Raw genomic sequence first — 57,671 nt, 5'->3', positions numbered from 1 at the left:
TAAGCTTTGACATTATGTATAATATTCAGGCATTCGTAGTTTAGTTTTGCACATTTTGCGAACCGTTCTCCTTCATACATTCAAAAGTCCCCACCAACATCACAAAACATAACCCTACAAACAATGCTATCAATTTGGCTGAATATACTTACCTTACTCAGCTGGAGGTAACAGAATGTTTGATCGGACTAAATGTTTAGCTTCAAATGAACACCCCGAACTGAACTTGGAAAAATGGCAAAAAACTGTCGATTTGATTTCACAGTTATTCAATTGTGCCTGTGGTGCGATTGTTCAATTGCGTGATGAGGAGTTTTTTACCGTCCGATCAAGCCAAAATAGAGATAACTTTCTCAAACGCTGTGATGCCTGGCCCTATGAAATGAACAGCTTTTGTCGCCATGTTATCGAAAAAGGAGATGCATTATATGTTGCTGATCCAGAAAGTGATCCCGAATGGAGTCAAATCCCCTTTGTGAAAGAAGGGCCAATTCGATCCTACTTTGGCATGCCAATATACTGGCTTGCAATACTGTGTTTGGCACCATATGTGCTATTTATACTAATCCGACTGAGTACAATGACACTCTATATCAACTGCTCGATCAGCTCAGGGAGCTCATCACAGCAGATCTTAAACTCATTGATGCGTATGAAAATGTCAAAACCTCGCCCTGACCGATGAGTTAACCGGCTTATACAATCGCCGAGGGCTATCCTTTATGGCCCAAAAAACACTGCAAAATAAAACGGACATCGACCGTTCTATCGCCATTGCCTATTTTGATTCTGATAACCTAAAACAAATCAATAATCAGCTTGGCCATGACTGCGGTGATATTGCTATTCAAGCCTTGGCATCTGAAATACGAAAGCTAACCCGCTCTACCGATATTATTGCCCGTGTAGGAGGTGATGAATTTATTCTTGTATTGAACAATATCAGCGAGACTTTATTGAAACAAAGGTGCCGTCAAATCGAAACCAACTATCAAGCCAACCTTGCTAGCCGAAAAGAGTTTGAGCCATTCACCGAAGGCTATGGCGTAAGCTGTGGCTGTATATGCGTCGACTTCAATGAAAAGCTGGATCTTACCGAGCTATATATCTTGGCGGATAAACTGATGTACACAAATAAAGAAAAGAAAAAAGAAAAGGAATTGCTGAGCAACAATATGGCTCAAGGAACTGGTTGGTAGCAGTTCTATTCCACATAACGCCACCCAACAAATCTATACTTTAGCTTTAGTACTTTAGGTACAGCATTTTACGTAGGCTATCGCAGCGCTCTTTATCTAGACGATCGCCTAAGTACTCACCATCTTCAGCTGCTTTTTTCATAAACAATGCTGTGGCACGCTCGTTATCTGGTAATTTTTTATACTCATCATATGTATGAAGTTTAAGAAGCTTGTATTTCGACTGCTGGCTTGACTGCGCTACATTGTCATAGCAATAGATCATCGCTCCCGCATTGGCCCCCACCTTTGCGGCATCTGAAACGGCATAGGCATTACCGATAACAAACAACCAAGCCGTAGCTACGATAAGCGTCATAACTCTTTTCATTTAACCCACCTGCATTTTCAATGTTTATAAAGCCCCTACGCATATGACATACGAATATGGGAAGCTGCAGCACAAAAATATCAAATACCTAATGACGGTTATTACCATATGACGCCAACCATTAGAGAAAGGGGTTGTATGTGGTGGCGTGCTCTGGGTAAGGTGTATTTACTTCGCCCTGCGGGCCGTTGCTTTAAAGCACCTTCAGTTAGCAACGTTGGCTCGTTTCACTCGGCTGAACCCTAGATTCCAGATGCAAAAAGGGCCTGCATTTCTGCAAGCCCTTCGAATGTGACGGAGTGCTCTAGGTATGGCGGATTTGATTCAAATCCCTTACTCAAAGCCCAACGCAAACAAAAAAGCCGCTGATTTCTCAGCGGCTTTTTCAGAATGTGGCGGAGAGATAGGGATTTGAACCCTAGATACGCTATTAACGTATGCCGGTTTTCAAGACCGGTGCTTTCAACCACTCAGCCATCTCTCCGTAAGTGCGGCGTATACTAATGTAGGATTTTCTTGTTGTAAATACCCCACGCAACCAACTGCTCAGAGTATGAACAGTTTTAATTTATCAACAATAGCTGCTTTGATGGCAACCTCTATTTTTCAAAAAAGAAACCAATACAAATACGCCTAACCATCCATACAAATTATCACTTCATGAAGCAAGCTCACATAACCTTACTGGATTGAAGGTCTAATTCCATTACCCTTAATTAAGCACTTATATGCAATTAGCTTATTTTAATCATTCACAACACTCGACATGATTTTTTCGCAATAAAAATAACAACTTTCCCCGCAACGACAGTAATAAAGGAATTATCTATGACGAAAAAACTCGGCCAAATCGCGTTTAATATATGGGCATTAAGCTGCTCATCGGCTATAGCCGCTCCTATAGCACTAGAACTAGAACAATTAGCCGGACAAGCCAATCAAGCTCTTGCTGATGTCTATATGGCTTCAGAGACTGCTGGTATCAGCGAGTTAGGTGATTGCTCCTATAGTTGTGGGGGACACTCAAATTGGGATCCCATCGCAGGGTACTATTTTGTCAATGTGAACGACACGAAGGTATATGTTCACTATGGTGCCCCCGTACGCTTTTCTACACCCATTTATCGTAATGAGGGGGGACAAACAGACTTCTTCAGCCAATTGGCTGGTCTCGATCTCGACAATTACCATACTGGGGTCATAAGACTGGATAAATGGCCTGATTTCTTCGTTGATAAAAGCTTACCTTCGGACTTCACTCAACAAGCTCAGAATTCGCATAGCGGCTGCTTCTTAGCTTACCAACCCGTCAATAGCTACGCCCCCCAAGCTAGCTTCTATACCGAAACATCAGGTTGCCCTGATCCCATGGATGCTGCAGTTGAGTCTGGCAATGCCCTTCTTATTCCGGATCGAGAATCAATCCTACAAGCGATCCTCAACGTCATTGATGCGAACAGCACACAATATCAAGATGCAAAAAATGCCATCTTTAATCTCACTCCTGAAGGGTATGCCAAAGAGGATGGCAGCAGCTTAACCAGCCTGTCTTGGGACCCAACCCATGATGCCAGCACCTTTATCCCCACCTATGGGGTCAACGAGGCCATCTTGTATACCAATGATGTCTATGTGTCGGGAAAAACAGTGTATGAAAAGGCAATCGGTATTATCGGAGAAACAAATAACAGCCGTTATTTAGTACTCGGCTCTAATCCAATGCGCACTTGGCAGCGTGGTTTCGAGACTAATGAACAAACAGAGGCTTTTGTTGAAAATAGTATCCAGTGGCTAACCGGAAAAACACACAGTGATATTCTTTCAGGCGGCCTGAACGTCGTTATTGCACAGATGGAAAACGGGTATTACTTCCCTGATGAAAGTGCGACAAGGAACTGGCTAGATCAGCGATTTCCAGACAACGTTACTTACAACCCGGCCAGAAGCTGCAATGGAACAGCTCTTGGAAGCTGCCTTACCGCAGAAACAGATTTATTGATCATCTCCCAATATCTTCGTAGCGGGGAAAACGCTGAGGCCATTGCTAAGCAGGTACAAGCAGCCCAATCCCAAGGTATCCCCGTCATGTATCTGCATCATGACGGCAATCAGACCGCGCTTGGTAAGCAACTGTTCCTGAATTTCAATGTCAGTTACGAGTGGGATAATTATTGGAAGAAACTAGGACTGAAAGGTTTTGATATTACCGTGAGGCAAGGGGGACTGCCTAATGATGTCGAGAAGGTCAAAACCATGATCACGCATTTCCGTGATCAGAGCTTTAGCAGTGACCTGAGCCAATGTAACTCAAGCTGCTCAAATATCGATAGCTTCAAAGCCGAATTCCAAGAAGCGGCTACCCTAGCCAAGAACATGGCCAACAATCTGGACAGTAACAAGACTGATTTATTTGCACTAGAAGGGTTCGAGTACCAGAAGCTGTTGATCTTACTCGCTGATTATTTCCGTCAATCTATAGTATTTCCTATGGACATGGCCTCAGGAGAAACTACGCGATTCCTAGAATCGTATTACGCTGATCATGTTCAATACAACTATCGTGGCCTCAGCCCTGCACAGCCAGATCTGGGCAACTTTAGCCGTGGTGACTTCAGCCATATCACCCCAACTGACCGAACTGTAACCCTGACAAGCAAGGGGCATTTCCAGTCTGCCGGGGTTTACGCTCTGCCGGGGCAGACATTTGAAGTCACACGCCTTGATGATAACCTCGCTGCTAATACCACAGTATTTGTCAACTCATTACGTTCTTCAGCTTCTAAACCCTTCTCCTCTGGAGGTTACAAACGACCGAAGTACCTTCAATCGGTAAAGATTACCTTACTGCCGGGTGAAACCCTCAAGTTCACATCTCCTTATGGTGGACCTGTTCAAGTTGGATTTAGTGGGGAAGCTGGGTTACCGATTGAGCTGGCATTTAAGCACATTGGCCGCCACCCTCACTGGCGTAACAGCGAAGATAATACCCATTTTGCCCTCGCTATGGAGCAAGAGGACTTTGACTGGGCCGAAGTGGCAACCCCCTACTTTGAAGTCCATTCAACCCTGTCTAAAATGAAATCCACCTTGTCCAATGCCAATTGGTCAACGGCTGAAAGCCTGGCAGCAGCCACTGAGGCTTACATGCATGACTACCCGCACGTACTCGCTGGGTTCCAAGGTGATGGTATTAGCCAGATACCTGAAATACATGATTTTGCTGCCCAACAAGGTTGGACTATAGACAGCCATACTATCGTTAAACACATGAATGCGGATCAGCCGACTTGTGGCTATGGCTGCTCGGGTAACCCCTATGATGCCGGCTGGGCCTTTAGCCCAACAGGTCATGGTGATATTCACGAACTCGGACATGGTTTAGAAAAGGGTCGTTTTCGTTTTAGTGGCTGGGAAGGCCATGCCAGTACCAACCCTTACTCGTACTATTCTAAATCCCAATTCTTCAAGCAAACTGGAGAAGCTCCAAGCTGCCAGAAACTGCCATTTAAATCACTGTATGAAACACTGCAGACCGCGCAAAGTCAGCCCGATCCTTTTGCCTATATGCAGCAAGCTAACTTAACCAAGTGGAATCATGGCGTCGCCATCTATATCCAAATGATGATGGCTGCCCAAGCACAAGGGACATTGCAAGACGGTTGGCACCTACTGGCTCGACTGCACATACTTGAACGTGAATTTAATCGGGCGAAAAAGAATGAATCCGAGTGGTTGCTTCACAGGGCTAACTTGGGATTCAGCCAGTATTCTTATGATGAGATTAAATCTATCAGCAATAACGACTGGCTCGCGGTCGGTATCTCCTACGTTACCCGCCTCGACTATGGTGATTACTTGAATATGTGGGGGATCTCAGTCTCTGAGAAAGCACTACAGCAATTGGCTGAACATAACTTCGCCCAAGTCATACTTCAATATTATCAAGCTGACGGTAATAATTACTGTTACGGCCTAGACAAGCCGGTATTACCAATCAATGGCACCATGAGGTGGTCTGGAATTGATCCAGGTGAAGGGGCGGATGTTGCGTTCGGTAAGCCTGTAACGGCCTCTAGCTATTATGATGAAAGCCGCTTCCCAGCTAGCCATGCCGTTGACGGTAAGTCATCGACTTTCGTTCATACTCAACGCGGTAGCAATGAATGGCTGGAAGTCGATCTAGAGGGGAATGTTGAAATCAGTGCCATCATTCTGACCAACCGTACAGACTGTTGCCAGTCACGCACAGAAAATATCACGCTTGATCTGCTCGATGATGCTCGAAATATCCTCTGGTCCTCTGGTCCACTCGGCACTCAAGATGAGTGGTTATTTGATTCACAGCACGGATTACCAAAATCGGCGGCACGTTATATCCGTTTGGAGTCAAACAACCAATATATCAACATTGGTGGTCTTATGGCATACAGCCAACCATAAGCTCAATTCTTGAAAAAAACCGCCGCACTCGGCATTGAGTGCGGTGCTCTATTATTTCTTTAGGCCACAGCGTCCCTGACCCTGCGATAGATCGTCACCGCAAACAACACAACCGCTCCACTAAATAGCCCAATAGCCGCATTTACAAACGCGGGAAGCATCAAAGCACCACCAGGTACGACCGAGGCTTGATGTGTTAGATGTTCAATCAGCACGTGTGAGTGCGGCATGCTGTGCACCACAATACCTCCACCGACCAAGAACATCGCAATGGTGCCGACAATAGCCAGAAACTTCATCAGATACGGCGCAGCTGTTACCAATGTCTCGCCAAATCCCCGCTTTAACGTGCCCGGCTCACTTTTCCGGACGAGGTACAATCCTGCGTCATCCAGTTTTACGATGCCCGCTACCAACCCGTACACCCCAATAGTCATGAGCAAGGCGATCACACTGACCACCAGTACTTGGGTCAGCATGGCGGACTCCTGCACCGTCCCCAGAGCGATCACTATGATCTCAGCGGATAGAATGAAATCTGTCCGGATTGCGCCCTGTATTTTCTTTTTCTCAAACTCGGCAATATCTTGTGGTTCGTCTAGCTGTTTTAGCTCTTCGTCTTCTTGTGGGCGTGATGGGTGGAGCATTTTCTCCACCACTTTTTCAAACCCTTCAAAGCATAAGAACAAACCGCCAATCAGCAGCATCGGCGTAATCAGCCACGGGGCAAAGGCACTGATCAGCAGTGCGGCCGGCACCAATATCAGCTTATTGCGAAACGAGCCTTTGGCAACGGCCCAGACAACAGGAATTTCACGCTCAGCACGAACCCCCGACACCTGCTGGGCATTTAGGGCCAAATCATCTCCTAGCACCCCGGCCGTTTTGCGTGCCGCCACTTTGCTCATGACCGCGACATCATCGAGCACGGTGGCAATATCATCTAACAGGGTTAATAAGCTCGCTCCGGCCACTGATCACCTCTTTATCTTTATTGTACTGATTAAATGTAGTGAATATTTATCGGTTCTAGCCACCACGATGAAGCAATCAAGAGACAGCATCTAATTAAGAAATTCATTGAAGATCTCGCGGCATCGAGGATCCCCCGCTAGAATGTAACAAGATATTACCATTAATCAGCCTCTTGGCGAGATAGATATTATTCAGCGATGATCTACCCAATCGCTGCTTTGGGAACTCTTTAAGTCACATTTCATTATCACGGAAGCTAGCTTACCTATTTGCGAGGTGACAGGCTTATGGCGATTGCCATTGTCTTGATAGTGATAGTTGTGGCATCCATTGCCTTTCATTTCCTCAGCCCTTGGTGGCTGACACCTGCTGCCTCCAACTGGGGCGAAATAGACGATGCCTTCAACCTTACATTGGTGATCACCGGTGCCTTCTTCATTGTCATCAATCTGATGATCGCCTGGTTTGTGTTTAAATATCGGCACCGCAAGGGGCATAAATCCACTTACCAGCCTGATAACAAACGCCTTGAAGCTTGGCTTATCGGTTTAACCACAGTGGCAATTATTGGTTTGTTAGCACCAGGATTGGTGGTTTACGGCAAATTCGTTGCTGTGCCTGATGATGCCAAGGAAGTGGAAGTCGTCGGTGAGCAATGGAAGTGGAGCTTTCGCTTTCCCGGCGAGGATAACCAACTGGGCAAATCAGATGTGCGCTTTATTAACCCTACCAATCCGCTAGGGATTGACCCCGATGATCCCGCTTCCAGCGATGACAAGATCATACTGACCCCCGAACTGCACCTTCCGCTGTACTCCCCCTACAAGGTGCTGCTCAGATCCAAAGATGTGCTGCATGATTTCAACGTGCCGCAATTTCGCGCCAAGATGGATATGGTCCCCGGAAGCGTCACCTACTTTTGGCTCACCCCTACCCAGCGCGGCACCTTTGATATTTTATGTGCCGAGCTATGCGGTGTTGGCCATTACAATATGCGCGGCAGAGTGGTAGTTGAAGATGATGCACAGTTTGGCCGTTGGCTCGCCAAACAGCCTACTTTTGCCCAAACCCAGCAGCCCGCTTCAGAAAGGGGGACGCCTATCACCGACCCTGTTGAGCACGGTAAAACCCTCTCTGAAGTCAATGGGTGTATCGGGTGCCATAGCATTGATGGCAAACCCGGTGTGGGGCCAACCTGGCTTGGGCTATACGGCAAGACTGAAATCATGTCAGATGATTCAGAAATACTGGTTGACGACGAATACCTCAAAGTCGCCATTCTCAACCCCAACGCAGAAGTCGTCAAAGGCTACCCAGCTATTATGCCTGCCTACCAATTTAGCGAAGAGGAGTTGGAGGCCATCATTGCCTATATCAAGGCAGTATCATCGCCCCAAGCCGAACCAGAAAGAGCTGATAACGGGGAAGAAAACAACGAGGGAGCACAATAATGTTTGAAACCAGCCCCTATGCCGTGAAGAAACGCCCGCAGTCTTTCTGGACCAAATATGTCTGGAGCCAAGACCATAAGGTTATTGCCATCCAGTACACGCTAACGGCCATTGCCATGGGGATGATAGCACTGGTGCTGTCCTGGATTATGCGGTTGCAGCTCGGCTTCCCCGGCAAATTCGACTTTATCGACGCCAACTTTTACTACCAGTCGATGACCCTGCACGGGATGATCATGGTGGTATACCTTCTGACTGCACTATTCTTAGGAGGGTTTGGTAACTACCTTATTCCCTTGATGGTCGGCGCGCGGGATATGGTTTTCCCTTACCTCAATATGCTCAGTTTCTGGTTCTATTTTCTGGCATCACTCATATTAGTCGCCAGCTTTTTCGTCACCGGCGGCCCGACAGGAGCAGGCTGGACCCTCTACCCGCCGCAGGCCATAATGCCCGGCACGCCTGGTACTGACTGGGGGATTGTGCTGATGCTGATCTCGCTGGCGGTGTTCATTGTTGCTGCCACCATGGGTGGCCTGAACTATGTCACCACGGTGCTGCAAGCCCGTACCGAGGGCATGACCTTATTGCGCATGCCGCTGACTGTGTGGGGGATCTTCACCGCGTCGGCCATGGCGTTGCTGGCCTTCCCTGCTCTGTTGGTCAGTGCAATCATGATGCTGTTCGATAAACTGCTAGGCTCCAGTTTTTTCATGCCCGCCATTTATTCCATGGGCCAACAGGCCGGATACGACGGCGGTAGCCCTATCCTGTTCCAGCACTTGTTCTGGTTCTTCGGCCACCCTGAAGTCTATATCGTCGCCCTGCCAGCGTTCGGTATTGTCTCTGATCTCATCAGTATTCATGCCCGCAAAAATATCTTCGGCTACAAAATGATGGTCTGGGCGATACTGGGCATTGCGGCCCTGAGCTTCATTGTTTGGGCCCACCATATGTATGTCAGTGGCATGAACCCCTATTTTGGCTTCTTCTTTGCCACCACCACCCTAGTGATAGCAGTACCCACGGCAATCAAGGTCTATAACTGGCTGTTCACCCTCTGGCGCGGCGATATTCACCTCAGCCTGCCGATGCTTTTCGCTATCGCCTTTATGAGCAGCTTCATCATCGGCGGGCTAACCGGCTTGTTCCTCGGTAATGTGATTGTCGATATCCCGCTATCCGATACCTACTTTGTCGTGGCTCACTTCCACATGGTGATGGGCGTCTCGCCAATATTGGTCATCTTCGGTGGGATTTATCACTGGTACCCGAAAGTAACCGGCAGGATGATGAACCAGGCCATGGGTCATATTCACTTTTGGGTCACCTTCCTCGGTACCTATGCGATTTATTTCCCGATGCATTATCTTGGCATCCTCGGCATGCCAAGACGCTATTACAACTGGGATGATTACAGCTTCATCCCCGAATCGGCCCAGTCCATGAATGCCTTTATCACTATCGCGGCTTTGGTGGTCGGGGCTGCGCAGATCATTTTCTTGATCAACCTGTTCTGGAGCTGGAAATTTGGCAAGGTGGCCGATAGCAACCCTTGGAAAGCCACCTCGCTTGAATGGCTTACCCCAAACACACCACCGAAGCACGGTAACTGGGGTGAAGAGCTGCCTCTTGTCTATCGCTGGGCTTATGATTTCAGTGTTCCGGGGCACGATAAGGACTTCATCCCGCAAACTCAGCCTCCTGAAGCGGTACCAGACCCAGCAAACGCCCCTATTCAGTCAGGCGGTAGCGGTAGCGAATCAACGGCAAAATCCGATAAGGAACGGTCATGAGCAAATCATCACAAACACTGACCAAAGATCCTAACGCTCGTTACATAAGCCAACTGCAGGCTCCAACATCAACGGCAGTCTGGTTGATGATTGCGGTCATCACCATGTTCTTTTTCCTGTTTGCCGTCGCCTACCGGATCAGAATGTCATTGCCTGACTGGCAGCCTGTCAACGAGCCCTGGCAGCTCGCGGTCAGTACCGTAATGTTGGTCATGAGCTGTGTCACTATGCATTTGTGCTACCGAAAATCAGCCCTTTTACCTTCACTTCGTGCTAACCATGCACTGCTAATCTGGACAGTGGTCTTTACGCTGGGTTTTGTGTTCAGCCAGTTGTGGGCATGGCAAGCCTTACTAGCTCTCAATCTAGGCGTGGGTAGCACACCGGCCGCCAGTTTTTTCTACTTGCTGACCGGGCTTCATGCCCTGCACGTGTTAGGCGGGCTTATCGCCCTTAGCTGGGTGGTGTTTCACGCTGGCAGCGGTCATCGCAATCAGCTTTATCCCGCTCTGCGGCTATGCACCCGCTACTGGCATTTCTTATTGTTTGTCTGGCTGTTCTTACTCGGCCTACTTCGATTGACATAACGGGAGGTGTTCCCCATGCCTCGTTCGGCTTATTCCGATGACCATCCTACTCACCATGCGTGGGCATCGATAGTCAATGACTACTCTGCCGACAAGGCAGTGTTCAATGTATCAAGCAACAAAACCATGATGTGGATATTCCTGCTCAGTGATATCTTCGTCTTTGGCTGTTTCCTTGTCGGCTACATGGCGGTAAGAATGACCACCACCGAGCCATGGCCGATCCCCAGTGAAGTCTTCGCCCTCACTATTGCCGGGCATTCCATTCCGTTAGTCCTGATTGCAATCATGACCTTCATCCTCATTACCAGCAGCGGCACCATGGCGATGGCGGTTAACTGTGGCTACCAGAAAAGGCGGGGGGCGACCGCTTTATTGATGCTGGTCACTGCCTTGTTTGGCCTCAGCTTTGTTGGTATGCAGGCATTCGAGTGGAGCAAACTGATAGAAGACGGCTTCCGGCCTTGGGGCAATGAAGACGGTGCCGCACAGTTTGGCGCCTGCTTTTTCATGATCACCGGTTTCCATGGCCTGCACGTGTCGGTCGGTGTTATCTACTTACTCATTGTCGCTTGGAAAGTCTGGCGGGGTGACTATGAGCGGCGAGGTAACAAGTCGAATGGAAATTACGAGATCGTCGAAATTGCAGGCTTGTACTGGCACTTCGTCGACCTTGTCTGGGTCTTTATCTTTGCGTTTTTCTATCTCTGGTAGCGAACTGCTGTAGGAGGACACGCATATGGCTAGTTCAGCGAAAGCTAAAACTAAAACACAGCAGAAACACCCAATCAGCCTTTATCTGGGAATCTGGTTGCTGCTGTTTGTGCTCAGCGCCCTGTCTTACATGGTGGATTACTACCAATTGGAAGGAATGCTGCGCTGGAGTTTGATCTTACTGTTCATGGCTCTCAAAGCGGGACTTATCGCCAGTATCTTCATGCATATGCTATGGGAGCGAATGGCCTTGGTCTGCACCATCTTCCTGCCACCACTGGTACTCATAGTCCTTATTGCCCTGATGGCCAGCGAGGCCGGCTATATCTTTGCGCTCAGGGAGATGTTCTTTAGTTAGCTGACAGCACTTCAGCTTCAACACGATAAAATTCTGGCAATGAAGGAGGGATAGCCTGCCAGGCTTTTCCTTCTTTCATTTTTTGATAGCTGTAATCAAACAGCTCAGTCATAAACTCACCGCTATAAGACGACACCTCATCAGGCGCCTGAAAGTCTTCATCAATAAACGCTAAGTTGAAATGAATCCCCTGCTGGCGGGCGTTGTGGTATATATGCTCAACATCACCGATCCCCTGATTGAGCATTAGCGTATTGATAGCCCGTTCGCTAATACGACTCAACCGATAAGAAACAGGCTGGAACTCTGATTTTAAGCTGCCGTTGCGGATAACGTAGAGGTTTTGCTCAACCTCCACGTCGCGTAAATCGACCCAAGATGGCGCAAAGAAAACCTGCCGCACAACACCACCATCAACATGCAATTCATCGAACTTCTGGCCATGCTGTTCAAATTCAATCTTTCTGGCCGGGAACGCCCCTGGTACAGAGCTGCTGGCAATGATCAGCTCTTGGATCAATGCTGTCGCTTGAGGTGTGCCGTGTTCCGCAATCCTACCGATATTCCACAAGGCAAGCCGCTGGTTATCAATATTGGCTGTCCCGATAATAAGGTGCCGGCCTTTTTCACTTTGCTTGGCAATCTCAGCCACCAGTTCATCAGTCACTACTTGGCGAACCTTTTGTTCAAAAGGAGCGGTATCAAGCAAAGATTGGTATCTGGCTAGGGTAAAAATATTTCTTAAACGGAATAAATCGTTAAACTCTGTCTCGGTATAAAGCTCAGTCAGCGTATCGTCATAGTCACTACCAAGAAAAGCAAATACCGACACGATGGCTCCGGTGGAAATCCCCGTCACGACATCAAATTCTGGCCTGTCTCCCTGCTCAGTCCAAGCCGTTAACAACCCAGCCGAAAATGCGCCATTAAAGCCTCCGCCTGATAGAGCCAAGTAATTCAGGCTCTGCTTGTCTTGGGCTTCTTCGATCCAGTTGTCAGTCCTTGTTTGGATCTTGCCATTGAGGGCCTCGGGATTAAATTCATCCCACATTCTGATCCCCTCCAATGAGTGGGGCATCATGGTATATGTAACCGGATCTGCGCTTCGCTCCGTGCTGCTGCAAGCAGAGAGCAATACTACCAATAGTAAGTATTTCCAACGCCGCATCTTAGTTCCCTCAATAATTCACGCCACATTATTGTATTGGCTACGGCTTTCACATAGCTGAATCAAAGTTCGTTCATAAATCACACAATCAATATTTAATACCATGGTAAAGCCTATGGCTTTGGTCATTTTGATCCACAATCATCCAAAAAACTCCCCCGTTGTAATGCGCTGTAATACCCAAAATTTATCGCATAGATGATAGTTAACTTATTCGATTGGATAGCTAATTCACTTCATTAGCTATGGCAACTTCGACTCATTGACCGATAGGGATATAGCATGTGTACTCGTATTTTTAACAACCAGAACGAAGACTACCTAACAACGGCAAGGAACATGGATTGGGCAACGCAATTACCTACCTCTATCTATACATTCAAAAACGGCCTATATAAATCCGGTGAAAGCGAGCTAAAGCAAGATACTCTGACATGGATGTCATCTATGACAGCGTAGTAACTATGGTCGTTGGCGATGAAAAAGATACCGGCCACTTTGGTGCCTCCGACGGCATGAATTCCGTAGGATTAGTCGCAAATGTGTTGTACGACAGCAATGCAGATTATGAATGTAAAGAACATCATAGCCCGTCTTATAAAAAGCTCGATGTGTTGCGCTGGGTGCAATATGTCTTAGATACCTGCTGTTCTGTTAAAAATGTGGTTGAGAAGTTCAACGATCACAGCCGTATAGAGCTTGTTGGCTCAAAGGTTCCAGCTTCAGATAAACAAGCCTCATTGCATTTATCTGTGTCGGATGTCACCGGCGACTTGGCGATTATCGAGGTAGTCGAAGGTAAATTTCAGGTTCACTTAAGCCCTTCTTTTCAGGTTATGACCAATGAACCTAGCTACAACGAGCAGCTTAGTTTAAACCAATATTGGCGTTGGCAATGGAGCGATAGCAACCCTTTTCCAAGCCACACCATTCCTGGCGGCCCATTTCCAACCGACCGTTTCGAACGCGCTTCATTCAATATGCATCATCTGACTCGCCCTGAGTCAATGGCTGAACCCTTGGCCCAATCAAAATCAGTTATCATGAATGCCTCAGTCCCTATCGGTTTTGACTTTGGTACAAACGATCACCCCAACATCGCGCCTACATTATGGTCTACTATTTCAAGCCATAACGAGCTGAAGTATTACTTTTGCAACGCTCGAACCACCGGAGCTTGCTGGATTGATTTGGCTAACCTCGACTCTGATATGCAGGTTGCCAAAGTCAATGTGATCACACTTGATAACAATGAATTTATCAATCCCCCATACGATGGATTGATCAATAATATGCTCTCTGCCACCGACGATCCTTTTGCCCTACCCGACGAAATACACTCGTCATCACGCTTTAAAAATACGTTCGATCTGGTTTAACGCATACCGAGTAGTAAGACCAAGCCTCATTTACATTTGATGAGGCTTTCTTCTAATACTGGTGACAGATCAAAGTAGAAATACTTAATTATAAGCACCCGCTGAGTAGGTCAGCTTATCGCTATGCGAATAGATTCCCCAATATAGCTGAATGTTTTGCCATGTAAATCATGCGGTAAGGCTTTTCACCCGGTAGTTGTAACGTAGCTCTTTCAGTATCTTTTTAACACCAGCTGCGCCTTCTCGCCTAAGGTTAGTTTCTTCATTTCAAACACTTGAGAATCTAGAAGCCATTGGGTCTCACTTACCTAACTTTGCTTGCAGAATAATAATCTATAATTTCATGCATTGATTTCGTCGGACAATCGGTGATAGGACGTAAGCGATGCGAAGTATCTTTCATTCTGCTGTGTTAATTAGCACATTAATATTCGCTGGCTGCGCGGGAATTACTAGAAATGAAGCGGTTCCAGAATACTTGACAACCCAGGCCGTAGTACCTGGTATGGAAGGTATACGGTATCGCTTGGGTATTGACACCGAGGCACTTCAAAAAGATGCTATCGCGTCGTTTTGGCGAGAAATGGATCATCTCAAAGCACGTGGCCACAAAGGGCCATTACCGCCGGTGCACTTTCTGGTTATATCCGGTGGCGGTGATCAGGGTGCATTTGGTGCCGGACTGCTAAATGGCTGGACAATCGCAGGAAACAGGCCGCGATTTAAACTGGTAACAGGTGTCAGCACCGGTGCTCTTATCGCTCCGTTTGCCTTCCTTGGTCCTGAATACGACTCCCGGCTGAGAAAGCTATACACCAGCATATCCTCTGAGGATATTATCAAAGAGCGCTGGTTTCTCGCTGCGCTGACTTCTGATGCGATGGCTGATACCTCCCCCCTCTGGCAGCTTCTAGAAAAAGAGATCGACGAAACCCTACTCGAGGCCATTGCCGCTGAACACGAGAAAGGTCGGATACTGCTGATCGCGACTGTCGATCTGGATGCCCGGCATTCTGTCATTTGGAACATGACAAAAATTGCGGCCAGCGGAGATCCCAAGGCGCTGGATCTTTTCCGCTCCGTTTTAATCGCCTCCGCGTCAATACCCGGCGCCTTTCCGCCGGTCATGATTGATGTTGAAGCCGGTGGCCGTTCGTACCAGGAGATGCATGTCGATGGCGGTACTATGTCGCAGCTATTTATCTATCCGCCAGGGTTACATACCAAGGAAATATCAGATAAAGAACATGTCGATAGGGAGCGTTACGCTTACATCATCCGCAATGCCAAGCTGGGCCCCAAATGGGCTTCGGTCGAGCGCCAAACAATGAGTATCGCCGAACGTGCCATCTCCTCACTGATACAGACTCAGGGTATCGGTGATCTGTACAGGGTCTACCTCATCTCCCAACGCGATGGGGTGGACTACAACCTGGGCTATGTGCCTGATAGTTTCGACTACCCTCACCGCGAGGAGTTTGATACAGAATATATGAAGGCACTATTTCAGACCGGCTATGAAATGGCCGTTGAAGGCTACCCATGGAGCAAGACGCCGCCAGGTTTCTGATGCCATTGCCCCAATGGCAACGGGGCTATCGGGGCACTGGCGTCTGGCATTTTTGTTTATATTCGCCCCTGCTTTCAGAGAGTCACGAGGCGCCATCAGGCATTCTGATCACCAATGGCCCTTCTATTGCCTGCATCACATAGGATGCCGGCAAGCCGTTTTCCAGCAGCGTAGCCATGGCACGCAGGTATTTACGGATATGGCGAAAAAACTTCTGGTAACCGGGACAAAGATAATGCAGTCCCGGCTCTCCATCTGGTGATGTCGCAAACCGATGTTTCGGGCAGCCCCCCCAACAGGCGTTCAGCACGTCGCACTCACGGCACCAGCGTGGCAAGGTTCGCTCTTTGTGCGGCCCGAAGCCTTCTGCCACCGAACGCTCAACCATTTGTGCCAAATCATCGGAAAGTACGTTACCCAGCCGGTAGTCGGGATAAACATAATGATCGCAGGCAAAGACGCTGCCGTCGTGCTCCATGGCAACCGCGCGGCCACACTGCCTCGAGAAAATACACACCGGCGACGGCTCCCCCATCCAGGCAGTCAGGGCCCATTCGAAATTCATCACAAACATTTCTCCCACGTCCTTGCGAACCCACTCCTCGTAGACGGCAATCAAGAAGTCACCGTATGGCTCGGGCTCCACCGTCCAGGGGGTCACTTCCGTGTTGGGCTCGATCTTCTCTAGCGTTGCAGGGGATGCGAACCACAGCCCGAACGCCGACGTCTCCTCATCCGGCTGGCGCTCGACAACGGGGGAAAATTGAATATATCTGATCCCTGCCTGTTTAAAAAAACGATATACCTCAAGTGGCTGGTAGGCCGTTTCGCGACCGACACAGGCAAGCGCGTTGAATTCCACCTGGTGTTTCTGCAGCAACCTAATCCCCTGCATAACACGTTCGAAGGTTCCTTTGCCGCGCCGATCCTTGCGATAACGGTCATGGATTGCCTCGGGACCGTCCAAGCTAACACCAATAAAAAAATCGTTGTCCTTGAAGAACTCGCACCATTGATCATCCAGTCGCATGCCATTGGTCTGCAGACTATTCCTGATCTCCTTGTGTTGCCGGTAGGGTGCCTGCAACTCGACAACCTTGCGGAAGAAATCCAGCCCCAGCAGGGTTGGCTCACCGCCCTGCCACAGAAACTCGACCACCGGTGTCGACTGCGACTCGATATACTGACGAATATACGCAGCCAATACCTCGTCCGACATTCGGTAGCGCTCATTCGGTGCAAACAGCGCATGTTTTTCGAGGTAGAAGCAATAGTCACACTGAATATTACACACTGGACCTATGGGCTTGGCCACCACATGAATACCCTGAGCCCCCTCATTCTCCGCCAACGTATTACTCGGCTTCTTTTGGGCCATGTTTTTTCTCCTTCCTTGCAACGGGCAGGAGTGGATGCACAAGGTCATCCACTCCGGTCAAAGCTTGAACTTATATCAGCACGGGCTAGGGCCCTGACGGTCTATTCCACCGGCATGGCCTCGACGGTCACTTTGTTTATATTGCCAGTAAAATGCGACTCGGCCTCCGAGCCAATTGCCTCCACCACCGGGGTCGCCAGATCAATTCCAACGTCCGCCGTCTCGTCAGCAGAGAAAATTATCGGCTGGGTCCGTGAAATCCGCCCTTCGGCCACTTTCTCATCATTGACGAACAAGGTGCCCTGGCCCCCCTTGCCCAGACCGTCGCCATCATAATCGAAGACGAAACGGATAGTGGACTTGCCGGGTTTGAGCTTGTCCTTGGCGGCAACGGTAAAGCGTTCAAGACCGAGGAAATTGTAATCGTAGGCTGGCACGCCGTCTTTCACATACAGCGCCCACCCGCCGAAACGGCCACCCTGGACAATAATCGCGCCGTTTCCGCCACCCTCGGCCACCTCGACCTCGGCAGTAATGGTCTTGGACTTGTTTTTGATATTCAGGAACACATTCTCGGACATCCCGGTCATCCCTCCGGCCAGGGTCAGCGAGGTGCGATCCCCCATCAGATCCGGCCTGCCAGCCAAGGCCGGATTCACCCGCTCCACAACTCGGTCATCGATGGGCAGTACCCTGTTCTTTTCTGCCTCCTGCATAAACAAGTCTTGCATTTCAGCCAGTTTCTCTGGGTTCTCTTGCGATAAATCATTGATCAAGCTGAAGTCTTTACCGGTATCAAAAAGCTCCCAAATATCCTCGCTAAGCCCACGGCGCGGCTGCATTTCCCACGGAGCCCGGTGAATAGTCCGGGCAAACCAGCCATCGTGATAAATCGCGCGATTGCCGAACATCTCGAAATACTGGGTGACATGCCGTTCTTTGGCATTGGCATCATCAAAACTATAGAGCATGCTTACGCCGTCCATGGGGCGCTGCGGAACACCGTTGACCTGTTTAGGTTCAGGCAGGCCGGCGGCCTCGAGAATCGTCGGCGCAACGTCAATGACATGGTGGAATTGCTCACGCTGTTCGCCCTTGGACTTAATGCCCTTAGGCCAGAGGACTGCCATACCGACCTTGGTGCCACCATGATCCGATGCCACCTGCTTGGTCCATTTGTAAGGGGTATCGAACGCCACCGCCCAGCCTGCAGCCATGTGTGGGTAGGTCTCGGGGCCACCCCACTTGTCGATGACCTTGAGCATATCCGGCACCTTTTCCTGCACCCCGTTAAAATAGGTCATCTCGCTGAACATACCGTTGCGACCACCTTCGGAGCTGGTACCGTTATCCCCGTAAACGAAGAAAATTAATGTGTTCTCAAGTTGCCCTATCTCCTCAATCGCTGCAACCACCCGGCCAATTTCATGGTCAGTCATCTCGACGTAGCCGGCAAATACCGCCGCCTGATGGGCGAACAGGGTCTTTTCATCCGCACTCAGCGTGTCCCAATCCGGGATTGCCTTTGGCTTGGGGGCGATCTGAGTACCTTTGGGCACAATCCCCTTTTCAATCTGACGTTCCAGGATCTCCTCTCGCAACTTATCCCAGCCATGATCGAATTTGCCTTTCCAGCGCTCGATCCACTCCTTGGGGACATGATGCGGCGCATGGGTCGCCCCCGGGGCGAAATAGACAAAAAACGGCTTATCCGGTGTCAGGGCCTTTTGGTATTTCATCCAGGCAACGGCTTGATCTGTCATATCAATCAGGAAATGATAGTTCGGATCATCCGGCAACGTCACCGGGTGAGTACCGTCGTAAATAAACGGCGCCCATTGATTCGTCTCTCCGCCAAGAAACCCATAGAACTTATCGAAGCCCTGTTTCGTCGGCCAGCGATCCAAAGGTCCCGATACACTGGCTTCCCAAGCAGATGTCTCATGCCATTTACCGAATGCCGCGGTACTGTAGCCGTTCTGGCGGAGTATTTCGGCAACTGGTGCGACATCACTGGGGATCTGGCCAGTGTTACCAGGGAATGCGGTGCCGGTTTCAATAATCCCGCCCATATTGTTGACGTGGTGGTTGCGCCCACTCTTGATAGCCGCGCGGGTGGGTGAAGAGACCGCCGTGGTATGGAAGTTGTTATAACGAACCCCTTGCGCTGCCGCGCGGTCGAACGTCGGAGTATCAACCGGGCCGCCGAATGTACTGGTACCGGCAAAACCAAGATCATCAACCAAGACGATTACCACGTTGGGGGCTCCCTCGGGTGCCTTTACCTCAAAACGCGGCGGAGGGGTTGCGTTGCGAACATCAAGCTCGGTATAAATAGGCGGCACAGGCTCAGGAATTGGCAATACCGTTCGATCAAGTGATTGCTCCGCGCCTACAACCGGTGTCGCTCCGAGCGCAACGACCGTCGTGGTTAGAATTGAGCCCAGCGCGGTTGCACCACGACTTGGCCAATGCGGGTCATCAGGTGCGTTGATTTTCCTGATCGACGCCGTGAGGGTCTTTAATTTAGCATGTTTCATTATTACTCCTTAGAGCCGACATGTAACAGCACTTTTCGTTGAGCTAACAAGAGACACTCGCTACGCAACATTAGCCCCGGGCCACTCTAGAAACGGATACCTAGCCCCAAATAGGGCCCTTTTGCCGCCATGTCCCAGACAAAACCGTCGTCTTCATAATCCCAGTACAGGTACCGATAGCCAAGTTTTGCCGTATACCCCTTGCTAAACTCCCAGTTGACCCCGGCCATCAGCTGATAGGTCAAATCGGAGCCCCCCCCGCCGATATCCAGATACCCCGTTAGTTTGACCTTGTCCGACAAGGCATGCAGAGCATGCATGCCTATCACGACATCAGCCCAGTTCTCGGAGTCTCCAGCAGAGGCATCACCGCCGAATGGCGCCGGCGGATCAAATGCGATAACGATATCCATGTCGACTTCCATGCGGGTATAGCGAAGGGCACCAAAACCTTCCAGCGTCGTTTTGCCGTCGTCGACCAACTGATAGCCCACCGTGCCCTGGGCAATATTCATCGTGCTCGATACATCCAGTTTGCCGTTACCGGTCAAAAAACCTGCGGGGCCCTGAACCGAAGCGGAACTCTCATTATTTAAGTCGATATACACCCCTTCCAGCCCCAAAACCCAGCGGCCCTTTCTGGCCGTAAACAATCCCATAAATCCCATATCGAGATCACTAATAATGTCGCTGAAAGACGCATCAAGATCGGTAGTAAAGCCGCGTACACCCGTCGTGCCTTCCATTCCAGCGACAAGCAGGTAGGGAGTGAACTCATACTGCCATTGAGAAGCTTCACTCGCGTTGGAGACCGAGCCAAAACTAAGCCCAGCCAATAAAAGGGGAAGCGCGGCTATAATGTGTGTTTTCATGACGTTGTTCCTATTGATTTTCTCTCATGGAAAACAGCAGTGCTTACACAGAGCACACCCGTCAGGGCCACATGCTGTGCGTGTTAGACTATTGTGCGACTAGGTCAACATTGAGCCCAGCCCGGCGTTTGTTGGTGCGATGGACAAACGGACTGTCAGCGTGGTCATAGCGACACTTTAGTGAGGAATGAAGCAGTAAATAGTCTTGTTTATGTTGCATCCCCCCTCCCGACGGCGATCCAGACCATATCCTTTATTGAACGCCTTACTGCATACCCCCACAAATATAGATGCTAATCAGGCTTTGCTCTCAAAATGGTTGTTTCTTTTTTAATACCTCCCGCTTATTTGCTCAACTCAAACGGGCAACGGCTTTTCACACTTGGGAGAAATTATTTTTGGCGTCACTCTTATTACGACACACCGTAAGAATATAAAACCAAAAGTACTTGCTGCCTGGACTTTATGAGTGCTTCTGGTTAAGTGGCGCACCTCAAAGCCCGCACAGAAGGGTCAATCAGCCACCACTTCCTGATTGAAGGCAAGGACGACTTGGCATAATAGAAAAGAGCCACCATTATAGATGGTGGCTCAGACTGATGACAAAGGTCTGGCTTTTAAGCTAGGCCTTTGATCTAATAGAGATATCGAAATATGGATATCTCGACATGTTAAAAGAACCCTCACCCCAACAGTACGAACTCGAAATGGTCACAATGGAACAGCTGGTTCCGAAGCATCATCTCGTACGTAAAATCGACCAAGTTATAGATTTCGAATTTATTAGAGACGAAGTCGCTCACCTATATTGCCAAGACAATGGCCGGCCTCCTGTTGACCCCGTCCGCTTGTTTAAAATCATCCTGCTGGGCTACATCTTTGGCATCAAGAGCGAGCGTCAGCTAGTCAAAGAAATCGAGGTCAATGTGGCCTATCGGTGGTTCCTTCGCATGTCACTGACAGAGAAAGTTATCCATGCCTCGACGCTCAGCCAAAACCGCATCCGCCGCTTCAACGGGACGGATATTTTTGAACGCATCTTTACCAATATCGTACTCCAGGCCATGGATAAAGGGCTCGTCGCCGGGAATGAATTATTCACCGACAGCACCCACCTCAAAGCCAATGCTAACAAGAAGAAATTTACCAATGAACAGCAAGCTGTCCGCACCAGTGCCTACCTTGAGATGCTCAACGAAGATGTGGCCAAGGAGCGGGAAGCCGAAGGGAAAAAACCTTTAGCTGAGCGAAAATCAGAGCCTAAGCTCAAAAATACCAAAGTGAGCACGACTGATTCTGAAAGCGGCTTTATGACGCGGGATAACAAGCCGCAAGGGTTCTTTTACCTTGACCACCGCACCGTCGATGGCATGCATGGGATTATCGTCGATACCTATGCGACCGCAGGTAACGTCAATGACTCCCAGCCTTATATCAATCGGCTAGACTACACGCTCAACCAGTTCAACCTGAATCCTATAGCCGTAGGCCTTGATGCTGGATACTTCACGGCTCCTGTTGCTGAGAGCCTTGAACGAAGAGAAATCCTTGGCCTCTTTGGTTACCGTAGGCCGCCTCGCACCCAGAATGCTATCAAGAAGAAGCACTTTATCTATAACAAAGAAACAGACACTTACCTGTGCCCAAATGGCCAGGAACTTATCTATAAAACCACGTCAAGAGAAGGCTACAGAGAATACCACTCGGCCCCCAAGGAGTGTGAGCTCTGCTCGATGAGAAATGACTGCACCCAAAGCAAAACAATGAAGAAGGTGATAACCCGGCATATCTACGCGGAGGCTGTGGAACGAGCAAACAAAATACGGCTGACACCTTATGGTAAAAGGACCTATCGGCGAAGGGGAGAAACGGTAGAAAGAAGCTTCGCAGATGCGAAACAGCATCATGGTCACCGATATGCACGGTTCCGGGGGTTGAACAAGGTGCAGATGCAATGTTGGTTGGCCGCTGCTGCTCAAAATATCAAGAAGATGGCCTTGGTGCTGGGCTGCTTACAGAAAATAGGCCTTATAAACGCTCTAATTAGGTTAATACGAGTCAATATCAGGCGAGAAGAGCAAAGGAGCCTCCAACCGAGCTGGTAGGTAAAAAAATCGCGATCGCGGCCGCTCTCTAAAAAGAACCCCACTTAAAAAGTGGGGTTCGTCAGCAATCTGAGCCACCATTATAGATGGTGGCTCTTTATTAGTTGCTAAACAGCTTCAACCAATTGCTGCAGGCTGTGGAAAATCTCACCGCCTTTAAACTGGGCTTTACCCCCAAGCTCCCGCTCTATACGGATCACTTCATTCCATTTGACCATCCGCTCACTTCGGGTAAATGACCCCACCTTAAGCTGACCGGCATTGGTAGCAACAGCTAGATGGCTAATGAAAGCATCCTCGGTTTCACCCGACCTGGCGGATACAACAGGTAACCAACCGGCTTTTTGGGTTAATTCAATGGCCGCTAAGGTTTCCGATACGGTACCGATCTGGTTTAGCTTGATTAGCACGCTATTTGCCAGCTTCTGCTCAATGCCTTGCTTGATCCTATCGATATTGGTGGTAAACAAATCATCACCAATCACCTGGATACGATCACCCACCAGCGCGGTGAAGCGCTGCCACATTTCGAAATCGGTATCAGCAAACGGGTCTTCAATCGACAATACCGGATATTTTTCACACCAATCTAGCATCAGCGCCAAGAATTTCTCAGGTGTATAGCTTTTGCCATCCAGAGGTAAATGATATTTGCCTTCTGAATAAAGATCACTGGCGGCAATATCAAGCGAAATCGATACTTCTTCACCGGGTAGATATCCGGCTTTTTCTATAGCTTCGACGACGAATTGGAAAATCTCATCATGGCTATTGAAGGTTGGCCAAAAGCCCCCTTCATCCGCGGCACCCGCCAATAAGCCCCTGCTCTTGAGCAAATTCTCTGCCGTCCGGTAGATGTTGTAGGTCACCTCCAATGTTTCCTGGTAACTTTTCGCTCCATTGACGATTAGCAGGAAGTCCTGGATATCCGTACGCCACTGGGCATGAGCACCGCCCCCGACCAACTGAATCTCAGGCAGTGGTAGCAAATGACCTTCCCCACCAGGCGTAAGCGACTGAAATATTGGCTTCTTGCATAGATTTGCCCTAGCGTCGGCGACAGCCAACGAGACAGACAAGATAGCATTCGCCCCTAGGCGGGACTTGTTTGCAGTACCGTCGAGATCGCACATGATCTTGTCGATCACCGCCTGCGAATCAACGCTCACCCCCTGCAGAACAGGACCGATCTCATTTTGCACATTGCCAACTGCCTTGAAGACAGACTTACCAAGGAAAGTATGCACATTGCCATCACGGAGTTCCAATGCCTCGAACTGCCCTGTCGATGCCCCAGAAGGCACCATGCCTACTCCCTTTATGCCGTTTTCAAGTTCCACCACCGCCTCAACCGTTGGCTGCCCACGGGAATCAAATATCTGATACGCATCAACAGACTTGATTTTCATTATGCTGCACTCCTTCCATCAACCGATCCAGTTTTGTTATTTCCTTGCCGAGCAGCCTGATAACACACTCTCGAATTTGGCTTTTCTCTTGTGCCGATAAATACTCCACCGGAGATTTTCCATCTATACGGGCCAGCATCATCATCAAGGTCAACTCAATGACGTTATCCTCGCCGACAATAAGGAACCGGTCTTCACCAATGGCCCTCCGGTAGCAGGTATAAAACGCAACAGCTAGGTCGAGGTAAGCGGTATTATTGAAATGGCAGTATTTGAGCAGTAAATGGTGCAATAAAAAGGCAACGTCAAAGGATGGGTCGCCATACCAGGCTACCTCACAATCTACGATTTTGATTTCTTCCCCCGACACCAGAATATTTTTCGGGCTGAAGTCCCCATGCACCAAGCAGTGCTTTGTCCCTGCCACTCGGCAGCACAATGCCGTAATTTGCTCAGAAAGCTGCGGATGGACACCCATCATAGACTCGAAATATGGCTCAAGCCGAAGTTGATGAAAATTCTCATCGGATTTAAACAACCCTTCGGCAACGGGCTCATGCCAACTGACTTTATGAATTGCCCCTAAAATATCGCCAATTTTCTGCGAGACCACTATCGATGCTTGTCCCCGCATTAAATCCTTTTTCCAATCCTTGAATCGTTCAGGGAAAAATTCCATCGTAAATAGCCTTTCTTCCTCAAAGGAGTGCAAGATCTTTGGGACATATTTGGGAAACTGATTACCGACATACTTTAAGTAACGCTGCTCAAACAGGTTCCTGCTAGTATCTGCGAACCAGTCTTGTTCAACTTTTAGTTTCTCCAGCGCCCGTTTCGCCACCAGCTTCTTTTTTGGGTCTTCGACAAGATAAATTTCACAGCTAACCCCACCGGTCAGTGGGGTTGCTGTTGCATGATCTTGTGATACCACCTGGTGTTTTTTCAGGATATCAAGAACCATGCCTTTACCTTAGCGGATGGCCGCAACTGATTGATGACGCAGGTAACCTTCGAAAGTTGCCTTGCTGTTTACCCCACCACCACAACCACTCTGGTTGCAGGCACCGTAATGCAAACCGTACTCAAACACGTTGTGAGCATTGATCCAGCTATTGCCCGCAACCAACTCTGCGGCAATCCACTGGGCTTTGTCGCTGTCTTGGGTCCATACGCTATTCGACAGGCCGTAAGGGTTGCGGTTAGCCCTCTCGACGACTTCCTCTTCATCGCTAAATTTCAGGAGGAAAGCCACAGGACCAAAGATTTCTTCCTGTGCCCAAGGGTTATCATCACTGCCAGCCAACAGCGTCGGTTGGATGAAATAGCCTTTTTCCAGCTCTGCTGACATCAAGCGTTGACCGCCAGTTACCACCTCAGCGCCATTAGCCTGCGCTTCAGCGATACACTGTAGTACCTTGGCCATCTGGCGGTGGGTACACATCGGCCCCATCTGACTGCTAGCTTTTAGGCCATTGTCCACAACCACAGCTTCGAGGGTTGCTTTGGCCTTGGTGACAAACTCATCGTAGATAGACTCATGGATGTACCAGCGCGAAGCGGTACAGCACACCTGACCAGCATTCAACGAAATAGCACCGCACAACCCTTCGACCGCTTGGTCAATATCCGCATCTTGGCAAACAACCGCGGCGCCTTTACCGCCAAGCTCCAATTTAGCCGGGACTAAATTGCGCCCGCACACTTCACCAATATGGCGGCCAACTTCAGTAGAGCCAGTGAACGACATCAGCTTAATATTTGGATGGCTGGTCAATGCTTCGCCCACCACACTCCCTTTACCGGGAATAACATTGACCGTACCAGCAGGGAAGCCGGCCTCTTCAACCAATTTAGCGAGATACAAGGTCGAAAGCGGTGTTTCAGAAGCAGGCTTTATTACCACTGTGTTGCCTGCTGCCAGGGCTGGAGCAATCCCCCAAGCACATAATGTTAAAGGGAAATTCCACGGGAATATGAAACCTGCCACGCCATAGGGGCGTTTGATGGTTTTGCTATCTGTAACCGACAGCCCCAATTCCACTTCGTATTCTGCGTCTAGGGCTACCTGGGCAAAATACTCAAAACACTGGGCAGCAAACGGCACATCAAACCCCATTGCGGCAGCAACTGGCTTGCCGACATCAATGCATTCCAAATCAGCCAATACCTGGCTGTCCCTTTCTATTAATTGGGCAAGCTTGCGTAGCTTTTCACTACGAAACGCCACCTCGGCCTTGCTCCAAAACGGGAAAGCTGTATCGGCGGCCAATACGGCTTGATCCGTTGCTTTTGCATCGGCAAGGCAAACATCGGCCACTCTAGTACCTGTTGCAGGGTTCTCAACCGTCAAGGTCTGATCTGACTGGCTCCAGTTGCCATTGACATAAAATGGCAGCGTTGCAGGCTCAAGAAATTCGAGGGTTTTAGGGTCTAGCGTTTGGATGGTCATGTTTAACACTCCTGTGCTATTTATTATTTGCTTTTAATTCATAAAAAAGTCACTACATGGCTTGTAAGCCGTCAAAAGAAATATCCAATAAACAAATATATTGCTCTATCATTTCGGTTAATTGCGACTCCCCAGTTATCGGCCTGCCGTAACGTTCAGGGGAGAAAAAAGAATTGATGCAAACAAAAGAAGCGGTGCTATTTCCGGCTAATTCGAAATACGTCGGCTTATTGAGAAACTGTGGGTTTTCTCTGCTCCATTCATAGCCTTTGCAAGAGCCTCCAATGGCACATTCAAGCCCCAAGGCATAATTACGATCGCAACCTCCTTCATAATCAGCCCAAGGCATAATTTCCCGGCCGCCGCTATGAATCCAATAGTTCATAAAAGACGGTGATACCTGATCCTCTAATTGTTCGAGGGGGATCACACTGACGTACACTAGGTTGTAATAAGGGTTGTAGCAGGCACTCCAAAGTAATTGCCGGCTACTTGATACGCCGCTGATAAATTCTGTATGGCCGTTATAACCTGGCATCAGTGACAAGTCATTTCTGCCCCCAGTACGGGTTGGGATATCACTCAATGAATCAAAACGGGCGCCAAGCTCAAGGCTTGAAGTTGCATCGAATTCAGTCCCTTGCGGGCTCACCTGGTATTGGGAACAGTTGTCGAGCAACCAACATCCCCGCTCGACAAAAGGTGCCCCCAAGGTCGTATGCCAGGCCATATTTATCGGTACTGCATAGTCATGGTTATTCTCAACCGACATCACCATATAATGGCTACTATCACCTTGGCGCAGGTAATCTGTTTTTTGGTACTTTAATTGCTCAAACTCCCCTGCCAGATGCCAAACAGCTTTGGCATAGCTCTCACCGCCCGAGTCCACCAATCTTGCTGACGCTAATGACCAAACATTGTTGGCTGTATCACCGTGGGTAGGTATGTTGTCAGTACCCGGGCCAAATGCCGGAGCGCAAGGAAAGGTGCCGGCAGCCTGACGTAGCAGTTCAACTTGCCAGTACGCCAGTTGTTCGGGATCGCCGCTATCCATCCAGCCGGAAAACGGTGCTTTAAAATGCGGCATCCAATGGGCATTGAGCCAATAGTCCCCAGATTGGCTGTACATTTTTCGTGAGAACTCCGGAGTCATCCCACCGAAAGACTGGATAAATAACCGCGTCTCATCATTTTTAAGCCAAACGCCGTCCTGACCTAAATACTGGCCAACTTCTATATACATATTTAGCTCCTATTTTGCCGGGGCGTATTTCAGCCCCAGCAATCCAGAGGAACACCCGCTTATTGCGCGATGCCAATCGGTGAGAAAATGATATATAACACTACAACGCCAACGCATATCACCAAAGAGAAACGCTTGGCATGTTTCCATGGCGTTAATTCAACCACGCTGGTTTTCTGTGTTTCAGCCGCTTTTTCTTGTGGGAAGAAATAACCAATCAGTATCATCAAGGCCGCCACTGCAACAAACAGTATGCCTGTCAAGTGAAGGAAGTGAATATCAGGCTGGAAGACAAAACTGGTCAACGCATAAGCCAACATGAATACCACGATACCAATATTTGCTGCCATGGCTGGCACCTTACGAGTTACCAAACCCACCACAATAATGGTGAACATTGGCGCCATATAAAAACTATTAATTGTCTGGAAATATTGGAAGAACCCTTCCGGTGCATAGAAAATAAAAGGAGCAACAAAGATGGCAAATAGCCCAATTACCGCACCGAAACGCTTACCTACTCTGACTAAGTCACGGTCATCGGCTTTAGGGTTAATCAAAGGCTTATATACATTGAGGGTAAACAATGTAGAGGTACTGTGCAGCACACTGTTAAAGGAGCTGAGGATTGCACCGAATAACACTGCGGCAAAGAACCCGACCATAGGTGTTGGCAGCACTTCACGGACCAGCATAGGGTAGGCAACTTCGCCGTTTGGCAAATCCGGGCCAAACATCGCGTATGCGATGATCCCTGGGATCAACAGGAAGAATGGCCCAAGCAGTTTTAGCATCCCCGCCCAAAGTACCCCTTTTTGTCCCTCTGCGAGGTTTTGTGCACCCAGCGCACGCTGGATAATAGACTGATTCGTTCCCCAGTAGAAAAGATTAAGGATCAGCATCCCGGTAAAGAATGTAGAAAACGGAACAGGATCGTCCTTGCCACCAATCGCATTAAGTTTTTCCGGATGTTCTGTCATCAAATGCTGGAATCCGGCAACGACACTACCATCGCCCAGTGCTGACAGGCCAAACAGTGGGATAAGCACGACACCGCCGACCAATAAGCCAATTCCATTGAAGGTATCGGAATAGGCTATCGCCTTTAGCCCGCCGAAGACGGCATAGGCAGCCCCGACTAAACCAATCGAGACGACCATGATCCATATTCCGCCCCAATAAGAGACATCAAATATCCCGGAGATATCAAATATACCGCCCAATGCGACCGAGCCGGTATACAATATTGGCGGAAGCAAATTCAGCACATACCCGAATAAAAACAGGAAAGTACAAAAATACATGGTACTTTTGCCAAATCGCTGTTCAATAAATTCAGGAATGGTTGTCACCCCACCACTCAAATATTTCGGCAACAAATAGAGTGCTACAACAACTAGGGTTAATGCCGCACAGACTTCCCACGCCATTGGTGTCATATTTGCGGTATAACCTTGAGCGTTCAAACCGACCAATTGTTCCGTCGACAGATTTGTCAGCATCAGGGATGAAGCAATTAACACCCCAGTTAACCCTCGTCCTGCAAGGAAATATGAGTTTGCTGATTCTTGTTGTTTTTCTTTTCTTCTGACCTTGTACCAAGAACCTAAAGCCACGGCTCCCGTTACCAAGGCAAATGAGATTGGAATAATCATAATTCGTCCTTTTTTCACGTTATTGGAAGCTAAATAGTTTTAAAGGCACTATTTAGCTCGGACCGCATCCTTCCTTAGCGACACTTATTATATTTATTTTGAGTTTGAATTAATTTGCATATATCTCTTACCGGTTAAACAACTTGTGATGGATTTACCATTTCAAAATATTTAACGACTTCATTTTTAACTTGCGGCAATATTTCGCTAATAGTGGCTGGGGGGTAAGCATCAATGCCGTCTTTTGCTATTTGCTTACCTAGGTTTTGCATATATGCAGTGTGGATTGCCGTCCCAACATTAATCTTGGTGATCCCCAAATTCATGGAGTGACGTATATCTTGTTCGGGGATTCCGGTACCGCCATGCAGCACCAGTGGGATGGTACTGACAGACTGATGGATTTGCTGCAGGCGTTCAAAGTTTATCTCGGGTTTCCCTTGATAGTGACCGTGGGCTGTACCAATACCTACCGCTATCATATCGACACCGGTTTCTTCCGCCAGACGCTTTACGTCCGCAACGCTTGCAAGGTAATCGTCATCGGTCATTCCACGGCCACGAATTTTTCCTATTTCCGCTTCAACGACCGCCCCTTTGGCATGGGCATAATTTACAACCTTGATTGTCCTTTCTATGTTTTCCTCCAATGACAAAGCCGAGCCATCAATCATTACCGATTCAAAGCCGGCATCAACCGCCTGCATGCACATTTCAACATCATCACAATGGTCAAGGTGGAGGTAGATCGGCACTGAGTATCGTGCTTTCATCCTCTCTACAATCGCTTGGATAAGATCAAGCCCCAAAACCTCCACGACCTTGGTGTATGCCATCAACATGACAGGTTGTTTTCTCTCTTGTGCCGCCTGGCAAATCGCTTGTACGTCCCACACATCATTGAAGTTGAAGCCAATCAGGCATTCACCGGTTTGATGATATTGTGCCAGCAACTCAGATAGCGTCTTCATAATCTTTCCTTGTGATATCAATTTGCTCGAAACTCTTAATCGCGCCGCTCGAACCGTATTGCTGTACGACCCTCGCCCCCGCACGGTTGGCAACCTCTAAAGCCTGTTCAAGTTGGTACCCCCTCGAGATCGCCGCCAGAAAGCCACTGACAAAACCATCTCCGGCCCCTGTGGTATCGACTACTTTTGAAACTCGCTCTCCTTTTACCCAGTAAGCCGATTGACCATCATTGACATAAGCGCCCTTGGCACCGGCTTTGATTACCACATTTTCAACCCCCCGCTCGATAAAGAAGGCCGCGCATTCCTCTATTCTCTGATAGCCGGCAATCTGCTGTGCTTCGTTAAGCGTCGGCAAGAAATAAGTCAGTGATGGCAAAACCGGCGCTATTTTTGTTAACCATTGCTTATCAGCGTTCCAGCCGACATCCAAAGAGGTTATTTTTCCTTGCTGTTTAGCGGTATAGAACAGCTCATTCAAGCCGCTGTTTTCCAAGGCTGGGAGTAGATAGAATCCGCTAACATGCAACATGTCGTGGCCCAGTAAATTGCCAATATCAATGTCGGCCATGGTCATTTCGTCAATGGCACCGCCGTTATAGATAAACACCCGTTCGCCATCCTGTTTGACCAAAGCAACCGCCGTTGCGGTTTGGTGATGCTTGGAAACCTTGACGGCACTTTCAATACCCTTGGCCTGATACACCTCCTGTAGGTAACGGCCAAACATGTCGTCACCCAACATAGAATGCAGACTGACCGGTGTACGCATTGCCGCTAAATTGAGCGCAACATTTGCCGCGTCTCCTCCCGGCTTGACCTGAACGTTATCCACCAGGGTGACATCCGTTGAAAAACTAAATCCGTCTAATGGCCCCACAATGACATCTGCGACCGCCATCCCTAAGCACGCAATACTTTTCATTGTTAGCCTCCAAAGCCGCAGCTGGCACCGGCGTTAGAGACCTCTATCGACTCAACCCCGAGCCAATAATTAAGTACTTGGAGATCGTTTAAGAAGTGCCCTCGGCCGACAATCCAGTGGTGATCCAACCCTTTATCCATAATCGTGCCGACAATCTGTGCCGCTGTGTAACCAGCGGGGATCACCTCACCGTAAGTGCCCCGGAACTTCATATCAGATGGGACTATCTCACCTTCGAAAGCCAGCACACTATCTATGGAAGGGGCTTGGTATTTGGCGATAGTGACAGGCCCTGGCTTGACTAAAAATTCAAACAGCATCCCCCAGGCCGTTTCTTCATCGTAGTTTTCCAAAATGCCGTGTTTGCGGCATTCATAGCCTGTAGCTGGGTTTCTCAAGCAGGTCGCGGCAGAGCCGTTGTGCCAAACACCTAGCCGCTCGCCATCGTCAGAGAGGTAAGAAATATCGGAGAGCATGGGGATAGTGGCTAGCTCGGAGCCATCTGACATTAATTCTTTGAACAACAGCATGGTGATCATGGCCCCAGTATCCGCCTCGTCGGCCACCACCAGGCCTTGGTCATTCATCAACGCCATTGCCCCATCGCCTGCAATCTTGAAATGATCAAACAGCTCAGGCCAATTTTTGAAACTTACCGCAACATATTCACCTTCTCGCGCCACCACCATGAGGGCTAACGCCAGGCGGATAGTATCGTCGACTTGATCCTGTGGGACATTATTAAACTTACAGTCCTCGCTTGAGAGGATCAGACGTTTGATCTCGGCAACATCTTCACCGCGGAACTCTGCCATGCGCGCGGTAATATCAACCAAGTTAACCCGGTCAAACCCCAACTCCAGCTTCTTCAAAATGGCAATTTCATTGACTTCACAATCGTAAAAGCCCGGTACTCGGCTTGCCCCTGCAATCAATGCCTTTTTGCCCCGGAGGTAGCCCAGCGTCCGGCATACTCGGGCAAAGGACTGAATATCACGCCCTACTTTTGGGTCTTTAGGATCGCAGAACTGCCATTGGTATTTCACGCCTAGCGAGTTGAGAATACCCAGAACAAAATTCTGCGAGCATAGACGGTTAGCCTGAAGGTTTAAGCCATTGCCCATCGGCTCTGGCATTGCCAAGCTGAATATAGGTGTCTGATGTTTGGCGAGCCATGTACCTAACTGCGAAGCAACTTCACCCGTTGTATAGGCTGAGTGGCATAAAATAACCCCATCAAGACCACCGTGTGCCGCATCATCTAAAAATGCTTTCAGAGCTAGGTGATCCTGGAATGGCTCATCAGCAACAACAAGATCGTAGTGATCTTGCGGCAGCATCTCGCGCACCATCCCCGCAACATTCAGAGTGGTTTCCTTGGCCAGTTGCCAATTAAAGTGGATTTCAATCGCAACTGAAGCAAAGGCTATCCGAGACTTGCTACGCGCTTTTTGTTGAGGAATAAGGGTTGAGATAAAGTCAGTTGCAACGCCGCTCAAAGTGATATCTGTTTTTTCCATGGTGCATCTCCAACATCCGCTTTGATAATCATCATAGGGCTGAAGAGATAGAGAATCTGCGCAAAAATTTGCCGAAAATAGCCAAATATTAGCAATAGGGAGAACCGTGAAATGGATCACTACCGCTCAAAAAATACACCTTTTACAATTTAAACAACAAGGAATGGAAAGGTTAGGAGGGAGTTTGAAGGCCACAGCTGAAAACGTTGATCGCATGGATCGTTCATTTGCTGCTTATGAGTTTCAGTCTAAGGAATTTGAGCACCCCTATCATTTTCATCATGAAACTGAGCTGGTATTTATCACTAAGGGACAGGGGGTGGTTCTGATTGGCAATACCGCGAGCTATTTTGATACCGGCGATATCTTCTTTATTGGCTCAGACGTTCCCCATCGCTTCAATTCAGAAGCAGATCAGAAACAAACCCCACTTCACTCTTATATCCTTCAATTTAACCCATGCTGTTTTGGCTCACTGTTTACTAACACTCCTGAGCTTACCCGGATAGCGCGTATGATCAGCCATTCCAAACATGGCTTAGTGATAAGGAAAGCGCCAAAGCAGTTGTTCCACCAAATGAAAGCATTAATAGACTCCTCTGGGGTAAATTCTATAATTAAGTTTTTGCAGCTGCTCGCCGAAGTTGATAAAAGTACCCAGCTTGAATTTATTTCTGCCCAGCCAAACTCAGAAGTAGAAGTCCTCTCCACCACCAAAATCCATGCCTCGATTGAATGGATCAACGAAAACTACCACCGCGATATTAATTTGGAAGATATTGCCCTTCGCACCAGCATGAACAAGAATGCCTTTTGCCGGGCCTTCAAGACCCAAACCGGCAACTCGCCGATGAATTACATTAACAACGTCAGGGTTGAAGCTGCTTCAACCCTACTGCTTGAAAGCAAGCAGGGCATTGCCGATATCGGCTTTACAGTAGGCTTCCCTACTGTCTCTAGTTTCAACCGCAACTTTAAGCAGCTAAAGGGCGTCTCACCCGGTATGTACCGAAAAATGACATCGGTGTTCACCGAAAGCTAGCAGCTAAACCTAGAGCCTAGAAATACTTAAGCAAAAAGCCTTTCGCCGAGGAAAATAAAGCCGATACCTGCTTAATCAAATATCGGCTTTATTTGAGTTTCATCGTATTAAGGCAAAGTATGCATCATCCGATCCCAGCGGTTGTGCATTGACACCAACCAGCGTGGTGGGGCTTTGCCCGTCCCTGCCGGTTTGAGTTTGTCGTGGGCCAAAGTCACATTGGCCAGCATGATCTCTTGCTCGGGTTCGACATCGACCATCAACACATGGCGCCCAGACTGGAGTACCTGTTTGAAGCGGCGGAATTGGTAATGAAGCTCTTGGAAACCAAATAGCCCCCCTTCCCAGGTAATAAAGCCCATCATGATGATTGCTAGCATAACAAAAGGCAGCCAACCAACAGTGTCCACCACACCGGTGGCATAAGCAAAGAACAATACAAGTGCAGCTACAACTACGCCAATTACAGCACCTATCTCGGTGGAGTGGATAACGTCATTGCGCATAAAGGATTTCACCGGATGGAGATGTTGATGGCTGGCAACCTCGGCATCATTGTCGGTGAGCACATGGATTTGCGACGGGCCGAGCCCACTAAGCTCCAACTCGTATTCCACCAGCTCTAGGTCGTCTAAGTCATCGCTAATGTAAAAAACCCTAACCATAAGGGCCTCCAGACATTTCGATTCGACGGGGTTGTCATTAAATATTAAACCATCTTTCACATTCGTGAGGGGTTTAACAGCTAATGCCAATTGCTTTGCCTAATACAGAACAAAACGAAAACAGCCCGATGCAAGCACCGGGCTGTTTCTCGTTAGTTAGCAGAACTTATAAAGCAGAAAGGAAACGGTCAATTTTCTCTTTGTGTTCCGTTTCAACCTCAGGGGTTGGGATGTTCATGTCTTTGTGGGTGAAGTACACCAACAGCGCCATTTGTGCGGTTAGGCGGTTCTCGGCCTCATCGAAGATCAGCGAGTTATCGGCTTCCATCACCCCGCGGGTACATTCGCGCTGATCATTGGCTGGCAAACAGTGCATAAACATGGCGTTTGGCCCGGCTTTCGCCATCATCTCTTCCGTCACCACATACTCAGGGATGAAGGTCGATAGGCGGATCTCTTTTTCTTCCTCCTGACCAAACCAATAGAAGCTGTCAGCGACGATGATATCGCAGCCTGCGACTTCGTCTGTATTGTCAGTGATGACCAATTTCCCGCCTGATGTTTCACAGTTGCCCAGCGCAATTTCAACCCACTCCTGTGGTGCCTTGAAGCGCTCTGGGCAGATGTGCTTGAAGGTCATGCCAAACTTGGTACATGCGAACATCAGTGAAGACGCTACGTTGGTCGCATCGCCCACAAAGGCAACAGTCAAATCACTCAGCGCTTTGCCTTCCGGTAGGTGCTCTTTCATGGTGAATAAATCAGCCATGATCTGGGTTGGGTGCAGCCAGTCACACAGGCCATTGATAACAGGTACGCTGGCATTTTTCGCCAAGCCAGCCACGGTGTCATGCTCATCAACACGAGCCATAATCACATCAACCATGCGTGACAATACGCGGCCAGTATCTTCCAGTGATTCTTTGGCACCTAGGTGAATATCCTTCGGTGATAGGAACAATGCATGGCCGCCAAGAATTGTCGCTGCGGTTTCGAAAGACACACGGGTACGGGTGGAAGGCTGTTCGAAAATCATCGCAACCGATTTGCCTTTGAATAGCTGGGGAACCGCATTGTCTCGGCGAGCCTGCTTCAGCATCGCCATCAACTCTAAAATCTCTTCAAGCTCTTGTTTGGTAAAATCCTGAGTTTTCAGAAAATGGCGCAGATTTGGTTTATTTAGTTCAGTTGCACTAGAAGATGGAAGTCTCATTTTCGTATCCTTTTTACCAGAGTTAATTTATTCATCGAGCAATCACTATTTGGTGTATTGCTTGGTTGAATTCAGTATCCATAAAAAGAACCATCGATTCTAAAATTAGAATCACTAATCGGTAGTGTTATTTCAAGTAGAATAATCTGGTTGACGCAAGTCACATTGATTTAAATTAATTACCAGTATTTTCCGATATTCATTTTTAATTGTTTATCCAAGCAATAAAAAGCCTGCTATTGCAATGGCAACAGCAGGCTTATAAGTAAAAGCTACGGTAACAATCGTCGATAGAAATAATTAGTTGAGAGTGACTGCCCTAGGTAGTTGCTTCGGCAAGTATGTCCCTAAATAAGCCTCGGTGATCACAATGGCTTCCCTAGCCATTTCGGGGGCAATATCGCCATTCTCCCGGTAATTCATCGAATAGACCTTATCAGCTACCTGCAACGCGATAGCAAAAATATTCACATCACTCGGTAGCTCAGGAAGAGTAAAGTACTGCCGGTAAATATTTTCTACCTTCTTGCCCAGTACCAGATCATTTTGAGCATCGGCCTGCCTGACGGAGGAGTATGTATGTTGCCCTAATAACGTGTGCTGCGCCAATGGCGCCAGACGGTAATAGTCAACGAAACTCTGCTCAATCATCCGATTAATATCAGACCAATGGTGGACTTTTTCTGCCACCACAGCATCATCTAATACTTGCTCAAAGTCATCAAATACCGAGTTCATTAACTCGCAAATCAAGGCTTCAATATTCGGGTAATGATGATAAACCGTTGAGGCAGCAATCGCAGCCTCCTTGGCAACATCATAGATAGATATTGCGCTCACCTCCCTCTGTGATGCCAAACGAATTGCCGCTGAATGGATCCTCTCAAGTCTCTTCTCTGTCGACTCTTTTCGCATTGAGTTACCTATCCGTGTATATGTGTTCCAGAACGGTTTGCCATGATCTCTGCCGCTTTATGAAGCGAGCCTATATGCCCGATCCCCGCACCTTTTGTATAGGTCGCAAATTCACAGCAGGCTTCAACCTTCGGCGCCATAGAGCCTGCAGCAAAGGTGTATTGCCCCAGTTGCTCAACCGTTACATCATAGAGTGGCTGCTCTGTTGGCTTACCCCAATCGACACAGACATAATCACCGTCGGTGAGGATAAGCAGGTGCTGTGCATTCAACTGCTTGGCCAATGTCGCCGCTGAAAAATCCTTGTCTATCACAGCCTCAACCCCGGTCATTTCACCCTCTTTCTCAACCACCGGGCAGCCGCCACCACCACAACATATTACTGTATGACCCGCATCGAGTAATGTGCGTATACTATCAATTTCAATAATTCCCTGCGGGAATGGTGAAGGAACAACCCGACGCCAGTAATCGCCATCCGGTTTTATATTCCAGCCATATTGTGCCGACTTGGCTTGTGCCGTTTCTATGTCGTAAACCGGTCCAATAAATTTATTTGGCGCATCAAAAGCAGGATCGGCTTGGTCAACCGCTATTTGTGTCACGACCGTACTTACATGACCCGTTTTCATATATTTCTTCAGGCTCCTAGCCATCATATATCCGATCATTCCCTGGGTTTCTGCGCCCAAGACATCGAGTGGATAAGGTGGTGCATCGGTATAAGCTAAATTTTGTAGTGCAAGCAAGCCAACCTGGGGGCCATTTCCATGTACCACAACCACACGGTAATTCTCGCTTAATTCTGCCAACGCCTTAGAGGCGATATCAATATTATTGGCTTGGTTTTCGTAACTCATTAATTCGCCACGCTGTAATAGTGCATTACCACCAACAGCGACCACAATAATTGGTTTATCCTGTGCCATACTACCAACCTGTCTTATTTATCATTGAGAACCTGCCATTCAATTTATCGCTAATAATAATTACCATTATTTGATTAGAATCAATTTTCTCTCCCTGGCCATATTAACTTAGTTTATTTATGGTAAGAGTCACGCCTTTGGCAGCCATATATTAACGATGCCCGATAAGTGATTCTAATAACGAATATCTGCCCGCCGTAGTCATAAGATAATTCCGTGAAATAGAGAATTGGACATCAAGCATAAATAACGTGTAACAATCACGGAGATATAATTATGGAAACTCAAACCTCAGGCGGAAAGATGGGAGTAGGCAGTCTCGCCCTCTTTAGCCTATGTGCTGTTATCGTCGTTGATACCTTGACGGCTTCTGCCTCCATAGGCGTTAGTGCTATCGGGTGGTGGCTGGTTACCCTCATTGTTTTTGTCATCCCTTACGGATTAATCACTTCTGAACTCGGCACCACCTACCCAGGCGACGGCGGTATTTACGACTGGGTCAAAAAGGCTTTCGGTTACAAATGGGCGGTCAGGACAACCTGGTTTTACTGGATTAACGTTGGCTTATGGATGCCAGCGGTCTACATCATGTTTGCCGGTATGTTCGCCGAACTCTTCTTCCCCGGCCTCTCCCTGATGTGGCAAATCGCCATTTGTATTGCCCTTACCTGGCTCACTATCTGGATTTGTAATGTCTCGGTAGATGTCGGTGTCTGGGTCACCAATATTGGCGCAATCCTTAAAGTCACCGTTATCGCTGTACTGGGCTTTGGCGGTTTCTTCTACGCTGCCAAGCATGGTGTTGCCAATGAGTTTACCTTCTCAGCCATGATGCCTAGCCTTGATACTGGCGTGGCGTTCCTTCCTGCCTTGGTGTTCAACCTGATGGGGTTTGAGCTTGTCGCAACCATGACCAAAGAGATGAAAGACGTCCGCGACATGCCAAAATCTATCTTCCTCGCTGCTGCTATCACAGCCTTCCTGTATGTCTTTGGCACGGTTGGCATTTTGATGGCGCTGCCAGTACAAGATATCGGTTTGGTTGCGGGCATTGTTGATACCCTACGTAAACTGTTTGGTACCGGCGCCTTCGGCACCATGATGGTGTACCTGATTGGCACCATGGCATTGCTGACCTTTATCGGCAACATGGTGACCTGGACTATGGGTGCTAGCCGAGCTGCCGCCGAAGCCGCTAACGAGGGCGAGCTACCTGAAGCTGTAGCCAAAATGTCTGAAAAACACGACACCCCAGTGGGCGCCAACACCATTACGGGTATTCTATCGACCGTGGTCATTCTAGCCTATGCACTCTTTGCCCAAACCAGTGACGATTTGTTCTGGTCTGTATTTGCCTTCTCCAGCTGTATTTTCCTTCTGCCTTACCTGTTTATGTTCCCGTCATACCTGAAATTGCGTATCAGTGATCCAGAGACAGAACGCCCTTTCCGCGTACCGGGTGGCCTAGGTGTACAGTGGGTACTTAGCATTATCTGCTTCATTGTTATTGCCCAGGCCGTGATCTTGTTCATCTTCCCTGAGCTTATCGATATGACCGTTAACTGGACATACAGTGCGCCGGTACTTATCGGGGTCATTTTGACAGTGGGCATCGGTGAATACCTACTGAAACTCGCAGTTGCCAAAAAGAATGCTGAACAAGCAGAGCCATCTAGCCAACAACCTTCTCATAGCCATTAATTAAGGATGTCTAGCCATGAGCAAACGAATTAATTCAACACCAAGACAAGACGGCTTCAGAATGCCGGGCGAACATGAACCACAAGCAGCCATTTGGATGGCTTGGCCAGAGCGAACCGATAACTGGCGCTTCGGGGGTAAACCGGCACAGACAACCTTTGTCAAGGTCGCGGAAGCCATTTCCCAATCAACCCCAGTGAATATGGTGGTCAGTGCCCAGCAATTTGAAAACGCCCGCCAGATGCTGCCTGATAACGTCCGATTGGTCGAAATGAGTACTGACGATTCATGGATGAGGGACATCGGCCCATCTTATGTGGTTGATAAAGAAGGCCATAGACGCGGCGTCGATTGGCACTTCAACGCTTGGGGCGGATTGGTCGACGGTTTGTACTTCCCTTGGGACAAAGACGATGCGGTGGCGCAAAAAGTGTGTGAGTTCCATGGCGATGCCAGCTACCGGGCGCCCATTGTGCTCGAAGGCGGCTCTATCCATGTCGATGGAGAAGGCACCCTGTACACGACCGAAGAGTGCTTACTCCACCCAAGCCGTAACCCTGACTTGTCCAAAGAAGAGATCGAACAAGTCCTTTACGATTACCTCTCAGTGGAGAAAGTCATCTGGATCCCGAGCGGTTTGTACAATGACGAAACGAACGGCCATGTCGATAACCTGATTCATGTCGTCCGCCCTGGCGAGGTGGTACTGACTTGGTGCGAAGATAAAGATGACCCGCAATATGACATCTCGCGCCAGGCACTGGATGTGCTTGAAACCCAGACGGATGCCAAAGGCCGGCAAATCAAAGTCCATAAACTGCCGATGCCGGGTCCTTTGTTCATATCGGAAAATGAAGCCAACGGTGTCGATGTGTCCGATGGCATGGAGCGCACGCCGGGTGAGCGCTTGGCTGGCTCTTATGCCAACTACCTCGTCACCAATGATCAGATTGTTTATCCGCTGCTTGATGACAACCTGGATACAGAAGTGGAAGACTTGCTCAACGACCTCTACCCTGGCTACAAAGTCACCGGCGTCGATGCCCGGGAGATCTTATTGGGCGGTGGCAACATCCACTGTATCACCCAGCAGGTGCCTTGTGTGTAACACCCATATCAACCATTAATGAAAAAGCGAACCTACAACAGGTTCGCTTTTGTTTCAACAGCATAACGATGATGTTTAGTCGAACGGCTTAGTAGTAGCTCGGGCATACCGGCTTCTTGAACTCCCTTTGCAGTTCATCACACAGCAAGGTGTAAGCAAACAGCGCACGACTTGGCACTCGGCGACGCTCTAGCAGGTTATCCTCTTCATGCGGGTCATTTTTCAAGTCGTACAATTCAACTTCGGTGACACTCCGATCCGGGAATAGCACATTTGGTTGCCCTCTTGATTCAAGACCGGTTTGGACGATCAACTTATACCGCTTGTCACGAATCGTTTTGCCTTCTCTGAGCGGTGTTGGCCCCAATATTGGGTTGCCCAATACAGGTGTATTGTTATCAATCAATGCATCTGGATAACCTTGCTCGGCAATGTTAAACAGCCTAGATGAATAGCGTTTGCTGGTGTTCTTTAATGATTCGGCAAAACTAACTGAATCTATTTCCTCTTTCGGTGTAATGCCGGCAACCTCAAGCAGTGTTGCATACAAGTCAGTCACATTTACCAGCGCATCACTTCTTCTACCTGGTTTTCGAACCCCTGGGCCTGCAACGACCAAAGGAACTTTTATGCCCAGCTCATAGAAACTACCTTTTGCCCTCGTCCTATCAAACGGAGCAACAACCACATCCCCAGGTGTACCATTATCACCGACAAATACGACAATGGTGTTTTCCATATCGATAGATTCAAACAACCTCTGTAAACTGGTATCAAAGGCAGATACAAGCGAGTTATATACAGCCCTTGCAAGTTTTATATTAACGTCACCAATACTAGGAGAAGGCACTATTACAGGGAATGTCACTAAATCGTCAGGCAAGTCTTCGTAGTTCTCAATGGGTGTAGAACCTAAGGTGCAAGTACCATAGACTTGTACCGCAAGCTGACAATATAAATTGTATGCTTCAATAAGGGCTTCTTGTACTTCTATTCTTACATGCCCTTCGGGAGCTGGCTGATAAGGAAAGTGGGGAGCGGTTAAAGATAGCCAGGCGAATGCTGGCATCCCATAGCTTTGGGCTTCATTAAACAACTCAATCGTTTCATCAATTTCGACAATCGATGTAAATGTGTTTTCAAAGCCGCTTGGACTGCCATTTTCTACTTTGGGCCAATTGTAATAACTCGGGAATGGCGCTCCTTGAATAATCCCAGTCCACTGGTCGTAACCCGCCTCTAAAGGCGCTTGCATCGCTCTTGGATCAAAAAATCCTTGCCCATCAGTCAAGTGCCATTTTCCGATATGCTTGGTTAGGTATCCTTGTTCTCGCAGTAAGTACGGTAATAGCTTTTCGGGGTTATCAGTATCAAGATCGTTAGTGTCGTCGGTATTTGCCCCAAGAGGGAATATGATGTTGGTCCTGCTAGGATACTGACCCGTCATAATAGTGCCGCGGGTTGTGGTACAGGAGGGCATCGACCAAGAGTTGTTATAGGTGATGCCATCTGCTGCCAGTGCCTCTAAAGTTGGCGTCGGCGGTACATCTTTCCCTTTGGTGTAGAGGCTGGATGCATCATAGCCATAATCATCTACGGTAATCAGCAGGATATTGGGTTGCTGATAGTTGCTGATTGACTTTGGCACTTCATAACTCGGTGGTTCAAAGCTTGGTTCTGGGAAGTAGAAATTTGCCTGCGCAAAAGGAGAAATGGCAAACAGGCCAAAAAATATAGCACCGGTTGTCACCGCCTTTTTCCCTAAATCGATCCTTTCGGTTAAATGAATATGATGTTTCATTGGTGTCCCCTGTTTTTATTGTCGGGCTCGACACCATTAACTTACGAAACGGTTCACTACCTCTTTGGTGTAATCTTAAGAAAATCTTGCTGATGAAAAAATATTTATCTTTGAGGCAATGACTAAGAGCATTACATTGCATGAAGCCGCAAATCGAGCGGCTTCACAGCTTAAGTTCCCACTCCATATAAAAAAGCCATACACTACAGACTGTTAAGTTATACTGATATAGTTACTTAACTGCATCACTGAGGCGTATATGGATATCTCTGATCAGATCTATTGGCTCCTAATGCTAACCGGAGCAATCTGTTTTATTGCAATTCGCCTCATCGAAAAAGTCATGAAGCGTAATAAAAACAAAAGCCAAGACTAGTGACATATCAGTTGATGTAACGATACACATCCAGGCCATTGGTATCGATATCTGTTTCTGTACCGCTGACAATATCGGCCAGTAGCTTGCCCGAGCCGCAGGCCATGGTCCAACCTAATGTGCCGTGCCCCGAGTTAGTGAACAAATTCTTGATGGGTGTTTTGCCTATCACCGGCGTGCCATCTGGCGTCATTGGCCTTAGGCCTGTCCAGTATTCTGCTTTTTCAATCTCGCCACCTTGCGGGAACAAGTCCTGAATCACCATAGCAATGGTTGCCTTACGTTTCTCGGCCAAGTTCAAATCAAACCCTGCCAACTCTGCCGTACCGGCAACCCGTATCCTGTCGTCAAACCGGGTCATGGCAACTTTGTAGGTCTCATCCATCACTGTAGAGATAGGGGCGGCATCGCCATTTTTGACCGGCATGGTGAGTGAGTACCCCTTAACTGGGTAAACAGGAACAACAATACCAGCCTGGGATAAAATCTGCGGCGAATAGCTTCCCATTGCGACTACAAAGGCATCGGCTTTGAACTCATCACAGCTCGTGTGTACTGAGCGTATTCGGTTCTCGTCGACTTCTAACCGGGTTATCTCAGTATCAAACTTAAAATTTACACCAGCCTGTTTCGCCAGCTCTGTCAGTTGCTGACAGAACAGATAACAGTCGCCGGTTTCATCATCAGGCAGTCGTAATCCTCCTACCAACTTATCTTTTACTGCAGCCAAAGCGGGTTCGGCAGCAATGCACCCTGCCACATCCAGCTCCTGATAGCGGGTGCCACTTTCGGACAGTAACTCAATATCTTTTGCAACCGCTTCTAACTGCTTGTCGGTACGGAATACCTGCAACGTGCCCTGTTGGCGCCCTTCATAATTCAAATCAAAGTCGTTGCGCAGCTGCTTTAAGCATTCGCGGCTGTAATTGGCGATTCTCAGCATCCGGGACTTATTGATTTGATATCGGGCCGTATTGCAGTTCGCCAACATCTTGCTGGCCCAGAGGTATAACTCAGGCGAGACCGAAGGCTTGATTTTCAAAGGAGCGTGCTGTTGCAACAACCATTTCATCGCTTTGATCGGAATGCCCGGCGCCGCCCAAGGTGATGAATAGCCATAGGAGATTTGCCCTGCATTGGCAAAGCTGGTTTCCTCTGCACTGCGTGGCTGTCGGTCAATGACCGTGACATCATGGCCCGCTTGGCGTAAATACCAAGCCGACGTCAAACCAACCACACCGCTACCCAATACAATAACTTCCATCTGAATCCTCAAAACTAAAGCAAATCATCCAGCCAATCTGGATGAAGCACGCATTATTGTGCGAGCAAGGATCTTTCATTTACATTCTGCTAACAATCGATATTATTTAAGGGCTGCGTTTAGAAAAACTAAACACAGTGAATTAACTATCTCGAGGATTACTGTGAGAGCAAGTACATTCGCTGGTCTCGCCACCTTTGCGGTTGTGGCCAAACACCAAAGCCTTACCAAGGCAGCGCACGAGCTGCACCTAACAACAGGGGCGCTGAGTCAACAAATCAAACAACTAGAGCACCGATTGGATATCACCTTGTTCCACCGCCATTCTCGCGGGCTCACCTTGACTGACAGTGGCAAGCAGTTGTTTGATGTGGTGGATCTTAGTATTGGGCAAATCAAGCAAGTATTAGCTGAACTAAAGGCCCCGCAAACCAGTACGGAAATACGGCTTAAACTCACACCGTCTTTTGCCTTCAAATGGTTGGTGCCCAAGCTCCATGACTTTAACCGCCAGTACCCAGAACTCAAGGTACAGACCTTTGCCGATGGTGCACTCGTTGATCACCGGTGTGATGATGTGGACTTGGTGATTGATTATTGCCAGTTCGGCGCGGATACCAGCGGCGGTAATATCAGCTACGGTGAACTGTTGCTTGAAGAACACCTCGTCCCAGTCATGAGTCCGGCGTATTACAACAGTTTCAATTGGCAATCTGAAAGCATATGGCAAGAGATCACTTTGCTTCACGATGCGATGCCATGGCAGGGTGCCCAGAAAGATCAGGAATGGCAAAGCTGGTTTGATTCGATGGGCCTGACGCTTAGTCATTTGCCGCAGGGGCATTACTTCAACCGCACAGATATGGCAATGGCAGCGGCAGAAGCGGGGCTGGGCGTGGCGCTTGCGAGGCAGGCTTTGTTAGGGAATGAAGTTGAACACAAACGGCTCGTTGCCCCCTACCCCGCCATTAAGGCGCAGGCAGGCTATTTCCTCTATCGGCAGCACAATACAACGGCTGTTGAATGTTTTTGTCAGTGGTTGAGGCAAACCATCGCACAGCAGTACAGCCAATAGAAACAACAGGCACAGTAGACACAGCAGGCACAAAAAAGTCACCGCCACCAGCCCAAAGAAAAGAGCTGCTGACGGTGACTTAAATCAGCTATACCGCGATATAATTGTAAGGTGAGCTAGTTACAAGGTGAACAAGCTACAAGGTAAACAAGTATTTCGTGTATTTACACTGAGAATGCTGAGAAAAGCACGCCCAGGGAACCGATAATGAATACGGCCATAACCGCTTTGCTCGCCATCGGGCCATTGTTCTCTGCCGCTTTACCAAACAGGCCAAATACCAGTGGGTGAACTAGGAATGGCGTTGCGAAGATGAAGGTGATCATACTCGCCGCTTCCGCACCGAACATACCGCCCTGGGTTGCTGCAAACAGACCGAAGTGAGATAGGCCAGAAGCTGCTGCCATAGAAGCGTTTTCGATTGGCATACCGGCAAAGTGTAGGATGGTGAAACTACCGAATACTGCAGTGATCTGCCAGCCGAACGAGAACTGCATCAAGCCTTTGATTTCCATCTCATCGTTGCCATCAGCCTTACGCAGGTTCTTGGTTGCCAGGTAAACACAGCCCAAACCGACTAGAACAAGAGGAATCACCCATTGCACTAGAAGTACGCCGCTTTCTGCACTTGCTGCCAAAATGGTAAATACAAAGATGTGACCAAGGAAAGGTACGTTAATCATGATCGGGGCACGACCTGCAGCCGTTGCACCAAGGTCACCTGCTGTACATGCGCCGGTCAGGCCTGAATGAGACAGGCCACCTGCCATGCCCGGAGCCAAGTTACGCACATGGTTCGCATTTGCTAGGAAGATTAGAATAGCAAGACCACCGAACATCCAGAACATCTGGCCGGCAAAGCCGTATACGATTACGCTCTGTAGACCTGGGATACTGAACGCTTCCATCATGTGAGAACCACCCACCAAGAAGCTACCAGTTAGTACGACAGGGATACCGGCAAAAAGGAGCGCGTTCATTGTTGGACCCAACTTCCACTTAGGCATTGCCATACCTAGGCCAGAAGAAAGCACCATCGCGAAGAAGATTTGCGGTAGGCCGATAAAGCCTGATACCAACTGCGAGATTCGAAGTGAAATGATCAAAACAGCAATAATAGCGATGACTTCAACCACACCTCGTACAAGATAGTTACGCTTGTTGGCAATTTTCGCCTTGCTATCGATAAGGATCAGGGAAATCGTCATGCCTACATACGCTAGCGCCATGTAAGACTCACCTAGGGGGTGAGAACCACTGCGGCCTGAAATCAGCGCAGAGACCATCTCGATGCTCATCAGTAGCACGAATGCACGGATCACATACACCAATTGGGTGCTTGTGGTACCGACGAACACTTCATGTTTACCCGGTTCAACCAAGCTTTCCACACTGCCCAACTGCTTCATCAACAAGCGGCGGATTTCCTGTCCACCGACGAAGAATGAGGCAATAAGCGCAATGACCGTAGTCTGGCCCAACAACACAATAACCGGGAAATCACCCAAGCCAGGTTGAGCAAGCCCACTTTCTACAAATAGCGTACCCATTAGCAGACCGAAAACAACGATCATCAGCACTGCTGAATACTTAGTGCCCGCAACAACGGTACGAGCGAGTAAAACCATGATAACGACAGCAACCATGGAGAAAAACAAGTGATTGAAAGCCACTAGATAGGATAAGTTTTCCATCAAAACTCCAAATAAAACCGCCTCAAAAAAAGCGGTAATTAAACTTATTTACCAGTAAGCATCCTTGCTTGCTCATTAAACTTTGAACTTAAAAAAAGTGCTCAAAAAAAAAGGCGCCGAACTGACGTCCGGTGCCTCGCTATATTGTGTATTAACTAGGGTGTTTATCACTATTTCAAAAGTGTTACAGTGCAATTCAATCGTTACTATTTCTGTCAAAGCGAGCAGCCCGCCCCCATATGAAACTACGATCAGTTTAATCCTGTTCTTATTTGAAAAAAAACTCTTTATTTGCCCCTGTGAGAAACGGAAAAAAACTGTGACTTGCTAATCAATTTAACATTTGGACATATTTATATCCGAACTATCGAGATCAAACTGATTTTCCTGCTCAACTTCCTGCGCCAGCCAGCGGGCAAAAGCCTGGAATTTAGGCCGCTTCTGCATCCCTTCCGGACATACCAAGTCATAGCCCAAACCGTTATTTATCGACTCAAATGGAGCAACAAGCTCACCGGATTGTAAATATGGCAAAACAAAACGAAGTCGGCCCATCGCAACACCGAGTGACTGCCTCGCCGCCATGATGTCATGCTCGTAAAGGTTAAAAGTGCATGTCCGGCGGTAGCAATTGATATCCAGCCCCATCTTTTCCAGCCAGCGAGACCAGATTTGTGAGCGGTCACCATGGATAAATGTCACGTCCTCCAACTGGTTCATTTTGCCCTCCTCAAGTTCAAACTGCCGCGCATAGTCAGGGGAACACACGGGGATACGGCGCTCGTCAAACAACCGGGAGCTGTAACAATCTGGATAGTGGCCGCTACTATAGAAAATTGCGGCATCCAACGGTTCATATTGAAAATCTGGCCGGTAACCTTTTACCTTCACCCGCAAATTTAACTGCGGATACAGTTCACGAAACTTACCAAGGCGTGGCATCAACCAACTACTGGCAAAGGCCGGGGACGTTCCGATATATAACTCGCCACTCAACTCATTGCTGATAATATCCTCAAGTTCATTGAAGATACTTTCAAATGACTGGTTCAAGGTCAAAAGCAGCCTTTCCCCTTCCGGCGTCAATTCCATTCGGCGGGTCAACCTGACAAACAACGGAAAGCCCAGCTGCTTTTCGAGGTTTTTGATCCTATGACTTACCGCACCTTGGGTGAGATTAAGCTCGTGCGCAGCTTTGGTGAAACTGAAATATTTGGCCACCACGCTGAATGAATGCATATTGGCCAGCAGTTGTTGTTTTCGCTCCACTATCCCTTCCAATCATTAAGCTGCCTACATCGGCATGCATTAAATTATTTAATACATTCTACTGCACTTTTCGTTTGTCCGTCTCCCTGAAATTACCGATGATGAGCGCCATTAAATTCACAGTTCATTTCTGGCAAGTGGATTGCCGGGCGCGCTTGCGCCGCCTGAAAAAGTTTCTTCACCTCACAAAATAACAAGGTAAATCATGAACATACTTGGATATCTACAAAAGGTCGGAAAGGCCCTTATGGTACCCGTTGCGACCCTACCCGCTGCGGCTATCCTAATGGGGATTGGATACTGGATGGACCCCGTCGGCTGGGGTTCGGAAAGTGTCGCTGCAGCCTTACTCATTAAATCAGGAGCTGCCATCATTGATAATATGGCGGTGTTGTTCGCAATCGGTGTCGCCTTTGGCTTAAGCCGGGATAAAAGCGGCTCTGCGGCGCTGTCCGGTTATGTTTGCTTTATGGTACTGACCACATTGCTTTCCCCTGCAGTGGTTGCCCAGCTCAAACACATTCCAGCCGATGCGGTACCTGCGGCTTTCTCAAAAATAGCAAACCAGTTTGTCGGTATCCTGGTAGGTATTGTCTCGGCTGAAATCTACAACCGCTTCCACGAGGTCGAATTGCCTAAAGCACTGGCTTTCTTCAGCGGCAAACGTTTGGTTCCTATCCTGACATCAATCGCCGGTATCGCAATGGCCTGTATCCTGCTGGTTGTCTGGCCGGTCATTTATGATGCATTGATTGCATTCGGAACCCAGCTGCAGTCTATGGGTGCAGTGGGTGCAGGCCTGTTCGGCTTCTTCAACCGTTTGATGTTGACCATCGGTATGCACCACGCCTTGTACCCTGTGTTCTGGTTTGACGTCGTCGGTATCAATGACATCCCGAACTTCCTTGGCGGTGCGCAATCTATCGCCAACGGTACTGCAGTCGTCGGCCAGACCGGTATGTATCAGGCAGGCTTCTTCCCTATCATGATGTTCGGCCTACCGGGTGCAGCTTTGGCTATCTACCAGTGCGCCAACAAAAAGAGCAAAGACAAAGTCTTCTCTATCATGCTGGCAGCGGCAATGGCTTCTTTCTTTACCGGCATCACTGAACCACTAGAATTCAGCTTCATGTTCGTCGCCCCTGTGCTTTACCTGATCCACGCCGTACTGACAGGTATTTCACTCTACATCGCCGCGACAATGGAGTGGATGGCAGGTTTCGGCTTCTCGGCAGGCTTGGTTGACCTAGTACTTTCGAGCCAGAACCCATTAGCAACCAAATGGTACATGCTAATTGTGCAAGGCCTTGTGTTCTTCGGCCTTTACTACAGCATCTTCCGAGTAACTATTACCAAGTTCAACCTGATGACACCGGGACGTGGTGAGGATGAGCAGTCAGGTATCAACAAGGAAGATATGGGCGAACTAGCCAATGCCTATATCGCAGCTATCGGCGGTAAGGAGAACATCCTAGAGGTTGATAACTGTATTACCCGTCTGCGCCTAACGGTGAAAGACTCATCTATTGCTGACAAAGAAGCGATGAAAGCACTAGGCGCTGCCGGCGTAGTAACCATAGGCTCTGGCGGCCTGCAGGTTATCGTTGGCATGGGCAAGGTTGATAAGGTTGCCCAAGAAATGAAAAACTTGTTGAGCTAATTGCTTGGAGAACTAATCGCTTAACAACTTACCGTCAAACGGTTCCCCCGAGAGCGAAATGTTAAACGCATCAATTCCCCCTGATGCACACCCAAACATTTCGCTCTCACCCTTTATGCTGTTCTTTATCTTACAGCAATAAAAAAAGGCCCTAGGTTTTTCAACCTAGGGCCTTTTAGCTGTGACTTGAACAGGCTTAAACTGTTCGGTCGATTACAGCTCGATAGTGACCGTTTCGCCGTCAACAGTCAGCATTAGCGTGTTACCTTCAAGCTTGTGAGACACCTCAACCTGCTCGCCGTTGTTCTTGTTAGGAACAAGCAGCGTTAGGATGTTGTGCTCTTTAGCTGCGCCGAACTCAACTTCTACGTGACGGTGGATATCTAGATCCTTGAACTCGTATGGGTCAACGTCGCCGAAGCCTTCAACGTTCTTAACAGATAGGATGTTGTCTGCAGATTCGTTGATGAAGTTCACGTCTAGGTGCGCGTTCTCACCACGGATAGTGAACGACTTGTCAGCCACTTCGTTAGCGAAAGTGGTGTGCATCAGCCAAGTCATGTCTTTCTCTTCAGATAGAGATGCCTTGTCCTGCATTACGAATACTTTGCCCTGTACGAACCAAATCTTACGCTTGTAAGACTCGATTTCAGGTACGAAGTACTTGTAAGAAGCCGTTGCATCACCTTCAACCATCTTCACATCAGATTCAGTGTCGAAGTCAGTGATGTTACCGCCAGCTTCGATACAGAAGCGGTCTTGGTGACCTTCGTAGCCGGTGTTCTTGTTCTCGCCGTACTGGCCCTTACCGCCAAATAGAGGTAGGTTCTTAGAGAACGTTTGACGACGCCACTTAGTGTGCATGTCTACACCGAAACCACCGTAGTAACCAGTGATTGAAGCCAGTGTTTCACCGAATGCGTGAAGCGTGAAGGCGTTCTGGTCACCGTGAGAGTGGCTGATTGAACCAAATGGTGAACACTTGAATACCATGTGGATGTGGTTATCACGCTCAGTCATCTTGTTATGGAACGCTGCCCAACCAGTGATTGGGAACACTTTCAACAGTGGATCGTTAGACGGTGCTTTCTCTTCAGGAGCATCCCAAAGGATGTTGAAGCGAAGATCGTCGTAGCCGAAGTCCCACCAACCGAAGTTGTAGAATTTAGTGTGCGCTTCAGTATCACGGCCTTTCAGCTGATTGTAGTACCAAACGTACTCAGGCTTCTGGTTAACACCCGCGTAGTGCTTGATGTTGTAAGCCAGTTTCAGACCAGGGAAGTCACCGATTGATGACTGGTCACAGAAGCTCGCGCGCTTAGAGTGAACAGGCATACAGTAAAGCGGGAAGTCACCGGTGTTTTCGTAGAATGTCTTGTTGAACATGTCTACGCCACAGTAGGCCTTCAATAGGTCGAATGCTTCGCCTAGGAATGCAGTCTGGGTGTTCCAGTAGTCAGGACCTTCAGCCCAGCCACCGTCTTCACCCCCCCATGGCGGGTAGTGTACTGCGTAGTACTCTAGTGCGTATGCGATGTACTCGCCTGCTTTCGGGTGATCGTGGTAAAGCGCGATACACGTTGGGATGATCGCAGAAGAAATCGAACGAACACCGTGGCTGTTCAGTGGGTTGTTCAGTAGATCAACCGTCACGCGTAGGTGGTGCATGATTTCGTCTAGACGCTCAATCAGTGCATCTTGAACTTGCTGACGCTCTTCGTCTGTGAAGTGAGCGTGTAGCCAGTCGTAACCCCAAGCCATTGCTGCGATGACACGGAATGCTGCTTCATCGTTGTAGCCACGAGACGTTACGCCTTCTGGATCGTAAGTAGATAGCTTCAGAGTCCAAGCTTTTGCTTTAGCAATTAGCTCTTCGTCTTCTTTCACGATACCAGCGATAGCCAGGTTACGTGTCGCGTTAAGTGCCATCTGGCAGTCAACGTACATTTGACGCCAGTAAGGACGCCATAGAGAAGCTTTACCTACTGTTTCTTCAGGGTAAGGCTGTGGCTCTGCATACGGTTCTGTATCTAGGAACTTAACAGTCGAGTTGTTCCAGAAATCGTCGAACATGCAGTATGATTCGTCAGCCTGCACCTTCGCTTTAAATTCTGCTAGATCTTTAGCTTGAACCAGAAGACGAGGACGCTCTTCGCTCAAGTTGTCTAGGAAAGAAAGGTCGAAGTCACGTTTCTGTACTTCGATAGGGAGTAGGTCTACAAGGTTACCAGCTGAAGTATCGTTTTCCAGCTTCATCTTCCTGATCGCATCAAGAGACTTTTGGTTGCTCATGCTAACTCTCTTATATCAATGAAAGTGTATGGGGATTCGTAAAAATCAATTAATGCTATTGTAATACAATAAGGGGAATAGTCACTAGCCTGACATGAATTTTTACGTATTTCGTGATATGACGATATGAAACAAAGCACATTATCAATGCCAAAGTAAAATGATGTTGTTATTGATTCAAGCTGAGTTTAGCCAATACAGAGGGACGAAGAAGAAAATGTGATATCCACTCCCCATTCAAGAAGATGGGAAGTGGACATAAATTTAAACAGGGAGGGTTGAGAAGCATTGTCGAGTCACAGGGCCCCAGTATGGGTCTTGGTAGGTGTCCTCAGCATACTGGTCATGGGTGAAAGCACCTATTGCCCTGCGCCAAAAAGCGATAGCATGCACTGCCCCTTCAATTTGCTTACTTTCCCACTCGCCGGGCATCATGGTAAACAACTGATGGGCAAACTGCTGCCCCATCCTATTCTTGCGGAAAATCGGCACGACATAGAAATCACAGACTTCATAATGGCCTTCAGAGGTTTCTGCAATCGCCGCCAAACCCGCTGGGGCATTATCGATATAAAGCAGAAACCCCATCACGTTGCTGCCAATTAAGGTATCCATCGCGAACAGCCCATTTTCATCAGGTACTTTTTTTGTATAAACGGAGAACTCTGCCTCATAGGGTTGCGACAGGTTGAGGTAGATTCGGATGTTAGTCTGATCGACACTGACTATTTTCACGATGTTTTCCACTAGGCTGATAATCATTATCTTCTTAGGCTATTACAGCCTAGTGGATCTCGCAATTAACACCGCAAAGCAGGTAGTTAAGTTACTTACTGCAGCTCAGTAAAATCATGCTTGGAGGCACTTCTGTTTGACTTGAGAAATGAAGGGATACAGGAAAGCAAAACGGCCGACATAAAACAACGTAAAGGCTAGCCAAAGGCCATGGTTCCCCATTGCCTCAACAGCAAAGTAAATCACCAACAGGAACACTAACAAAGTCGCGATGCTTGAATTTCGCACCGGGCGAGTCGTGCCTGTGCCAGTAAAAATGCCATACACCGTCAAGCCATAGCCCGCCACCAACGGGAACAGCAATAGCCAAGCTGACATATCCTCAAACAATGCAATAATCGATGGGATTTGGGTAAACAGCAGTACCAAATCATTTTTGAACAAAGCAATAAAGGCCGTCATTACCACCACAAACAATGTCGTCCATTGGAAGTTGAGCCGCAGTACATCTTTAAGCAACCCAGGGTTCTTTTCACCCACGGCTTTACCGGAAAAGACACTCGATGCATTAGCAACACCATCGAACATATAGCTGACAATAAAGGTCACTTGCATCAGGATAGCATTGGTCGCCAGCACATCGGCACCAAGACGAGAGCCGGTTCTGGCCATCATGTTGAAGAAAATAAGAATACACACGGTACGCAGCATCAAATCAGAATTCGATGCGATAATGGTCTTGAGATCTGCCTTGCTCATTCGCGCCAAGCCAAGGTACTGCCATAAAGAAAAGTCACTCGATTTGAATACCAACACCATGCCAATCGCAAAGGTCGTTGCTTGGGCAATCAAACTGGCAAACGCAACACCGGCGACACCGAAGTCAAACCAAAGGACAAAAATCGCATCAAGGATAATGTTAAGCACATTACCAAAGACCTGGGTAAACAAAACTTCCTTCACCTTAGCCTGCCCCATCAACCACCCAATCACGGTGTAGTTGAGCAGCACCAAAGGTGCACCGAAGATCAAGATATCAAAGTAAGTCTTAGCGTGAACAGCCACATCCGCAGCAGGCTCTATTACCCATAGTGCCCCTTGCCAAATTAGCGATTGGGTCAAAATAAAAATCAAACCGACGAGCCCAGACAAAACAAATGGGCGCAGCAAACTGCTTGCTTTGGCTTTATTGCAATTCTTGCCCATGGCAATCGCACTCTGGCCGGTGGTGCTCACACGGAAAAAGCCAAACAGCCAGTAAAGGGTATTCATGATAACGGTACCGATAGCAACACCGCCAATAAGCTCAGCAATTCCCAAGCGGCCAATAACCGCCGTATCGACAGCGCCAAGCAAAGGCTGGGTCACCGTCGAGATAATGAATGGAATTGCAATCTTGTAATAATCTTTGTTTGTTAACGCCATGATTTTAATAGTTCAGATCAAATAGTTAGAGACGGTATTTAAGCGTCTTCAAAGCGCAAAATGGCGCTTAAAATTGAGATGGGAAAGCCGATTTTTCTCTGTGTTCCAAGCGCATATTTCGTTGAAACCAGCAAGAAATGAGAACTATTACCATAAAACGTTATTTTTTCCTATTCTTTTCACAAATTATAAAACTGCAAAATCTTACACTTTCAGGGCAAAAAACTGCATAAATGCGTTTTATTGTTCTTAAAAATACACTTTTTTATTCAATACGCCCCCTTGTCATACTTTTAAAAATGATTATCATTGTTACTTTATAACATTACACTTATAGCCAGATGACCGCACCACTACTTACCGTCAGCCAGTTGAGCCTTAATCACGATAATGGGTCGCTGTTTAAAAACATCGCCTTTGAAGTTAATGCTGGAGAAATCTTGGCGGTTATGGGGCCATCGGGTATCGGTAAATCGATGATGTCGAAAGCCATTGCTGGTTTTCTCCCGAAAGGAATCCGACCACAAGGGGAGATCTGCATTACAGGCAATGAGGTTGCGCAAATTGCATTGCTCAATCGTACCCCTGAACAACGTGCAGCAGTCATCTTCCAGGATCCCCTTCAGGCACTGAATCCTCTAGCCCGTATCGGTACCCAGTTGAGCCTGGCGCTAAATGCCGGGAAGTCAAAAAAATGTACGGATAAAGAAACCATCTGCCCTTTGCTTATCCAGCTTGGTTTTGATCAGCCAGAGCAAATCCTCAAGCATTACCCAAGCCAGCTTTCAGGCGGGCAGCGCCAGCGCATTTGTATTGCCATGGCACTGCTTGGCAGCGCCCCTGTCTTGATCGCTGATGAACCTACCAGCGCCTTGGATCCTGTAACTGAACGGGAAATCCTCGACTTGCTGCGCAGCAGCATCAAACAACAAGAGATTGCTGGTGTCTTGATCACCCATGACCTGCACAGTGCACTAGCTTGCGACAAGCTCGTGGTTATCGATGAGGGGCAAATGATTGCCTACGGCAAACCACAACAAGCTCTACTAGAAAGCCAGCACCCATTTTGCCACCAGCTACGCCAGCTGATGGTATAGGAGCACACATGCATCATCACAACAGGGGCTCAGCCCAACTTCGTTTCGACAATGTCAGTGTGCACTATTACTCAAGGCCGCGCTGGTTAGGCGGAAAGCCCTTTGTCGCGCTTAACAAACTGAATTTGGATATTGATCAACAAAGCCTAGCGGTTGTTGGCCCATCTGGAGCAGGCAAATCCACCCTGATTGAATTGCTGTTTGGCCTACGCCAGATCAGTGAAGGTGAAGTTTACCTTTGCGAACAAGCGCTTTCGCAGATCTCAGCGCAACAGCGCCAGCAGTTGTGCCGACATATCCAGCTTATCCCACAGGAGCCGCACACCAGCCTTAACCCTCACTACACTGTGAGGGAAATCCTGACCGAACCGCAACATTGCGTCGGTTTGACTGAGGATTGCGAGCAGCGCCTGCTTAACGCGCTCGCAGATGTCAACCTAAGTGCTGACCTGCTTGATCATAAATCAAACCAACTTTCTCTGGGCCAAGCCCAGCGGGTAGCAATTGCCCGAGCACTCGTTGTTGAGCCTTGTGTATTAGTCGCTGATGAGCCCACCAGCAGTCTTGACCCTGTCAGCCGCCAGTACATTCTTGACCTGCTAAGTCACTTGCAGAAACAAAGAGATATGCGGCTACTGCTGGTTACCCATGACTTGAGCGCGGCCAAAGAATTATGTGATGAGATCTTAGTCCTAGATAAAGGCCAAGTCGTTGAATACGGCACTGCTACTGAGATTTTTGACAACCCAACCCACCCTACCAGCCAATCGCTGATAGATATGCAATTTCCATCGCAAGCTATTGCGAGCTAACTATGATTATCAAGGACATTATCATGCCCTCAAACCTGCTTAAAACCACTGTTGCCGCTGGCCTAATGCTAGCCCTGAGTGGTTGCTTCGACTCATCAACAGAAAACACAGCCGAGAACGAAGGCGCTGAAATTCATCTTGCCATGATGCAGCCTCCACGTACTGGCCTTTCGCCTTTGTCTGATGATGCGTTCAAGCTTTCTCGTTGGAGAACAGCTGAAACGCTTATTGAGTTGAACCCACAAGCGGAAGCTTTACCGAAACTCGCGACTGAGTGGAAACAGGTTGATGATCTCACTTGGCAATTTACACTCCGTGATGGTGTCACCTTCCATGATGGCAGCAAACTGACAGCCGAAACTGTCGTTAATTCTCTAGAGAAGGCCTTCGCGGCAGCACCGAAGCCACGTATTATCGACGGCATCGAATGGCAAGTACGTGCCTTGGATGACATTCGTGTAGAAATTAAAACCGAGTTTAACGATCCACTTCTGCCAAGCCGCCTTTCTAGCCCGCAGCTTTCTATCCTTGCCGCAAGTGCCTACCAAGATGATGGCCGGGTAAACCCAACCCGTGCCGGTAGTGGCCCATTCATCCTGACCGAGATTAACGGTGCGACCAGCGCCAAACTAGAGCGTTTTGATGATTACTGGGGTGAGAAGGCGAAAGTCGCGCGTGTTACTGCTGAGTATGTGCCGGACGGTTTTGCCCGTGCCGCTGCACTGCGCACCGGTAAAGCAGACGTCGTGGAAGCCGTGCCTGTTTCCCAGCTAGCAATGATTGACCCTGAACTACTTCACGAAGTCAGCATGCCTCGTACCAATACGCTTTACCTAAACAACTCGTCTAAAGTATTTAGCCAGCTTGAAATGCGTAAAATTGCTGCCGCAGCGATTGACCGTGAGCAGATCATCAAAACGGTTTACGAAAATCGTGCGGACAAAGCAGAAGGCCTGTTAGGTCCAGCTCTGGCTTGGGCAGCCCCACTTCGCCCTGACGCGTCAGCACTTGAGCAAGGCAAGGCTAATGGCGAGAAAATTGTCCTAGGTACTTTTACCGACCGAGCAGAGCTTCCGGAAGTTGCGGTACTGGTTAAGCAGCAACTTGAAAGTGCAGGCTTTAATGTAGAGCTGGATATCCGTGAGTACGCCCAGATCGAAAATGATGCCCTTGCCGGTAACTTTGATATCTTCATGCTATCGCGTGCCACAGTACTCGATTCAGGTGACCCAGTCGCTTACATGATGAGTGATTTCGGCTGTGAAGGCTCATTCAACTTGGGCCAATTCTGTTCAGAAGAAGTGGATAAGGCACTAACCCATGCAGATCTTCAACCGCTAGGTGAAGCTCGCCAGAAAGCGACCATTGCCGCTGAACAGATGATTCTTGGCCAATACGCAGCAATTCCTCTGCTACACGAACGTGTTATCCAAGGTGAAAGCCTGCGCGTTCAAAATGCTGAGCGTGATCCACGCGAACGCCTGCTGGTCACTGAATTTACGGATGTGAACTAAGTAAAAT

46 protein-coding genes and 1 tRNA gene are annotated in these 57,671 nt (G+C 48.3%); 20 read left to right on the top strand and 27 right to left on the bottom strand.

From position 1 onward, the window contains the following. The first annotated feature begins 175 nt into the window (after positions 1-175). Together ACXAGQ_RS15085 and ACXAGQ_RS15080 are read left to right on the top strand one after the other, a co-directional pair. Entirely contained in the window at positions 176-685 is a 510-nt protein-coding gene (locus tag ACXAGQ_RS15085) for a GAF domain-containing protein (RefSeq protein ID WP_475254936.1), read from the top strand. A gap of 37 nt (positions 686-722) precedes the next feature. Beyond that, entirely contained in the window at positions 723-1,199 is a 477-nt protein-coding gene (locus ACXAGQ_RS15080; protein ID WP_475254935.1) for a GGDEF domain-containing protein, read from the top strand. 46 nt (positions 1,200-1,245) lie between these two features. On the opposite strand, the gene ACXAGQ_RS15075 is transcribed toward ACXAGQ_RS15080, so the two are convergent. After that, complete coding sequence (locus ACXAGQ_RS15075) at positions 1,246-1,569, bottom strand: hypothetical protein (RefSeq protein ID WP_475254933.1); 324 nt, start codon at positions 1,567-1,569, stop codon at positions 1,246-1,248. A 393-nt stretch (positions 1,570-1,962) separates the two neighbouring features. Next, positions 1,963-2,053, bottom strand: a tRNA-Ser gene (locus ACXAGQ_RS15070). Positions 2,054-2,397: 344 nt separating this feature from the next. Here ACXAGQ_RS15070 and ACXAGQ_RS15065 point away from each other — a divergent pair. Further along, positions 2,398-6,009, top strand: a complete 3,612-nt coding sequence (locus ACXAGQ_RS15065) for an ImpA family metalloprotease (protein WP_475254932.1) — start codon at positions 2,398-2,400, stop codon at positions 6,007-6,009. Positions 6,010-6,068: 59 nt separating this feature from the next. On the opposite strand, the gene ACXAGQ_RS15060 is transcribed toward ACXAGQ_RS15065, so the two are convergent. After that, entirely contained in the window at positions 6,069-6,983 is a 915-nt protein-coding gene (locus tag ACXAGQ_RS15060; RefSeq protein WP_475254930.1) for a DUF808 domain-containing protein, read from the bottom strand. A gap of 288 nt (positions 6,984-7,271) precedes the next feature. Here ACXAGQ_RS15060 and ACXAGQ_RS15055 point away from each other — a divergent pair, with 288 nt between their 5' ends. Genes ACXAGQ_RS15055 through ACXAGQ_RS15035 form a run of 5 tightly spaced genes read left to right on the top strand, consistent with a single transcriptional unit; the run spans position 7,272 to position 11,890 of the window. After that, positions 7,272-8,435, top strand: a complete 1,164-nt coding sequence (locus ACXAGQ_RS15055) for a c-type cytochrome (protein WP_475254929.1) — start codon at positions 7,272-7,274, stop codon at positions 8,433-8,435. After that, complete coding sequence (ctaD, locus tag ACXAGQ_RS15050) at positions 8,435-10,231, top strand: cytochrome c oxidase subunit I (RefSeq protein WP_475254927.1); 1,797 nt, start codon at positions 8,435-8,437, stop codon at positions 10,229-10,231. The genes ACXAGQ_RS15055 and ctaD overlap by 1 nt, the downstream gene beginning before the upstream one ends. Further along, positions 10,228-10,818 (top strand): cytochrome c oxidase subunit 3, encoded by a 591-nt coding sequence (locus ACXAGQ_RS15045; RefSeq protein ID WP_475254926.1) that lies wholly within the window; start codon positions 10,228-10,230, stop codon positions 10,816-10,818. Before ctaD ends, ACXAGQ_RS15045 begins: the two co-directional genes overlap by 4 nt. A 15-nt stretch (positions 10,819-10,833) precedes the next feature. Continuing rightward, positions 10,834-11,532 (top strand): heme-copper oxidase subunit III family protein, encoded by a 699-nt coding sequence (locus tag ACXAGQ_RS15040; RefSeq protein WP_475254924.1) that lies wholly within the window; start codon positions 10,834-10,836, stop codon positions 11,530-11,532. A gap of 25 nt (positions 11,533-11,557) precedes the next feature. Next, entirely contained in the window at positions 11,558-11,890 is a 333-nt protein-coding gene (locus ACXAGQ_RS15035; protein WP_475254923.1) for a cytochrome C oxidase subunit IV family protein, read from the top strand. On the opposite strand, the gene ACXAGQ_RS15030 is transcribed toward ACXAGQ_RS15035, so the two are convergent. Continuing rightward, positions 11,883-13,058: a patatin-like phospholipase family protein gene (locus tag ACXAGQ_RS15030; RefSeq protein ID WP_475254922.1), complete on the bottom strand. Its 1,176-nt coding sequence runs from the start codon at positions 13,056-13,058 to the stop codon at positions 11,883-11,885. The two genes, ACXAGQ_RS15035 and ACXAGQ_RS15030, sit on opposite strands and share 8 nt — an antisense overlap. A 282-nt stretch (positions 13,059-13,340) precedes the next feature. Between ACXAGQ_RS15030 and ACXAGQ_RS15025 the strand changes: the two genes are divergently transcribed. The 3 genes from ACXAGQ_RS15025 (at position 13,341) to ACXAGQ_RS15015 (ending at position 16,007) form a co-directional block, all read left to right on the top strand. Beyond that, the gene (locus ACXAGQ_RS15025) at positions 13,341-13,517 is read left to right on the top strand and encodes a hypothetical protein (RefSeq protein WP_475254920.1); all 177 of its coding nucleotides are present in this window, start codon (positions 13,341-13,343) and stop codon (positions 13,515-13,517) included. Then, positions 13,493-14,437: a linear amide C-N hydrolase gene (locus ACXAGQ_RS15020; RefSeq protein ID WP_475254918.1), complete on the top strand. Its 945-nt coding sequence runs from the start codon at positions 13,493-13,495 to the stop codon at positions 14,435-14,437. Before ACXAGQ_RS15025 ends, ACXAGQ_RS15020 begins: the two co-directional genes overlap by 25 nt. Positions 14,438-14,822: 385 nt before the next feature. Then, on the top strand, positions 14,823-16,007 hold the full coding sequence (locus tag ACXAGQ_RS15015) for a patatin-like phospholipase family protein (RefSeq protein ID WP_475254917.1): 1,185 nt from the start codon (positions 14,823-14,825) through the stop codon (positions 16,005-16,007). A gap of 82 nt (positions 16,008-16,089) precedes the next feature. Here ACXAGQ_RS15015 and ACXAGQ_RS15010 read toward each other — a convergent pair whose 3' ends face one another. From ACXAGQ_RS15010 to ACXAGQ_RS14995, 4 genes are all read right to left on the bottom strand, one after another. Continuing rightward, positions 16,090-17,385 carry an anaerobic sulfatase maturase gene (locus tag ACXAGQ_RS15010; protein WP_475254916.1) on the bottom strand — a complete coding sequence of 432 codons (1,296 nt, stop codon included), beginning with the start codon at positions 17,383-17,385 and terminating at the stop codon, positions 16,090-16,092. A gap of 101 nt (positions 17,386-17,486) precedes the next feature. Then, the gene (locus ACXAGQ_RS15005; protein ID WP_475254915.1) at positions 17,487-19,925 is read right to left on the bottom strand and encodes an arylsulfatase; all 2,439 of its coding nucleotides are present in this window, start codon (positions 19,923-19,925) and stop codon (positions 17,487-17,489) included. 86 nt (positions 19,926-20,011) lie between these two features. Beyond that, a complete protein-coding gene (locus ACXAGQ_RS15000; protein ID WP_475254913.1) occupies positions 20,012-20,797 on the bottom strand; it encodes a hypothetical protein in 786 nt (261 codons plus the stop codon). A gap of 88 nt (positions 20,798-20,885) precedes the next feature. Further along, positions 20,886-21,017 carry a hypothetical protein gene (locus ACXAGQ_RS14995; RefSeq protein WP_475254912.1) on the bottom strand — a complete coding sequence of 44 codons (132 nt, stop codon included), beginning with the start codon at positions 21,015-21,017 and terminating at the stop codon, positions 20,886-20,888. Positions 21,018-21,465: 448 nt separating this feature from the next. On the opposite strand from ACXAGQ_RS14995, the gene ACXAGQ_RS14990 reads away from it, so the two are divergent. Continuing rightward, positions 21,466-22,902, top strand: a complete 1,437-nt coding sequence (locus ACXAGQ_RS14990) for an IS1182 family transposase (protein WP_475251115.1) — start codon at positions 21,466-21,468, stop codon at positions 22,900-22,902. A gap of 107 nt (positions 22,903-23,009) precedes the next feature. Here the strand turns inward: ACXAGQ_RS14990 and eno are convergent, their stop codons facing one another. The 8 genes from eno to ACXAGQ_RS14950 all read right to left on the bottom strand — a co-directional run bounded on the left by eno (position 23,010) and on the right by ACXAGQ_RS14950 (position 33,077). After that, positions 23,010-24,311 carry a phosphopyruvate hydratase gene (gene eno, locus ACXAGQ_RS14985; protein WP_475254911.1) on the bottom strand — a complete coding sequence of 434 codons (1,302 nt, stop codon included), beginning with the start codon at positions 24,309-24,311 and terminating at the stop codon, positions 23,010-23,012. Next, entirely contained in the window at positions 24,292-25,272 is a 981-nt protein-coding gene (locus ACXAGQ_RS14980) for a phosphotransferase family protein (RefSeq protein ID WP_475254910.1), read from the bottom strand. The genes eno and ACXAGQ_RS14980 overlap by 20 nt, the downstream gene beginning before the upstream one ends. Positions 25,273-25,281: 9 nt before the next feature. Further along, entirely contained in the window at positions 25,282-26,760 is a 1,479-nt protein-coding gene (locus ACXAGQ_RS14975; RefSeq protein WP_475254909.1) for an aldehyde dehydrogenase family protein, read from the bottom strand. 52 nt (positions 26,761-26,812) lie between these two features. Beyond that, on the bottom strand, positions 26,813-28,006 hold the full coding sequence (locus ACXAGQ_RS14970; RefSeq protein WP_475254907.1) for a hypothetical protein: 1,194 nt from the start codon (positions 28,004-28,006) through the stop codon (positions 26,813-26,815). Positions 28,007-28,065: 59 nt separating this feature from the next. Then, positions 28,066-29,661: a solute:sodium symporter family transporter gene (locus tag ACXAGQ_RS14965; protein WP_475254905.1), complete on the bottom strand. Its 1,596-nt coding sequence runs from the start codon at positions 29,659-29,661 to the stop codon at positions 28,066-28,068. A gap of 134 nt (positions 29,662-29,795) precedes the next feature. Further along, positions 29,796-30,632: a class II fructose-bisphosphate aldolase gene (locus ACXAGQ_RS14960; RefSeq protein ID WP_475254904.1), complete on the bottom strand. Its 837-nt coding sequence runs from the start codon at positions 30,630-30,632 to the stop codon at positions 29,796-29,798. Continuing rightward, complete coding sequence (locus tag ACXAGQ_RS14955; RefSeq protein ID WP_475254903.1) at positions 30,616-31,557, bottom strand: carbohydrate kinase family protein; 942 nt, start codon at positions 31,555-31,557, stop codon at positions 30,616-30,618. The genes ACXAGQ_RS14960 and ACXAGQ_RS14955 overlap by 17 nt, the downstream gene beginning before the upstream one ends. 2 nt (positions 31,558-31,559) lie before the next feature. Continuing rightward, positions 31,560-33,077 carry an L-fucose/L-arabinose isomerase family protein gene (locus ACXAGQ_RS14950; RefSeq protein ID WP_475254902.1) on the bottom strand — a complete coding sequence of 506 codons (1,518 nt, stop codon included), beginning with the start codon at positions 33,075-33,077 and terminating at the stop codon, positions 31,560-31,562. A 184-nt stretch (positions 33,078-33,261) separates the two neighbouring features. Here ACXAGQ_RS14950 and ACXAGQ_RS14945 point away from each other — a divergent pair, with 184 nt between their 5' ends. Next, positions 33,262-34,119, top strand: a complete 858-nt coding sequence (locus tag ACXAGQ_RS14945; protein WP_475254900.1) for an AraC family transcriptional regulator — start codon at positions 33,262-33,264, stop codon at positions 34,117-34,119. A gap of 107 nt (positions 34,120-34,226) precedes the next feature. Here ACXAGQ_RS14945 and ACXAGQ_RS14940 read toward each other — a convergent pair whose 3' ends face one another. The 4 genes from ACXAGQ_RS14940 to arcC all read right to left on the bottom strand — a co-directional run bounded on the left by ACXAGQ_RS14940 (position 34,227) and on the right by arcC (position 37,841). After that, a complete protein-coding gene (locus ACXAGQ_RS14940) occupies positions 34,227-34,784 on the bottom strand; it encodes an NAD/FAD-utilizing enzyme (protein WP_475254898.1) in 558 nt (185 codons plus the stop codon). Between the two features lie 166 nt (positions 34,785-34,950). Continuing rightward, on the bottom strand, positions 34,951-35,997 hold the full coding sequence (gene ptcA / locus ACXAGQ_RS14935; protein ID WP_475254896.1) for a putrescine carbamoyltransferase: 1,047 nt from the start codon (positions 35,995-35,997) through the stop codon (positions 34,951-34,953). Positions 35,998-36,297: 300 nt separating this feature from the next. Next, the gene (locus tag ACXAGQ_RS14930; RefSeq protein WP_475254895.1) at positions 36,298-36,912 is read right to left on the bottom strand and encodes a TetR/AcrR family transcriptional regulator; all 615 of its coding nucleotides are present in this window, start codon (positions 36,910-36,912) and stop codon (positions 36,298-36,300) included. An 8-nt stretch (positions 36,913-36,920) separates the two neighbouring features. Further along, positions 36,921-37,841, bottom strand: coding sequence for a carbamate kinase (gene arcC, locus ACXAGQ_RS14925; protein WP_475254894.1), 921 nt, complete (start codon positions 37,839-37,841; stop codon positions 36,921-36,923). A gap of 276 nt (positions 37,842-38,117) precedes the next feature. Between arcC and ACXAGQ_RS14920 the strand changes: the two genes are divergently transcribed. Both ACXAGQ_RS14920 and aguA read left to right on the top strand, forming a co-directional pair. Continuing rightward, a complete protein-coding gene (locus ACXAGQ_RS14920; protein WP_475254893.1) occupies positions 38,118-39,542 on the top strand; it encodes an APC family permease in 1,425 nt (474 codons plus the stop codon). Positions 39,543-39,558: 16 nt separating this feature from the next. Continuing rightward, the gene (gene aguA, locus ACXAGQ_RS14915) at positions 39,559-40,650 is read left to right on the top strand and encodes an agmatine deiminase (protein WP_475254892.1); all 1,092 of its coding nucleotides are present in this window, start codon (positions 39,559-39,561) and stop codon (positions 40,648-40,650) included. An 88-nt stretch (positions 40,651-40,738) separates the two neighbouring features. Here the strand turns inward: aguA and ACXAGQ_RS14910 are convergent, their stop codons facing one another. After that, complete coding sequence (locus ACXAGQ_RS14910) at positions 40,739-42,451, bottom strand: sulfatase-like hydrolase/transferase (RefSeq protein ID WP_475254890.1); 1,713 nt, start codon at positions 42,449-42,451, stop codon at positions 40,739-40,741. 383 nt (positions 42,452-42,834) lie between these two features. Beyond that, positions 42,835-44,091 carry a D-amino acid dehydrogenase gene (locus ACXAGQ_RS14905; RefSeq protein ID WP_475254889.1) on the bottom strand — a complete coding sequence of 419 codons (1,257 nt, stop codon included), beginning with the start codon at positions 44,089-44,091 and terminating at the stop codon, positions 42,835-42,837. Between the two features lie 163 nt (positions 44,092-44,254). Here ACXAGQ_RS14905 and ACXAGQ_RS14900 point away from each other — a divergent pair, with 163 nt between their 5' ends. Then, the gene (locus ACXAGQ_RS14900) at positions 44,255-45,166 is read left to right on the top strand and encodes a LysR substrate-binding domain-containing protein (protein WP_475254888.1); all 912 of its coding nucleotides are present in this window, start codon (positions 44,255-44,257) and stop codon (positions 45,164-45,166) included. A 164-nt stretch (positions 45,167-45,330) separates the two neighbouring features. Here ACXAGQ_RS14900 and ACXAGQ_RS14895 read toward each other — a convergent pair whose 3' ends face one another. Next, on the bottom strand, positions 45,331-46,860 hold the full coding sequence (locus ACXAGQ_RS14895; RefSeq protein WP_475254886.1) for a hypothetical protein: 1,530 nt from the start codon (positions 46,858-46,860) through the stop codon (positions 45,331-45,333). A 336-nt stretch (positions 46,861-47,196) separates the two neighbouring features. Beyond that, positions 47,197-48,099 (bottom strand): LysR substrate-binding domain-containing protein, encoded by a 903-nt coding sequence (locus ACXAGQ_RS14890; RefSeq protein WP_475256592.1) that lies wholly within the window; start codon positions 48,097-48,099, stop codon positions 47,197-47,199. A 235-nt stretch (positions 48,100-48,334) separates the two neighbouring features. Between ACXAGQ_RS14890 and nagE the strand changes: the two genes are divergently transcribed. Beyond that, positions 48,335-49,789 (top strand): N-acetylglucosamine-specific PTS transporter subunit IIBC, encoded by a 1,455-nt coding sequence (gene nagE / locus ACXAGQ_RS14885; protein ID WP_475254884.1) that lies wholly within the window; start codon positions 48,335-48,337, stop codon positions 49,787-49,789. A gap of 213 nt (positions 49,790-50,002) precedes the next feature. Here the strand turns inward: nagE and ACXAGQ_RS14880 are convergent, their stop codons facing one another. The 3 genes from ACXAGQ_RS14880 to ACXAGQ_RS14870 form a co-directional block, all read right to left on the bottom strand. Then, entirely contained in the window at positions 50,003-52,081 is a 2,079-nt protein-coding gene (locus ACXAGQ_RS14880; protein WP_475254883.1) for a DUF4962 domain-containing protein, read from the bottom strand. Positions 52,082-52,345: 264 nt separating this feature from the next. Next, on the bottom strand, positions 52,346-52,816 hold the full coding sequence (locus tag ACXAGQ_RS14875; protein WP_475254881.1) for a GNAT family N-acetyltransferase: 471 nt from the start codon (positions 52,814-52,816) through the stop codon (positions 52,346-52,348). Between the two features lie 114 nt (positions 52,817-52,930). Next, the gene (locus ACXAGQ_RS14870) at positions 52,931-54,241 is read right to left on the bottom strand and encodes an MATE family efflux transporter (protein ID WP_475254880.1); all 1,311 of its coding nucleotides are present in this window, start codon (positions 54,239-54,241) and stop codon (positions 52,931-52,933) included. 341 nt (positions 54,242-54,582) lie between these two features. Between ACXAGQ_RS14870 and ACXAGQ_RS14865 the strand changes: the two genes are divergently transcribed. Genes ACXAGQ_RS14865 through ACXAGQ_RS14855 form a run of 3 tightly spaced genes read left to right on the top strand, consistent with a single transcriptional unit; the run spans position 54,583 to position 57,664 of the window. Then, positions 54,583-55,338 (top strand): ATP-binding cassette domain-containing protein, encoded by a 756-nt coding sequence (locus ACXAGQ_RS14865; RefSeq protein WP_475254879.1) that lies wholly within the window; start codon positions 54,583-54,585, stop codon positions 55,336-55,338. Between the two features lie 8 nt (positions 55,339-55,346). Further along, positions 55,347-56,150 carry an ABC transporter ATP-binding protein gene (locus ACXAGQ_RS14860; RefSeq protein ID WP_475254878.1) on the top strand — a complete coding sequence of 268 codons (804 nt, stop codon included), beginning with the start codon at positions 55,347-55,349 and terminating at the stop codon, positions 56,148-56,150. A 23-nt stretch (positions 56,151-56,173) separates the two neighbouring features. Beyond that, the gene (locus ACXAGQ_RS14855; protein ID WP_475254877.1) at positions 56,174-57,664 is read left to right on the top strand and encodes an ABC transporter substrate-binding protein; all 1,491 of its coding nucleotides are present in this window, start codon (positions 56,174-56,176) and stop codon (positions 57,662-57,664) included. Positions 57,665-57,671: the final 7 nt, after the last annotated feature.

The sequence above is a fragment of the Photobacterium sp. ABD4_091 genome, from assembly GCF_056160145.1.
Note: the sequence above shows the minus strand (reverse complement) of the source record. Positions and strands in the feature narration are given on the sequence as shown.

Bases quoted from the DNA above. Each gene is read 5' to 3' on its own strand.
- ACXAGQ_RS15085 (WP_475254936.1), top strand. From the start codon at position 176: ATGTTTGATCGGACTAAATGTTTAGCTTCAAATGAACACCCCGAACTG.
- ACXAGQ_RS15080 (WP_475254935.1), top strand. From the start codon at position 723: ATGGCCCAAAAAACACTGCAAAATAAAACGGACATCGACCGTTCTATC.
- ACXAGQ_RS15075 (WP_475254933.1), bottom strand. From the start codon at position 1,569: ATGAAAAGAGTTATGACGCTTATCGTAGCTACGGCTTGGTTGTTTGTT.
- ACXAGQ_RS15065 (WP_475254932.1), top strand. From the start codon at position 2,398: ATGACGAAAAAACTCGGCCAAATCGCGTTTAATATATGGGCATTAAGC.
- ACXAGQ_RS15055 (WP_475254929.1), top strand. From the start codon at position 7,272: ATGGCGATTGCCATTGTCTTGATAGTGATAGTTGTGGCATCCATTGCC.
- ctaD (WP_475254927.1), top strand. From the start codon at position 8,435: ATGTTTGAAACCAGCCCCTATGCCGTGAAGAAACGCCCGCAGTCTTTC.
- ACXAGQ_RS15045 (WP_475254926.1), top strand. From the start codon at position 10,228: ATGAGCAAATCATCACAAACACTGACCAAAGATCCTAACGCTCGTTAC.
- ACXAGQ_RS15040 (WP_475254924.1), top strand. From the start codon at position 10,834: ATGCCTCGTTCGGCTTATTCCGATGACCATCCTACTCACCATGCGTGG.
- ACXAGQ_RS15035 (WP_475254923.1), top strand. From the start codon at position 11,558: ATGGCTAGTTCAGCGAAAGCTAAAACTAAAACACAGCAGAAACACCCA.
- ACXAGQ_RS15030 (WP_475254922.1), bottom strand. From the start codon at position 13,058: ATGCGGCGTTGGAAATACTTACTATTGGTAGTATTGCTCTCTGCTTGC.
- ACXAGQ_RS15025 (WP_475254920.1), top strand. From the start codon at position 13,341: ATGTGTACTCGTATTTTTAACAACCAGAACGAAGACTACCTAACAACG.
- ACXAGQ_RS15020 (WP_475254918.1), top strand. From the start codon at position 13,493: ATGGATGTCATCTATGACAGCGTAGTAACTATGGTCGTTGGCGATGAA.
- ACXAGQ_RS15015 (WP_475254917.1), top strand. From the start codon at position 14,823: ATGCGAAGTATCTTTCATTCTGCTGTGTTAATTAGCACATTAATATTC.
- ACXAGQ_RS15010 (WP_475254916.1), bottom strand. From the start codon at position 17,385: ATGGCCCAAAAGAAGCCGAGTAATACGTTGGCGGAGAATGAGGGGGCT.
- ACXAGQ_RS15005 (WP_475254915.1), bottom strand. From the start codon at position 19,925: ATGAAACATGCTAAATTAAAGACCCTCACGGCGTCGATCAGGAAAATC.
- ACXAGQ_RS15000 (WP_475254913.1), bottom strand. From the start codon at position 20,797: ATGAAAACACACATTATAGCCGCGCTTCCCCTTTTATTGGCTGGGCTT.
- ACXAGQ_RS14995 (WP_475254912.1), bottom strand. From the start codon at position 21,017: ATGCAACATAAACAAGACTATTTACTGCTTCATTCCTCACTAAAGTGT.
- ACXAGQ_RS14990 (WP_475251115.1), top strand. From the start codon at position 21,466: ATGTTAAAAGAACCCTCACCCCAACAGTACGAACTCGAAATGGTCACA.
- eno (WP_475254911.1), bottom strand. From the start codon at position 24,311: ATGAAAATCAAGTCTGTTGATGCGTATCAGATATTTGATTCCCGTGGG.
- ACXAGQ_RS14980 (WP_475254910.1), bottom strand. From the start codon at position 25,272: ATGGTTCTTGATATCCTGAAAAAACACCAGGTGGTATCACAAGATCAT.
- ACXAGQ_RS14975 (WP_475254909.1), bottom strand. From the start codon at position 26,760: ATGACCATCCAAACGCTAGACCCTAAAACCCTCGAATTTCTTGAGCCT.
- ACXAGQ_RS14970 (WP_475254907.1), bottom strand. From the start codon at position 28,006: ATGTATATAGAAGTTGGCCAGTATTTAGGTCAGGACGGCGTTTGGCTT.
- ACXAGQ_RS14965 (WP_475254905.1), bottom strand. From the start codon at position 29,661: ATGATTATTCCAATCTCATTTGCCTTGGTAACGGGAGCCGTGGCTTTA.
- ACXAGQ_RS14960 (WP_475254904.1), bottom strand. From the start codon at position 30,632: ATGAAGACGCTATCTGAGTTGCTGGCACAATATCATCAAACCGGTGAA.
- ACXAGQ_RS14955 (WP_475254903.1), bottom strand. From the start codon at position 31,557: ATGAAAAGTATTGCGTGCTTAGGGATGGCGGTCGCAGATGTCATTGTG.
- ACXAGQ_RS14950 (WP_475254902.1), bottom strand. From the start codon at position 33,077: ATGGAAAAAACAGATATCACTTTGAGCGGCGTTGCAACTGACTTTATC.
- ACXAGQ_RS14940 (WP_475254898.1), bottom strand. From the start codon at position 34,784: ATGGTTAGGGTTTTTTACATTAGCGATGACTTAGACGACCTAGAGCTG.
- ptcA (WP_475254896.1), bottom strand. From the start codon at position 35,997: ATGAGACTTCCATCTTCTAGTGCAACTGAACTAAATAAACCAAATCTG.
- ACXAGQ_RS14930 (WP_475254895.1), bottom strand. From the start codon at position 36,912: ATGCGAAAAGAGTCGACAGAGAAGAGACTTGAGAGGATCCATTCAGCG.
- arcC (WP_475254894.1), bottom strand. From the start codon at position 37,841: ATGGCACAGGATAAACCAATTATTGTGGTCGCTGTTGGTGGTAATGCA.
- ACXAGQ_RS14920 (WP_475254893.1), top strand. From the start codon at position 38,118: ATGGAAACTCAAACCTCAGGCGGAAAGATGGGAGTAGGCAGTCTCGCC.
- aguA (WP_475254892.1), top strand. From the start codon at position 39,559: ATGAGCAAACGAATTAATTCAACACCAAGACAAGACGGCTTCAGAATG.
- ACXAGQ_RS14910 (WP_475254890.1), bottom strand. From the start codon at position 42,451: ATGAAACATCATATTCATTTAACCGAAAGGATCGATTTAGGGAAAAAG.
- ACXAGQ_RS14905 (WP_475254889.1), bottom strand. From the start codon at position 44,091: ATGGAAGTTATTGTATTGGGTAGCGGTGTGGTTGGTTTGACGTCGGCT.
- ACXAGQ_RS14895 (WP_475254886.1), bottom strand. From the start codon at position 46,860: ATGGAAAACTTATCCTATCTAGTGGCTTTCAATCACTTGTTTTTCTCC.
- ACXAGQ_RS14890 (WP_475256592.1), bottom strand. From the start codon at position 48,099: ATGCATTCATTCAGCGTGGTGGCCAAATATTTCAGTTTCACCAAAGCT.
- nagE (WP_475254884.1), top strand. From the start codon at position 48,335: ATGAACATACTTGGATATCTACAAAAGGTCGGAAAGGCCCTTATGGTA.
- ACXAGQ_RS14880 (WP_475254883.1), bottom strand. From the start codon at position 52,081: ATGAGCAACCAAAAGTCTCTTGATGCGATCAGGAAGATGAAGCTGGAA.
- ACXAGQ_RS14870 (WP_475254880.1), bottom strand. From the start codon at position 54,241: ATGGCGTTAACAAACAAAGATTATTACAAGATTGCAATTCCATTCATT.
- ACXAGQ_RS14865 (WP_475254879.1), top strand. From the start codon at position 54,583: ATGACCGCACCACTACTTACCGTCAGCCAGTTGAGCCTTAATCACGAT.
- ACXAGQ_RS14860 (WP_475254878.1), top strand. From the start codon at position 55,347: ATGCATCATCACAACAGGGGCTCAGCCCAACTTCGTTTCGACAATGTC.
- ACXAGQ_RS14855 (WP_475254877.1), top strand. From the start codon at position 56,174: ATGCCCTCAAACCTGCTTAAAACCACTGTTGCCGCTGGCCTAATGCTA.